The sequence below is a fragment of the Paenibacillus tritici genome (assembly GCF_013204885.1).
GTDB classification, from domain to species: domain Bacteria; phylum Bacillota; class Bacilli; order Paenibacillales; family Paenibacillaceae; genus Paenibacillus_AQ; species Paenibacillus_AQ tritici.
The window spans coordinates 520,998-578,668 of record NZ_JABMKX010000001.1; the positions used below are offsets into that span (position 1 = coordinate 520,998).

The window sequence follows — 57,671 nt, forward strand, 5'->3', positions numbered from 1 at the left end:
GCTTCTTCAACGAGTTCAGAATCAATCAGGGAGACTACCGTTCCGCGCTGGGGATATACAGCGAGCAGCCCCTCCTGGGCGAGACGCACGAAGCTTTCTCTCACAGGTGTGCGGCTGACGTTGAATTTGAGCGAAATCTCTTTCTCTGAAATGCCGGTTCCCGGCGGAAGCTCCAGCAGCAGAATCTGGTTCTTCAGTGAACGGTACACGATGTCCCTTGTGGAAACCGCTTGTGTACCGATAGTGTATTCCATCGTGTAACCCTCCTGATGATCTATTGTGGAAGCACTACCATACTACCATACAAGTATGGTAGTATGGTAGTGCAAACGCGCAGAACCGGCTGCCGTCCGCCGGAGGACGATGGATCAACAAATATGAATGACGAGAGGCTGGAGAACACATTGAGTACCTCATCTTTTATTCATGACGATTGGCTGCTGTTAAGCTCAAGTGCACAAACCTTGTATCATGATTATGCCCGTAAGATGCCCATTTACGATTTCCATAGTCACCTGAATCCTCAGGAGATTAGCAGTAACCGCAAGTTCCGTAATATTACCGAACTGGCCTTATCCGGAGATCACTACAAATGGCGGGCACTCCGCTGGCTCGGCATTGACGAACAGCTGATTACCGGGAAGGCTTCGGATCAAGACAAGTTCATGACCTGGGCCCGCTCCGTACCTGAGATGCTGGGCAATCCGTTGTACCACTGGACCCATCTGGAATTGAAGCGCTACTTCGGTATCGACGAGCTATTGTCTGAAGATACTGCCGAGAGTGTCTGGGCACGATGCAATGAGCAGCTGCAAGGAGAAGAATTGACTACACAAGGCATTCTAAGAAAATTTAACGTAGATGTTGTTTGCACTACGGATGATCCTGTGGACTCGCTAGAGCATCACATGCAGCTCAAGAGTGACAAGGCGCTTGAGACAGTGGTTGCGCCAACCTTCAGACCGGACCGGGCGCTGAACATCCGTGATGAAGGTTTTGCCGGATATGTCGGATTGCTCAGTGAGGCGAGCGGTCTGGAGATTCACTCTTACTCCGGGTTCATCCAGGCAGTGACGGCGCGGATCGACTACTTCCATAAGCACGGCTGCCGTCTGTCGGATCAGGCCTTCGGTGAGCTTCCGCATGCCCATTCAACGGAGCATGAAGCGGCTTACATATTTGCCCGTGCCTTCAAAGGCGAAGAGATCAGTACTCAGGAGGAACAGAAATTCCAGAGCCATACCTTGCTCAAGTTAGGCCGGCTGTACCATGAACGGGGCTGGAGCATGCAGCTTCATATCGGAGCGCTGCGCAATAACAACTCACGTATGTTCGGGGCCCTTGGCAGGGACAGCGGCTTCGATTCCATTCTGGACTTCAATATGGCCCGCAGTCTGAACGCGCTGCTGAATGAGCTGGATGCCAGCGGACAGCTGCCGAAGACCATCGTATACACGCTGAATCCCTCACAATATGAGATGATTGCTACGGCAATCGGCAACTTCCAGGGCTCCGGCATCAAGGGCAAAGTGCAGATGGGCTCCGGCTGGTGGTTCCATGATCAGAAAGAGGGGATGCTGCAGCAATTGAAGGCGCTCTCCAGCATCGGTCTGATCAGTCCTTTTGTCGGCATGCTGACCGACTCCAGAAGCTTCCTCTCCTTCACGCGTCATGAATACTTCCGGCGGATTCTCTGCAATCTGTTCGGCACCTGGATTGAAGAAGGCGACCTGCCGCGTGATTATGCCTGGGTAGGACAGACGATTGAGAATATATGCTATAACAATGCCGAAGCCTATTTCGGGATCAAGTAGGCAGGCATCCGCCCGCACTGCTGTTTAAGTCTGTTCCAATCCAAAGCAGCAAGTCTCCTAAAGTTGGAGGCTTGCTGTTTTTGTGGTATGAGGCATCTAAGTGGAGCGAAGAGATGCCGGATCTTAGTGAGGTGTGTGGCGGAAGGTATATAAGAAGCACTGAAAAAAATAACAACAAGCAAAAGAAACGGAGGGGAAATTTGGAACTGTAGGTGCGGTAGCGACCGCCTGAAAGCTTTCCGCAGGAAAGCTCACTCCGGAAGCATCAGCAGTCACCGGATTTCACCCGCGAAGAGCGGAATAGATCAAGAAATCTGGGGATGGGCAGCGGCCGGAAGTCCTAATGTTCACCGCAGTGACGATGAAGCTTCAAGTTCAAAACTTAAGTGCGTCTTATATAGCAGTTGGATAAACGTCATCTAATACCGCAGCAAACCCTGAATCTGGAGAATTAGTTGGGAAAACCGCACTTAATCCCACTGAAAATGGGGGTTAACAGGAGATCCGGCAGAATTAAGTGACGAATTTCCACTTAGTCCCGATCAAGCAGCTCTAACAGGAAAATTAAGCTACAAAAATCCAACTGCTATGTCTCCCGCACAGGTGGAGGGGTTCACATAACAGTCTGGATCAGCACTTGTTATCACACAGGCGGAGGGGGCCACATAACAGTCAGGATCAGCACTTGTTATCACACAGGCGGAGGGGGCCACATAACAGTCAGGATCAGCACTTGTTATCACACAGGTGTAGGGAGCCACATAACAGTCTGGATCAGCACTTGTTGTCCTACAGGTGGAGGGAGCTGCATAACAATCGCGTCCAGCAACGGATCAACTCGCAGTATAAATGGATGAATGGTACTTCGAATCTCGGCAACGTGGAAAAGCGGAAGCGTCCACGCACCCACCAATCCATCCAAGCCTGCTGATGTTGATCGTACTCAGGTACGAATTAGCCCCCTACCTCGTACTGCTCCGGTAAGCAGACGGAGAGACGCCGGTGGACTTCTTGAACACCTTGGAGAAGTGGGCCAGCTCCATGCCGACCTGCTCGGCGATAGCGGAGATGCTGAAGCTGGTGTAGGAGAGCTGTCTCTTGGCCAGCTCCATCCGTTTCAGCTGGACGTACTGCATCGGGGGGACGCCGATGAATTTCTTGAAGTAGGGGATGAAATAGTTCGGATGCAGATGGACGAGTTCAGCCAGCTCCTCTACCACGAGCGGCCGCATTAACCGCTGATCAATATAGGTCAGCACATCCGCCAGTTTGCCCTGGTCGCTGGTATGCGTCAGGTCGTCAAGGAAATTGCTGTAGCCCCCGGATTCCAGACAGAGCGACAGCAGCGTAAGCAGTGAAGCTTGCGTCCGCAAGGTGGCGAGGAAGCCGGTATCCTGGAACCAATCAATCATCTCCGTGAAAATCGCTCTTACCGCCCCCGGATCAGGCACATCGCAGATATAGAGCTTATTCGCAGAATGAAACAGCGGCCATTCTCCGATCTGCGCGTCAAAATGGCAATAGTAGCGCGTATAAGGATTATCGCGGGAGGTGTCCGTGGTCTGAGTGGAACCGGCAGGCATAATCATGAGCTGTCCGGGTCTTGGATAATAGGCCACACCGTTGATAATTACCTTGCCTTCGCCGGAATCAATATAATAGAGCCGGTTAAAGGAAGGGGTCTCATTCGTCCGGTTCCATCCCGGGTATCGGCTGGTTAACTGGGCGTGGGTAACGGTAACGGTCAGATTGTGCAGCAGGCGTCCGGTCAAATTTCCGTTAGCTGTCATATTCATGGCTTGGCTCCCCCAAAACGATTATAAACCTATTATAACGCTTTCATTTATCTAATACATCTTATTTATATACAAATAGTTCTTAATTACAGTCATGGTCACCGGCGGCAAATAGGGTTATCCTCATATCATATAACAGTATCAGAAAGGAATTGGGAGATGAATACAGTACGCTATGGAATTATAGGAGTAGGTAATATGGGACGCGCCCATGCTCAGAGTCTGCTGAGTGAGGTTAAGGGGGCCGAGCTTGCAGCGGTATGTGACAGTAACCCGGAGCGTCTGGACTGGGCAGAGGAGCATCTGCCGGCAAGTGTACAGCGGTTCGGTTCACCGGAAGAATTGTTCAAGTCCGGCAGCATTGATGCTGTGCTGATTGCTACACCGCATTATGATCATCCGCCGCTGGCGATTGAAGCGCTGGGGTACGGGCTGCATGTTCTGATTGAGAAGCCCGCCGGTGTGTACACCAAGGCTGTGCAGGAGATGAATGACGCTGCAGCGAAGTCGGACCGCAAGTTCGGCATCATGTACAACCAGCGGACGAACCCGCTCTATCAGAAGCTCAGAGAGCTGATTCAGTCCGGGGAGCTTGGGGAGATCCGGCGGACGAACTGGATTATCACCAATTGGTACCGCTCTCAGAGCTACTACGATTCCGGCGGCTGGCGGGCGACCTGGGGCGGAGAAGGCGGCGGGGTGCTGCTTAACCAGGACCCGCATCAGCTGGATCTCTGGCAATGGACGACGGGAATGATGCCTAAGCGGGTACGGGCTTTTTGCCACTTCGGGAAGTACCGCAACATTGAGGTGGAGGATGATGTGACCGCCTATGTGGAATATGAGAATGGCGCAACGGGGCTGTTCATCACCACTACAGGGGAAGCGCCGGGGACGAACCGGTTCGAGATTACAGGCGATAACGGCAAAATCCTCATCGAAGACGGCAAGCTGACCTTCTTCCGCCTTCGTACACCGGAGCCGCAATTCAATGCTGAATTCACCGGAGGGTTCGGAGCGCCGGAGTGCTGGAAGTGTGAAATTCCGGTTAAACCCGGGGAAGGTGAGCAGCACCAAGGCATTCTGCGTAACTTCACCAATGCCATTCTGCAGGATGAGCCGCTCCTGGCGCCGGGAGAAGAAGGCATTCACGGCCTGACCCTGTCCAATGCCATGTACCTGTCCGCATGGACCGACAACTGGGTGGACCTGCCGATCGACAGTGAGCTGTTCCATGAAAAGCTGATGATGCAGGTGGAGAATTCCACTTTTCACAAAGCGCCCGTCAGCCAGCAAGCCCTGGATGTATCGGGAACCCACTAGCATTGCGCTGTATTTCAGTATGAACAGCATCAGCCTGACCAATTCTAACGAATCTAGGAGTGGATGAATGAAATGAAGCTTTCAAATATTGCTGCCCAAATGTATACGCTGCGTGAATACACCCGGACGCCGGAGGCGCTGAGAGAAAGTCTGCGGAAGGTGAGCGAAATCGGCTACCAGGCTGTGCAGATCTCCGGGATTGGCCCTATGGACCCGCAGCTGGTGAAGGACTATGCAGATGAATTCGGCCTTAAGATCTGTGCGACGCATGTTCCCTGGGACAGGCTGGCGAATGACCTGGATGCGCTCGCTGCCGAGCATAAGCTGTGGGACTGCAAGTACATCGGTCTTGGCTCCCTGCCGGCAGAATATCAGACCAGTCAGGAGGGCTACCGCACGTTCGCCAGGCTAGCTTCCGGGATTGCGCGTACGCTGAAGGAACAGTATGGTCTGCAGTTTGTTTATCATAATCATGATTTTGAATTTGAACGGTTCGACGGTCTTACCGGCATGGAGGTGCTGCTGCAGGAGAGTGATCCGGAGGTCTTCGGCTTTGAGCTGGATCTGTACTGGGTTCAGGCAGGCGGCGGTGATCCTGTGGAGTGGATTCATAAAGTGGAGGGCAGAATGCAGGCTGTGCATTTCAAAGATATGACGATCCTGTCGCGTAAGCCTGTTTTTGCCGAAATCGGCCAGGGCAATATGAATTATGGAGCGATTATTGAAGCCTGCCGGAAGACCGGCGTGGAATGGCATATCGTAGAGCAGGATGTGTGCCAGCGTGATCCGTTCGAGAGCCTGGAGATCAGCTTCCGGCATCTGCACTCCAGATTGGGGGAGCAGGTATGAGCCGCAAGGATGGAATGATGTATGCACCTGTACATGAAGCGAAGCCTGTAGTTGGACCCGGTGAATTCGTAATCGCAGCACTGGCACTGGACCATGGGCATATCTACGGAATGTGCAACGGGCTGGTAGAGGCGGGAGCTCAGCTGAAATGGGTATACGATCCCGACCCGGAGAAGGTAAAAGTGTTCCTGAACACCTATCCCGGCGTGAGAGCCGCGCGTTCCGCCGAAGAGATTCTGGAAGATCCCGAGGTTCAGCTAGTGGCAGCGGCGGCTGTTCCTTCGGAGCGCGGTCCGCTGGGTCTGCGCGTCATGGCGCACGGCAAGGATTATTTCACGGACAAATCACCGTTCACCTCACTGGAACAATTGGCAGCAGCACGCCTTCAGGTGGAGCGGACACAGCGGAAGTACATGACGTATTACAGTGAAAGGCTGCATGTGGAGAGCGCTGTCTATGCCGGTCACCTGGTGCAGCAGGGAGCCATTGGCCGTGTCATTCAGGTAATGGGCATGGGACCTCACCGGTTAAATGCGAAGAGCCGCCCGGAATGGTTCTTCCAGCGTGACAAGTACGGCGGCATTCTCTGTGACATTGGCAGCCACCAGATCGAACAGTTCCTCTTCTACGCAGGCTGCCGTGATGCCAAGGTATTGCACAGCAAGGTAGCCAATTACAACAATCCGGCATACCCGGAGCTGGAGGATTTCGGAGATGCCACGCTGGTTGGCGATAACGGGGCTACCCAGTATTTCCGGGTAGACTGGTTCACTCCGGCGGGGCTGGGGACATGGGGGGACGGACGGACCATTATTCTGGGCACGGAAGGGTATATCGAGCTGCGCAAGTACAGCGATATCGGCCGCTCCAGCACACCGGATCATGTCTACTGGGTGGACCGTGAAGGCGAGCATTATGAACATGTGGCCGGTAAGGTCGGCTTCCCGTTCTTCGGCGAGCTGATTCTGGACTGCCTGCACCGGACGGAACAGGCCATGACCCAGGAGCATGCGTTCAAGGCGGCAGAGCTATGTCTGGAAGCCCAGCGGCAAGCGGTTAATCTGACCCCGGAGACGCTTAAATAGCAGGATATCAGCTACCAGAAGATCGGAAGGTGGATAAGATGAAAACAACCGGAGCAGCGATTATAGGCTGCGGCGCGATTGCTCCGCTGCATGCCAGAGCTATTGCTTCCATAGAGGATGCGCGGCTGGTTACCGTAGTGGACAGTGATCCCGTTCAGGCAGCACAGTCCGCTCAGGATTATGGATGTGAAGGCTTGACGGATTACAGAGAGCTGCTGGAGCGGCCCGATATCCATATTGTCCATGTGTGCACGCCCCATCATCAGCATGCCGGAATGGCGGTTGAACTCCTCAACGCGGGCAAACATGTGTTAACAGAGAAGCCCATGGCGCTGGATGTGCCTTCGGCCCGCCTGATGCAGGCGGCTGCGGAGAAGGCTGCGGGCCAGCTTGGCGTAGTCTTCCAGAACCGCTATAATGAACCTTCGGTCCGAATCAAGGAAGTGATAGATTCCGGCAGCCTGGGCAATCTCCTCTGCATGAAGGGCGTGGTGACCTGGACCCGGAGTGAGGAGTACTATACGAATAGCAGCTGGAGAGGCCGCTGGGCTACTGAAGGCGGCGGGGTATTGATCAACCAGGCGATCCATACTCTCGATCTGCTGCAATGGTTCGGCGGCGGTGACCTGTTAAGCGTGAAGGGCAGTGTTACAACCGATGTACTGAATGAGGTGATTGAGGTGGAGGACACGGCCCATGCCTGCATCGACTTCAAGAATAAGGTGCGCGGTCTCTTTTACGGGACCAATGCTTATCAGGTCAATTCCCCGGTTGAGCTGGAGCTGGTCTTCGAGCAAGGAACGCTGCAGCAGCGCAGGGACAGCCTCTATCTGTGGAAGGATGGCCTGGAGACGCTGCTCTGCGAGCCGCAGACCGCCAGCACAGGCGGTAAGTCCTACTGGGGAAGCGGGCATTCACGGTTAATTCATGATTTCTATGCCCACATCCGCGAAGGTCGCAGGTTCTGGATTGACGGGTCCGAGGGAATCAAAGCCCTGGAGCTGATTGCAGAGATCTACAAGTCCTCGGGGAGCCGGAATCGGGTCCCGCAGGCACAGCATTCATAGTACGGACGCTGCCGCAATAGGCTGTCTCTTTTGCAGAATAGCTGCTTAAGGGATAGCCTTATTTGCGTTATAGGGCCGTAAGGAATGATCCGCTCTTACACCTTGATGGCCAGCCAGCAGGATTCAATGGTCTGCTGGATCTGATGCTCATTGAGGGGGTATTTTCCATTCAAGTAGCCTTTAATCACAGCGCTCAATATTCCGGAGATTAACTGGCAGCATAGCGTAATATTCATTTCCCGGATGATGCCCTGGCGTTGGCCTTCTTCAATAATCGAGATGATCTCTAAGGTTGGCGGGTCAGGCGTGTTGCGCAGAATCTCGGAAATATAGGGGGAGGAGCAGTAGTTCTCTGTAAATTCAACTTCCTTGGGGTATTGAAGGGAATAGTTGGCAGAATTCTTCAGGATGCTCTTTACCCGCTCATAGATCGTTAAGCCGGGGTTATATCCGTTCATGATGAACTCACTTTTATGTATGCGGATGTTATGGTACAGCTCATTAACCAGTTGCTCTTTGTTCTCGAAGTAGTGATAGAAGGTGCTGGAGCCGACATTGGCTCTTTTGAAGATTTTGGCGAAGGTTACGGATTGTAAGCCTTCTTCAGTGATTAAATCTAACGTGGCCTGTAGAATATCATTGCGTTTACCCATCACTACACCTCATTGCCGGAAATCAAATCTATAAAATGGTACAACTTTTGATAAATATTGTCAATTGTAGAATGAAAAACTCTAATAGCCTGTCCCTGAGAGGCAAGCATTGACAGAGGGTGAAGCTATATGTGATAATTGCCTGACGATCGTCAGGGAGGGTGTGAGAAATGACTGCTAACGCGATTCTGGGGGCTGCCTGTTCACAATTCGCCGAGAAGGGCTTTGAAGGAGCTTCGCTGGCCGGTATTGCCCGGGCGGTAGGGATTAAGAAGCAATCCATCGCTACCTATTTTGCCAAAAAAGAGGATTTGTTCCTAGCTGCGTTTCACGAAATGGCCCGGCATTATTATGAATTCCTAGAGCGGTTGTACACTGAATTCAGGGATATACCTGTGGAGATAAGACTACGCGAGATCGTGTACAAGAATTATTATTACAGGATGGAGCAGCCGGTGCTGACGGCCTTTTACAAAATGGCGGTGCAGTTCCCCCCGCCGTTCTTCCGTGACGTACTGGGAGAGCAGATTGCCTTAATGGAGCAGCAGTCTGCCGGATTGTACCGGAGTATTTTTGAAGAGGGTATGCGGGCCGGAGTGATCAGGCAGCAGCAGGCGGACAGTCTGCTCTCGGCTTATTATTGCTTGCTGGACGGGATAGCGATGCAGATGTTTTTTTATTCACAGGAGAAATTTGAACAGCGGCTAGGGGATATCTGGGGAATCTTCTGGGCGGGTATTAAGCAGCCGGAATAAGGAGAGGGAGAGAACAAATGCGGATAGAATATGTTAAGGATGATGCGGGTTTGCAGAAGGCGTTCAGCATCAGGCGGGAAGTGTTCGTGGAGGAGCAGGGGGTTCCCTTGGCCGATGAATTCGATCAATACGAGACACTGGCGGAGCATATCCTGCTGTTCCAGGAGGATGCGGATTCGCCGGTAGGGACCGCCAGGCTAAGAGCTGTAGACGGATGGGCCAAGCTGGAACGGATCTGTCTGCTGGCCCCGTACCGCAAGAGCGGATTAGGCTCGGTAATCATCGGCACACTGGAGAAGATGGCCGCTGAACGGGGTCTCCGCCAAGCCAAGCTCCATGGGCAGAAGCAGGCCGAAGGCTTTTATCAGAAGCTGGGTTATGAGACTGCCTCTTCTGTCTTCATGGAAGATGGAATTCCACATGTGCTGATGGTCAAAGACTTGCAGGCCTAACGGCTCCAATTGACTTTATAAACATTTGGCTTTATCTTCAATAGTGTTCATTAAGATCAGCAGACGCGAGACAGGGAGAGGGAGTAAGACAATGGAACAGGCAATGTTCGCCGGAGGCTGCTTCTGGTGCATGGTAACACCGTTTGAAGAGCTTCCCGGGATTCACGGTATTGTATCAGGATACGCCGGAGGAACGATAGAGAACCCCACCTATGAACAGGTGAAGACAGGAACGACGGGTCACTACGAGGTGGTGCAGATCACTTACGATCCGGAGCTATTCCCATATGAGCGGCTGCTGGAGCTGTTCTGGCCGCAGATTGATCCGACCGATGACGGCGGACAGTTCCAGGACCGTGGAACACAGTACCGCACAGCAGTATTCTATTATAATGAACAGCAGCGGCTGGCTGCGCTGGCTTCCCGGGAGCAGGTGGCGGTTAGCGGCAGATTTGAGCTTCCGGTGGTGACGGAGATTCTGCCTGCGTCTCATTTTTATCCGGCCGAGGACTATCATCAGGACTATCACAAGAAGAACCCGAAGCATTATAAAGAGGACCGTGAGCAGTCCGGGCGGGATACCTTTATTTCGCAGCACTGGTAGAAGCGATTGCGGAATATGGAACGAAGAAAAGCCTATAACCACCTGATGTCTGGGGATTATGGGCTTTTTGTTATTTTCGCAGCATAAAACCAAAATATGGGAACCTAAATCCGAAATTCCAAGCCTACTAAATGGAGAAAAGCGCTACTATAATGATAGTTGTAAACGCATACATTAATAGGCAATTCTGGCTCTTATCCGGAGGAAAGGAGGGAAGGTCTCAGAGAGGCAGCTACTGAATACTGAACGGCCGTTAGCTTCCTGTGGTTCAAGGTAATAATTACAGCAGTACCACTATAATTCAGGAGGAATATGATGATGCCCAAAAAATGGCGTATGTCCATGCTTGTGTTCGTGCTTCTGCTCTCCTGCCTGCCCATGTTTGGCTCCAAGGCTGCCGCCGCCGATTATACCCAAGGGGTAGAACTGTCGGGCACTACAGCGACGATCTGGTTCAAATCTTCAGTGAGTACCAGTTGGACCGATGTGCATTATAAAGTCAACTCCGGGACACAGCTCAATTACCGCATGACCTATAACAGCAGCAAAGCCCGTTATGAGCAGGCGGTAACCGGCGTTGCAAGCAGCACAGCGCTTAGCTATTTCTTCACCTACAACAACGGAACCCCGGCCTATGATACCGGATGGTTCACCTATACTGCGGGAACAGCGCCGACTGCATCACCTACTACACCGCCTTCCGGTTCTTCCGGCTCGATCTATTCCATTGCCGCCTCTTCAATTCCAACCCCGCCGAGTGGAGCCGTGTCCGTCAAGGTCATGAACGGAACGGGCGGAGCCTACCCCGACAACCAGATATATTGGGGTGTGATCGGGATCAATCCGGTCAATGGCAAATGGAGTTATCTGGATCTCAGCGGCAATCTGGTACCCATCTCCAATGCGCTTAATAATGCCTCCGGCCATCTGACCAAGAACGGGGTTAACTATGCCAACATCTATCACACAATCAACCAGGCTTCCTGGGTCACTCTGCCCAAAATCACCTCCGGCCGCATGTTCCTTAGTGTAGGCACGCCGCTGTACATCAAGACTTATGATGACGGCTTTGCCGGGCCGGATATTGATAACCCGACCGATCCTAACCGTAATCTCTATTTCGACTTCGTTGAATTCACCGTGGATGCTACAGGCTATCACGGCAATACGACCCGCGTAGATGCCTTCGGCTTCCCGATTCAGCACCGGCTGGTCGGCCTGTCGGGCGGCTATGATAAGACCGTAGGCGAGCTGGAATCAGAGACACGCGCCGGAATTTTCAGCAAATACCAGAATGAAGTACCTGCCGCTTTCAAATCACTGGGTACCGATCAGGCGCCTTACCGGATTATCGCTCCGGTCCATGGATCGTTTAGAGCCGGAGGGGCCAACGCGAATTACTTCGCAGGTTATTCCAGCTACAGCACCCAGGATATTCTGCGCAATGACGGTTCGCTAATTGATGCCGCTACTTCCGCAGCGATCAACCGCCATGTCTACACCACTAGTAACTGGAACAACGTAGCGAACTATTACAATGCGGCTCCCGCCAACTTTTATGCAAAATTCTGGCATGACCACAGCATCAGTGGCTTAGCCTACGGCTTCCCGTATGACGATGTTAACGGCCAGGCAGCCTATCTGGAAGTCGGTGATCCCAAAGGCCTGATTATCCGCGTGGCCTGGTAAGCATGGAGCCGATGGCTTCAAGTAACGCAGCTTCCTCAATTAACAGCAAATGAGGGATATCGTGTAGAGAGCCGGTCCTGAATATAAGCAGGCTGCCGACTCTCTCACACGATTGAAGCTGGGAATACAGAGAAGGATCATCATCCAGCGAAGGGAAAACCACACTCGCAGGCACAGGCTCATATCCGGCAAAAGCCCATTCACCGATTCGTTCCATCGTTTCAGGATCAAACCAAAAGAACCGCTCATTCGTATTTTGCGTGATGACTTGACCGTTCTGAAGATAGAGCATGCCATACCCCGGATAATTGTCTTCTTCCTCATACTCATCATCGTACTCCCCATCGTTAAGGCCCTGTTCCTGTAGCAGCTCCAAGGCTGGATAGGAGAAACAGGCATACACCTGCGCATCATTCTCCAAGGTGAACAGCTGACTGCCGTCAGGATGCCAAGCGGGTGAGAGATAACATCTATGCGGGAACATCTCCCGGCTGCATAACCCGTCCTGCTGAATAGACAATTCATACACGGATATACCATCCTGACCGGCCGCAAGCTCCAGCGTTACAGCATCCGACCCGGGGATATCCATCAGCCGCAGGGCGCTGTCACCGAAGGGATCTTGCAAGTCTAGGGAATGTGCCAACGTTCCGTCCCCGCTATGAAACACCGAAATCCGCAGATTTTCTTCATCCAGCCTATCTACAGACCAGATTAGACCCCCATCACGCGAGAAAAGAACACATACATACGCCCCGGCTTTGCTCCACAGCAAGCGGCCTGTAAAGTCCCCTGCGCCCATTGCCGCATCCTCCATGATGAAAGCCGCCAGCTCCTGATCTGGATGGAACGAAAGGGAGTCCAGGTTAAGCGGTTGCAAGTTATAGACCTGTCCGGCTTCATGGGGCGTTAAGTCCGTATCCAGGCGGTACACTTTGTATTCCTTGTCATATACAACAACTTGAGGTCCGGTATTGTTCCTTGCGGCGTAGTGATAGTCGCCTATGAGTATTTTGGCGGGATTAAGCAGTATCATCTTATTCCTCCTGCTCCTTGAATTGCCCTGAATTATAGCATCCTGAGGATGGAAAATAAACAGGAAGAAAGGTATGATAGATAGCAATTGCACAAGAGGGGAGCATCAGGGAGAGATGAAGGACAGCTTGAAGCATATCTTATTTGATCTGGACGGCACACTGACCGATCCCAAGGAAGGCATTACCAAAAGCGTGGAGTATGCGCTTAACCAATTCAGCATCGAGGTGGAGCATCCTGACCTGCTGATTCCGTACATAGGCCCGCCGCTATATGATTCTTTTATCGAAATTCAGGGCTTCACGGCGGAGGCGGCGGCACAGGCGGTGGAGTTCTACCGGGAGCGTTACCGGACGTTGGGGATGTTCGAGAATCATGTCATTCCAGGCATTCCAGAGCTGCTGGAGAGCTTGCGAGCCAAGGGGTTCGAGCTGTATGTGGCGACCTCCAAGCCTATTGTATTCGCTGAGCAGATTCTCCGGCATTATGAGCTGGACGGGTTCTTCAAGTATGCGGCAGGCAGCAATCTGGATGGTACACGTTCGAAGAAGCGCGAGGTGATTGAGCATGTGCTGGAGGAGAATAATCTTCTTGCTTCGCAGTCGCTGATGATCGGGGACCGGGAGCATGACATTATCGGGGCAAAAGCCTGCGGTGTAGCTTCAGTGGGCGTGTTGTTCGGCTATGGTTCCGGGGAGGAATTATCGGCGGCCGGAGCGGATTATATTGCACCTGCGGTGAGTAGTGTGGAGGATATTATCCTGCGGATACAGAGGAATGAGCTGAACGGATAAGAGCGGTCAATTAGGAAGCGGCTTTCAAGTTTTTTTCTGCGCGGTATTGACTTTTGACGAAGGCCGCGCGTATTATGTAACCAGCAACACTAAACCTAAGGCAATGACCAGAGACAGGATATCCCGTGAGGACTGACCAGAGAGAGAAGTGCAAGGTGCGAGCTTCTTACAGAGACCGGCCGGATGTTACCCCTCTATAGCCGTGGCACTGAACCCTCCTGCTGTTAGCGAGGCTGTAAATGTCACCGCCCCATCCCCGTTAACGGATGCCATGAGGATTGTACTGATCACGTTTCCGCCGAACAGCCGGAGGTGAAGTGACGTATAATCGAATTAGGGTGGAACCACGAGTTTAAGACGCACTCGTCCCTTTCCGGGATGAGATGCGTTTTTTTGTGTTCACATATACTAATATAAACTCAAGAAATGGAGGCCATAATCATGGAGATTCAAGTGCAACTGCCGGATGGAGCAAATAGGAGGTATTCGCGTAACACCACGATTGCGCAGATTGCGGAGTCGATTAGCGTAAGTCTGAGGAAGAATGCAGTAGCCGGCAAAATCGATGGCAGACTCGTTGACCTTGATTGCCCGGTGGAAGGGGACAGCCTCGTTGAAATTGTATTGGCAGACAGCAGCGACGGGCTGATGATTCACAGACACAGTACAGCCCATGTGATGGCCCAGGCGATCAAACGGATCTATGGAGAACGGAACGTGAAGCTGGGCATTGGTCCGGTGATCGAGGACGGCTTCTATTACGATATAGATATTGCCCAGCCTCTGTCCAGCGAGGATCTTGCTGCAATTGAGCGGGAGATGGGGAAGATCATCAAGGAGAACCTGCCGATCCGGCGCAGGGTGGTCAGCCGGGAGGAAGCGGTGCAGTTCTTTGAACAGCTGAAAGAGCCGCTGAAGCTGGAGCTGATCCGGGATCTGCCGGAGGACGCAGTAATCAGCCTGTATGAGCAAGGCGAATTCACGGACCTGTGCCGGGGGCCGCATCTGCCCTCCACTGGCCGGATTAAGGCGTTCAAGCTGCTTAGTGTAGCGGGTGCCTACTGGCGCGGGGATGCTGACAATCAGGTGCTTCAGCGGATATACGGCACGGCTTTTCTGAGTGCAGCCCTACTTGAGGAGCATCTGCACCTGTTGGAGGAAGCGAAGAAACGGGATCACCGCAAGCTGGGCAAGGAGCTGGAATTGTTCATGTTCTCCGAGGAAGCGCCCGGGATGCCGTTCTACCTGGCCAAAGGGATGCTAATCCGCACAGCGCTGGAGGATTTCTCCCGCAAGCTGCAGCGTGCCGACGGGTATGAAGAGGTCCGCTCACCACTGATGATGAACCGCCGTCTGTGGGAGCAATCCGGACATTGGGATCATTACAAGGATGAGATGTATTTCACGAAGGTGGATGAGACAGATTTTGCACTGAAGCCGATGAACTGTCCGGGACACATGCTGATCTACAAGAACAGCCGCCGTTCCTACCGGGATCTGCCGATCCGCATTGCGGAATACGGCCAGGTTCACCGCCATGAATCCTCCGGCGCGCTGAACGGGATGATGCGGGTCCGTACCTTTTGCCAGGATGATGCCCATTTGTTCGTGCTGCCGGAGCAGATTGAATCCGAGATCTCGCGGGTGCTGGAGCTGATCGATCAGTTCTATTCCATCTTCGGATTCGAGTACAAGGTCGAGCTGTCTACACGCCCGGAGGACTATATGGGGTCCGAAGAGCTATGGGATCAGGCAGAGGAGTCGCTTGCGCGGGTGCTGAAGAAGAATGGAATACAGTACCGGGTGAATGCGGGAGATGGCGCTTTTTACGGACCGAAGATAGATTTCCATGTCCTCGATGCCCTGAAGCGGAGCTGGCAATGCGGTACGATTCAACTGGATTTCCAGATGCCCGAGAAGTTCGACCTGACTTACATTGGCGAAGATAACAACAAGCATCGTCCGGTTGTCATCCATCGTGCGGTGTTCGGCTCCATTGACCGGTTCATGGGTATTCTAACAGAGCACTATAGCGGAGCGTTCCCGCTGTGGCTGTCTCCGGTGCAGGTCAAGCTGCTGCCAGTCTCTGTGGTTCATGACGAGTATGCCGAGCAGGTCAGAAGACAGCTGGCGACAGCCGGACTGCGGGTGGAGGTAGATTCCCGGAATGAGAAGCTGGGCTACAGAATCCGTGAAGCTCAGCTGGAGAAAATCCCTTATATGCTGGTGCTGGGAGATCAGGAGCAGAATGACGGAACAATCTCGGTACGAAGCCGTGCGGATAACACTTTATTCACACTGAACGCCCAGGAGTTCATTCAGCAACTGACAGCTAAGATTGAGGGCTGGGAATAAATCGCTTCATATATAATAGGTGAAAAGTATACTAGATAAAAAGATATAGGGGGAAGTCAGTTGACAGCAATAGAAGCAGGCCCGCTTGCAGGCAACGTAATCCGGCTTGTACCTTTGACGGAGGAGCATAAGCCTGAGCTTAAGATGCTACTGCACAATCCGCTGATCTGGGAGTACACCTGGAGACGGATCAGCTCAGAGGAAGAGGCAGGACAACTGGTGGAGGCGGCCCTGGCGAATCAGGCCGCAGGCAAGGATATTCCTCATGTGATGGTGGAGCAGGCATCCGGCCGGATCGTAGGGACTACGCGGTTGATGCATCTGGACTGTAGGCATCGTAATGCAGAGATCGGCTGCACCTGGATCTCACCGGAATATTGGAGAACTGCGGTGAATACGGAGTCGAAGCTGCTTTTGCTGCAATATGCCTTCGAGGTGCTGGGGCTGATCCGGGTGGACTTCTCCATTGTCAGTGACAATCTGCGCTCGCAGCGGGCCATTGAGCGGATTGGAGCGGCCTTGGAGGGCGTCCTGCGCAAGCATCGGATCACTGCTGACGGTACTGTTATGGACAATGTGCTGTACAGTATTATTGATGAGGAATGGCCTGCGGTGAAGAAGAATCTGCAATATCTAGTGAATGAGAAATACAAATAGCGGTATGCTGTAAATTCGTGCCTTAACATAGAGGGGGCCCTGCGCGGGCTCCTCTATTTATTTTGCAAATAGCCATATCTATGAAACATTGATATAATAGAATGACATGAGAATAGAAACATACATTCCCATTTCCTCGGGGTCCTGAGCATTAACAAACCGTCTATATTTGTATGTTCTGGCCCAACCTTCACCCTGCGGTGCGGATTTGGGTTTATGTTATGTTGTAGGGAAATTACGAAGTGATGGCGAGGTTGGCAAGAGCATGAACTGGAATGATTTTGGAGCACGGAACAGGCGGCTGAATCCCTTGTGGAGTCTGGGTGCAGGCATGAATCTCGGTGAGCTTCAGCCGTATAAGGAAATGATTGCGCTCAGTGTGCTGCTGCAGGTCTATTATCTGGAGCTGGAATCGAGTGAACAGCGAACGAGGGAGGATCTGGTGGAGCTGGCCTGGAACTCGCTTGAACGCTTCGGGATCACGAAGCATGGCAGCCCGGAATCGGTGGAGCGGCTGGTGGACGGACTGCTATGGAGCGGCGGCGGCGGGGATTTCGAGGCGTATTATTATGAGGATCTTTCCCGGGAGATCGCCGTACAGAAATACAAGTATTTCACCGTGGATGAGGACGCTACACGTACCAGCTGGGAGGAGAACGGGACCACCGTATACCGGCTGTCCGAGTATGCGATGGAGCTGATCTTCATGAGCCATGAGATCATTGACGAGTTCCAGGTCAGCATCAAGCTGCTGGAGATTCAGATGCATATCAAGCATGGACGGGTAACCCGGGCGATGCAGGATGTGAATGAGCTGATCTCCCGTGTGCGCAAAATGACCCAGCAGCAGCAGGAGTACCGCAATGCCCTGCGCCGTAATCCGAAGCATATCTTCAGCGAATACGGCACCCAGCGGCATGAGCGGCTGGAGGAGATTCACCAGCAGTTTGACGAGGAACGCAAGCATTTCGACAACATACACCGCTCGCTGGCCCGGCTGGCGAATGACGAGAAGGATGTCATCGACTTCAACGAGCTTCGGCAGCTCTCCGAGAGAGTAGAGCTGTCCCGGAGAGTGCATGACGAGCTTGCCGGGGTTGTGCTGAGTATCTTCGAGACGGAGACGAATCTGCGGCTCAACTTCCCGGAAATCTTCTGGGGGGCGGCCGGCTTCAACTTCCGTACCCATGTGTGGGAGGAATGGGTCAAGCCGGAAGGGCTGCCGGACGGGGACAGCCTGGAGACCTTGATCAGCGGGCTGTTCTCGCCCAGCCAGGACTTCATCTATCCGCTGGCCTGGGCCTGGGAAGAGCAGGAGGTCGGCTTCCTGCTGGAGGAAGGGACGGATGATCCCGAGGAAGCCGGGGAGGAAGAAGACTACCGGTATGTTCCCAGGGGTATCCCGTGGACCGAAGTATGCGAGCTGTGGCTGCCGGTCTTCACCGGTGTGGCTGAACAGGGGAGCTTTACCTTCACCGCAGAAGCATTCCCGGAGGATACCCGGCAGCGCTGGGCGGAAACTCCGAATGCAGTGGATCTGTGGGTGCAATTTTTCCATAGCGTAATTACTGTGCAGGAACAGGAAGCGGAAGGCCACGGCGCGGCGGACGAATGCCAGAAGCTGATTCAGCGGCTAATCGCAGACCACCCGGAGCTTGAGGTACTGCGCGGCGCCCGGCTGCGGACAACGATTGCTTCAGAACCGCAGGGGAATGTCTGCCTTCCCGGCCTTGAGATCAGCCCTTATACCATTACTATAGTAGAGAAGTGAGATGATTCGCTAAATGAGTTATTCGTTAGAGCAAGTACAGCAGGCCTCGCGCCTGTTCTTTGACCTGCTTCGCCGGAAGGTGATCTCACTGGATGATCCCGCTGCCGCCGAATGTCTGCAGGATACCGTAGCTTACGACGCCTTGCAATATGTAGCCAAAGAAGCCGGCTGCCGGATTATGAATTCCGGTCATCGCCTGCACCTGCTGGTGAGTCCGATCGGCTCCGGGTTTGCCAGCAACTTCACTCAGCTGCGCAATAAATATTCGCGGATTGAACGCAAGACGCATCTACATATCATTAATGTGATTATCCTCGTGTTCCTCGCGGAGATGGATCAGGATGAACAGCATTTCAAGCCGGGACAGGATAGCATGTCTTACATTCAGCTGTCTGATCAGGTGTCGGCGCTGTTCCAGACCTGGATCGGGATGGATGAAGACGGCAGCTTCAGCAAGCAGTGGCGGCTCGATATCCAGGCGATGCACAGAGTATGGACCAGCCTCTATATGCAGACCCGGAGCCAGGAGGAAGGCGATTCGCTGACCCGTGGAGCCGGTTCACGTATCGGCCTGATTCACGAAGGGATGAAGCTGCTGGAGGAGGAGCATCTGGTATTCATTTCGGAGAATGAGAAGCGGATTTTCCCCCGGGAAGAGCTGTATGAACGGATGCGTTATCTCTACCATGATGTGGACCGCTACAAAGAGCTGAAGGCTCTGATTGGCCGGACACGCAGCGAACAGGAGGAGGAAGCCCATGCCGCGCATTGAGCGAATCCGCATCGCCGGACTGAAGTATGAGAAGATGCTGAAGAAATATGAGGATATGATCCTCGATCTCTGTAATGAGGAAGGTCCGGCCAATACCCTGATCACGCTGATGAACGGCGGGGGGAAGGGTGTGCTGCTCCAGTCGATTTTCCAACTGCTGATGCCTAGGGCCGCCTGGGGCAAGGATAATGAGAACCAGGTCGAGGCTTTTTTCCATAATCATAAAAAACAGCTGAGGCCCTACACCTTCCACGTAGCCATCGAATGGCGTCTGGATGATAAGGAGCGGACGGAATACATTACCACCGGGATCGCGATGACTGCCCAGCATTCTATGGACCAGCTTGAGATCAAAGTGGATTATTTACTCTACGCGCTGCTGAAATACGAGGAGACGGCTGAGCTTACCCTATCTACACTGCCATTATATGATCATGAGTTGAACAGCCCTGCGAGCTTCGAGTCGATCCAGCAATTCGTCCGGGAACGGCGGAATGAGATCAACGTCTACGGCAGTCATAGCTCCGATCTGAAGAAATACTATGCCTACCTGGCTGACCATGATATCCATATTGATGAATGGCGCAATATGCGCAGAATCAACGGGGAAGAGGGCGGAATCAAAGGCTATTTCCAGAAAAATGACGCCTTCACCAATCATAATCTGTTCGAGCGGTTAATTATTCCGGAGATCGGCTCCAGCCTGAGCGGAACCATGCGTGAGGATGAAGGCTCGCTGCAGCGGATGTTTGTGGACACGGCTACGGTTGCTCAGCGGCTGCCCATGCTGGAGCAGAGAGAGCGGGCTTTTGCGGAGTTCACTTCCCTCGCGGCGCCTCTCTATGAAGCGGTGAAGCAGGGAACGGAAGTAGAGCGCAGCTTCCAGGAGACCGAGCGGCTAGGATCGCAGCTATCCACCGTGATCCATAGCGAGCTGAAGCAGGCGGAAGACAAACGCCGCCAAACTGCGGATGAACTGGCCGGATATTATCAGGAAGCGAAGCAACTGAAATTCGAGAGCGATAATCTGAAATATCTGCGGCTTAAGGAAGAGCATGACAGCAAGCAGGAGCACTTCAGAGCGGTATCAGACAATCAGACACGGGCTAAGCAGCGTCTGGAAGATTCTAAGCTTAAGGAGAAAGAGCTTGAAGTTGCCCATTATCTGGCCAGACGCAAGGTACAGCTCCGCCAGATGGAGCAGTGGCAGAAAGAAATTGAGGCTATTGAAGGCTCGCTTGAGATGAAGGAGCGCCAGGAGGTTATTCAGGGTGCCAAGCAAGAGCTGCGGGTGCAATGGGATCGAGTATACGGTTTATGGCAGGCGAAGAACCTGTTCTACAGCAGCCGGCAGCAATCCCAGGCAGCGGAAGAGAAGATCCTGCGCAAAGGCAGGGAAGAGTTCCTGGTGGAGCTGGGTAGGCTTGAGGGCAAAATTCAGGAATTAACCGCCCTGATCCGTCAATATACAGAAGATCTGGGCGTGTTCGCTTCCCGCCACGGGCAGGAGGCTGCCCATTCACCGGCAGCGGCTCTTCAGCGCACGTTAATGGCTGCCAGAAGCCTGTCTGAGAACATTGCTGCCTTGAACGAGCAGCGCAAATCGGCTGAAGAGCAGAAGCTTATTCTGCATACGAAGCATACCCGGCTGTCAGAGAAGCTGCTGGGGGCTGAGGCCCAGGCTGAGGAGCTTACCGGGCGGATGGAAGCTCAGATGAACAAGGAATCACAGCTCTGGTCACAGCTGGTAGTGCTGCTGGAGATGTATGAGGAGCACCAGCTGCTTGGCGCGACAGCGCTGTTTGAAGCCAAGCCGCTTATTCAGGAGCGGTTCATCCGCAGACTGGAGGATGCCGAGCAGCAGACGAAGCGGCTCCGACGGGAATATTATCATCAGCTGCTGGACGTAGAGCTCCAGCAGGAAGCCTACTGGCTGCCTAACCATGATATTGTGACGGTGAAGGATGCCTTGGATGCCCTGAAGATCAGCTCCATGACCGGCAGCATGTATCTGAACGATCAGCCGTATCTGGTCCGTGAGGAGGAGCTAGAGCGGCATCCGCTGCTTCCTTACGGCCTGATTGTAACCAAACGTGAAGCAGCCAAGCTGCAGCCGGAGCTGCTTAAGGAGCTTTTGCTCCAATCGCCTGTCCCGATCTTCGTGCGTGAGGAGATGGCGGAGGCCGGAACAGGCTCCTTCCTGCTGCTGGCGCATCAGGGACCGCAGATGGTGCTCCAGCCGGAGCGCTTCCTGGACTGGAAGCGGGGGATTGCCTCCAGGCTCCGGGAGCAGGAGGAAGCACTTCAGGCGGAGGAAGCCTATCTCGCCAAGCTGAAGTCAGCCAGACAGGAGGTTGAACGCCTGTATCAGGGCGAACATACCGTAAGCCTGCGGGTGCAGCAGAAGTCCGTAGAGACCCTGCTGCAAGAGCCTCGTACCCAGCTGAATGAAATGAATGCAGAGCAGGCACGCTATGAGGAGATCCTGGCTGGGATTTCCAGAGACCTGGCAGCCTGTGAAGCGGAGAAGCTGGAGCAGGAGACGAAGGCGGCGGCGCTGCGGGAGTGGAGTGAGCGGAGCCGGAAGCAGGAGCAGGATTATCAGGACAAACAGAAGTCCGTAGAGCTGAAGAATAACCTGATCCGAGAGATTGCTGTGAAGGATCAGCAGCTTGAACAGCTCCAAGCGGAGATGGGCAGCCTGGCCTTGCAGCGGGAGAGATGGACCGGAGATGCCCGCTATTCTTTATTCCCAAGGCTGCAGAACTGGTTCCCTGATATTGAGTTCCCAACTGTCCCTGCAAGTGCGGTTGTACAAGACCCGGCAGCGGATGAAGTGCTGGATGAGACAGCACAGGACAAGCTTCTGCAACTGCTCAGTACGGTTGAGAGTCTTCAGCAGTCCCTAAGCCAGAATGAGCTGGAGATTCGGACGCGGACAGCCCAGATCAAGGCGGCCAGAGAGCAGCTCGGCGAACTTGAAGCCGCGGTATCCCAGGTCGATGCCGGATGGCAATCCGCACCTGAGCCGAAGGATTCGCCGGATATGATCCAGTCCGCCAGAACCCGCCAGAAGAGTGATACGGGAATACTGGATGAGGATTACCAGCAGCTCCGCGATTCCTTCATCCGCTGCCAGACCGAGCTTGACAGCCTCCGCAAAGAGCTGGGCAAATCCGAGAAAGCGATTAAGGAGAAGCATGAGCGGACGGCTGAGCTGTGGCATGAGCCGCTGGATCAGAAGGAAGAAGAAGTCGGCTTGCGGGTCCGCGCCAACGAACATCTGCTGAATACCTCTAAGCAGGCGCTGGCTTCCATGGATCAGTGGCTGCAAGTTCTCGGCAATCAGAGCAAAATTATGGATACCCATGTCGAGACCCGTGTACAGCTGCGGGATGTGCCTGAAGAACTGCAACTGAATCTAAGGGAGAATTGCGAGCCGCTTGTCGAGGATTGGCTGCAGCGCAGCAAAACCAGCCGCAGCCAGCGTGCGGAAATCTCGCGCAAGATCAAGGAAGAGAAGACCGCGCTTAGCGGCAGGGTAGCCAAGTCCGGCTGGAATGCCGAGCTTGCGGCCAAAATCGAAGACCGCCTGAACCACGTTCACTGGGAGGACTTCACCATTGCGCTTCAGGTGCTGGATTCTATGCTTCAGAGCTCGCGTGATCAGATTGAGAGTATCCGCAGCGACAAAGAGGATATGGAGTTGTCCCGCAAGCTGTGGGTAGGCCGCGCAGCCAAGCGGGTAGTGCAGATCGTTGATATTCTTAAGCGGATGGAACGCCGGATGATTATTCATAACGAGAACGGACATGCCTTCCCGCTGGTCCGGCTGAATTATAAGAATATCCATGTGCCGAGAACGACAGATGACATTCAGCCGCTGGTCAGTGAATATTTCAACCGCTGCATCAGCAGCCTGCTGGAGAAGTTCCCGAAGATTGAGCAGGTTCCGGCTTCAGCAGTCAGAGAGCTGATCAACGATGGGCGCATGGTCTATGCCGCATTGCAGAACCGCTTTCCGGTGCTACAGGTATACAAGCCGGTTACGGAGAATTACTTCCTGTATGCCGCTCCTGAGGATTATCATTATTCCGATTGGGAGGTCATTAACCGGGGAGCGCTGGATGAGGCTGTCGGCAGCGGCGGGCAACGCCAGTCGGTTCAGCTGCTGGTGGCGATGATGATTATGACCCACAAGCGTGTCAACCGGGAGAATAAGGGCTGGACGGTCTTCCTGTATGATAATCCGTTCGGTGAGATGGTCTCCAATAACGTGCTTGATCCGGTGTTCGAGATCTCGAAGGCGCTGAAGTTCCAGTGGCTGATCGTCACGCCGCCGGAGCTGGTCAAGAATGATGTCAGCATCCGCTTCGGCGTGTACTGGCAGCTGTATTTTGGCGGAGATAAAGGGGATGCACTGGATTCCACTCTGATCAAAGGCGGCCGCAAGCTGGTCCCTGCTTCACTATTCTAGGTAACTCTACAAATCATATAGATAGGTGGGTGTTTGTAAATGATGAATCTACAATCAACAACAACATTAGCTAACGGTGTTCAGATGCCATGGTTTGGTCTGGGTGTCTTCAAGGTACAAGAGGGCCAGGAGGTTATGGATTCGGTCAAAGCAGCCATCAAGGCCGGTTACCGGAGTATTGATACTGCATCCGTGTACGGAAATGAAGAAGGCGTCGGGCAGGCCATCCGTGAATCGCGTGTAGCCCGTGAGGAGCTGTTCATCACCACCAAGGTATGGAATACGCAGCAGGGGTATGATTCTACGCTGGCGGCATTTGACCAGAGCTTAAGCAAGCTTGGCTTAGATTATGTAGACCTGTATTTGGTGCACTGGCCAATTCGGGCAAAGTATAAAGACACTTGGCGCGCCCTTGAGAAGCTGTATGCAGACGGCAAAGTCCGTGCCATCGGGGTCTCCAACTTCCAGATTGATCATCTGGAGGATCTCCTGGCAGATGCCACAGTGAAGCCGATGGTTAACCAGGTGGAGCTGCATCCGCTGCTTAACCAGCTGGAGCTCCGCGAGTATTGCCGGGCTGAGGGCATTCAGATTGAAGCTTGGGCACCGCTCGCCCAGGGCCATCTGCTGGACAATGAAGTGCTTGCCGACATTGCCGCCCACCATAACAAAACGCTGCCGCAGGTCATCCTGCGCTGGGATTTGCAGAACGGAATTGTGACCATTCCGAAGTCGGTCAAGGAAGAGCGGATTATTGCAAACGCCGATATCTTTGATTTTGAGCTGTCTGAGGATGACATCAGCCGGATTAATGCCCTGAACCGCGATCAGCGCTTCGGCTCTCATCCGGACCGGTTCAATAACGAGTAACCACCGGCAGGCTCTTTTGAATATTTACTAGATTCGGACATACACATAAGAGAGATGGAACTATTAGTCCATCCTGTGCGTAACCGATATAGTAATAGAAGAGATAAGAGAAGCCGGAGGGGTAATGAATGAATCGTAAAAGTATACAAGCAGCGCTGATCGCCATGCTGATGATTGTGCTTCTACTGCCGCTGGCACCCGGGCGGGCGGAGGCCGCTGTTCCGAAACATTCAGAATCATTCTATGTGAATGACTTTGCAGGCGTAATTGATGAGAAAACCGAGAATTATATGGTTAACTACGGGGTGAAGCTTCATCAGAAGACCGGTGCACAGGTTGTTCTGGTTACTGTGAAGTCCACGAACGGCGTATCCATGGAAGACTATGCGACCTCGCTGTTCAATTCATGGGGAGTCGGCTCGGTGGATAAGAATACTGGACTTCTGCTGCTGCTCTCGATTCAGGATGATGATTACTGGGCGGTTCCCGGCAAGGGACTGGAGACTGAGCTGAACAGTGGTGTAATTTCGAAGATTCTCTCGGCATCGCTGGAGCCGGACTTCGCTGCCAAGAAGTATAGCGCCGGTGCACATACAACCTATGGCTCCTTCATTCAGAAGCTCGGCGGAAGCTACTCGGAAACGCTTGGCACCCGAAGCTATGTCTCGGACAATGCCGGAGTTCTCCCGCAAGTCACCAAGGATTATCTGAATCAGTCTAGCAACCGTTACGCGGCTACCACCGGGAGCGGAATCTATGTGGTGACTGTTAAGAATACTGGCGGCAAAAGCCTGCAGGATTACACCTATGCGAAGTTCGCCGGGGTTGCAGCCGGACCCAGAGATGTGATGCTGGTGCTCGATATCGGCGGGGATAACTATCATGTACTACAGGGCAAGTCGATCGACAGAGTGCTGACGAATGAACGGATCAGCGGGATTCTGGATACGGTGCTGGAGCCCAAGTTTGCGGCAAAAGATTATGCCAGTGGCGCTACCGGCGTGGCGAATGCCTTCCACAGCTTTTTCCTGGCCAGAGCAGATGCCATCCAGGGAAATGCCACCGGCGGTTCGAAACCAGCAGCAGTCACTTCCGCAGCCGGTAAATCACCAGTGACGACGAAGGCATACGTCAAGCCGGTGCCTGTCTCGGAATCCAAGGGGATCACGATTATGGGAATCTTCCTGATCCTCATAGCGCTGATCAGTCTGGCTGCGGCGGCGCGCAACCGGTACATTGCCCGTTACGGTATCCGGATTAATCCCCATAACCCGCGCAATATCCGGCGTTATGGCGCCTGGACCGGCCAGCCGGGGTATGGTTACGGCCAGAGAAGAACGAATCGGCGGCCGCACCATCACAGCCAATCTTCCTCAAGCGGCAGCTCGTCGGGCAGCTTCTGGGGAAGCAATTCGGGCGGGGGCGGTTCGTCAAGCGGAGGCGGAGCCGGGCGGTTTTCCTCCCGTGACGACGATGATGATGACAGCAATCATGGTGGCGGCGGTTCGTCGAGCGGAGGCGGGGCTGGACGCTACTCCTCGTATGATGACGATGATGATAACAATTCCGGCGGGGGCGGCAGCGCAAGCAGCGGTGGCGGTGTGGGCAGAAACCGCTAAGCCAAGGTTGTTAATAGCTGTACATCATCTATAGAGTGGGCAGTTAAGAGAAGCCGTGCAGAGATGCACGGTTTTTTTCAAATTCAACAAGGGTTTGAGCAATCAGCAGTGCATTGGGGGACGATGAGAAAGCCGGAGCTTAGGCAAGACTGTACAGCAAATACATGTATTTCGTACATCTAAAAGACGGCGAAAACCCGGATTGGTCAGGTTAAATGTAGTCCGTACAACTATAATTAGCCGTGAGATCTCTTTTATAGGATATGGGAGATTTTAGTTGCAGGAAATGCAATTAAACCTATAGTGGCGTAAGAATTGACCGTTTTAATTGCACGGAATACAATTAGAACTTAGTCCCAGTACCTGGAAAGGAATGAATGATACGTATGAGCCTGGCTATAATTATTCGCCGAATGAAGTCAGAAGATATTGCATTGATATATGACGGGTTGTCTCCGCATGATGTCAGCAAACCCATAGAGTATATTGAGCATTGCTGGCGGGAGAACGTTGAGAATAAAAGGCTTACGCTCTTAGCCTTCCATGACAATGATTTTGCGGGCTGGGGACATATCGTATATACCTCCCACTATCCTTATTTTGCAGAGAATCATATTCCAGAGATTCAGAATCTCGATGTGATCTCTACCTTACGCAAACGCGGCATTGGGAATGTATTGATAGAAGCTCTTGAAGCAGAAGTGTTCGCTAGATTCGATACGATCGGAATTGGATTTGGACTGTATGCCAGTTATGGTACTGCACAACGGCTATACGCCAAACGCGGCTACATCCCGGATGGCAGGGGAATTATGTATGATAACTTGCCCGTTGTTCCTGGAGATCAAGTTCGGGTAGATGATGAGCTGACGCTGTACTTAACAAAATCAAAATAGAGTGTAAATTGCCATTACTACATACAATGGGACCGGGAGCGCCGCATAAGCCAAATGTAATCGGAAAACCGAACACAATTGGATTGGGAGCGCTGCGCAGGCCAAATGTAATCGAATAACCGAACACAATTGAACTGGGAGCGCCGCGTAGGCCGAATGTAATCGGAAAACCGATCACAATTAGACCGGGAGCGCCACGTAGGCAGAATGTAATCGAATAACCGAACACAATTGGACTGGGAGCGCTGCGTAGGCCGTGCGTTTATCGCAGTGCCAGACGTATTTTCACAGAAAAACCGAATACAATGGGCAGACGCGAGGCACCAGGGCCGGATGCAGCCCAAAGGGAGCAAATGTGGGGCAGTAGTGCCCCTCTATTCGATGCCTCAGATGTAGGTGGATGGGTAAAGGGGGAGCCAGTACATGTTGTCTGGACCGCATAAGTCCTTACTTCATCCACCGGCAGGCGATTATGTCTGATCAACAACTAATCAAGTGGAATATCTTCATAGGGCAAGTACCTGTTAGGTTGGCTTTATGCAAATACCCGTACGTTATTGGACCAGCGATACTGAAACTGGATGATTCTTGAGGTGTATTCCAGTAGCGGAGCTACGCCCAGCGTAATAATCCTCAACTTACAAATTATGGGCAGTGTTAAACAAACTGAAACTTTTAAACTTGGGAATTCGTCTATTATGGAAGTTGTGAGTTGATAGATGTACCCATTATCAGTTTGTTTAGGGAGGATATTCAGAAGTGAACTCTTCATCATTACCACAACGTTCCACTGTACGCAACAAGAAGAAGCCGGCACGTAAGCGGAAGAAAAGAGGGTTTTTCCGTAACCTGTTCAGAGTCTGTATGATCTGCTTCATTCTTATGATTGCAGCCGGAGGCTGGCTCTATTTCGCACCGTCTGCCAAGAATACGCGCTATCTGATCGCAGATACGCTGATTACGACACAACACCGGCACTGGGCCAAATATATTATCGGCGAAGACGAGCTGAAGCACCGCGTCAGCGATTATACCAAACGCTTCGAGGAGATGGGCGACGAGGTAGATACCCATGAGATCAAGCCTGAGCCTGAAAAGGTAGTCCAAGAAACACCGCTTGTCCAGATTGAAGAGGTGACGGGCAGCGGGTATACCGGATATGTCATGATTGTGAACGACCCCAAAAAGGTGCGGCTGGGGGTGCCGAGCAAGATCGGTTCAGGGGAGAAGGTATCCAGTATGGTGGCGCGGACAGGTGCAATCGCCGGAGTGAACGGCGGCGGCTTCGCCGACCCGAACTGGAAGGGCAATGGCTTCAAGCCGATCGGCCTGGTCGTTTCCCAAGGGAAGCTGTACTATAACGGCCTGGGCGGCAAGAAATCCACGCAAATCGTAGGCCTGGACAAAGAAGGCAAAATGATCGCCGGAAACTACACCCTGGATGAGATGAGCAAGCTGGGGGTTCAGGAGGCGGTTTCTTTTCAGCCGCGGATTATAGTGAACGGAAAAGGCCAGATCAAGAATGCTGCTGAAGGCTGGGGTATCGCTCCAAGAACGGCTATGGGTCAACGGGCAGATGGTGCCCTGATCTTCGTGGTGATCGACGGGCGGCAGCCGGGCTACAGTATCGGGGCGAACCTATATGATGTCCAGCAGATTATGCTGAAGCAGGGTGCGGTGATTGCCGCCAATCTGGACGGAGGATCTTCGACGGTGCTGGTGAAGGACAATGAGATTGTCAACAAGCCCTCTTCGCAGTATGGGGAGCGTTATTTGCCAACAGCCTTCCTGGTGTTCGAGGACCCCGGGAAGGCGGATATCAAGAATATCTGGGAAGGGCTTGACCCGTCCAAGATTGATGCAGGCAAAAAGCGCAGCCAATAACAGGTGTTAACCCGCACGCATAATCTATAGTAGATCGAATGCGGCAGGTATGCTAGGATAACAAGTAAATTCCTTGATCAGAGGAGGAACAGGTTTGACTTTGCAGCAGCTCCGCTACGCCATTGAGATTGCGAACAGCGGCTCTATGAATGAAGCGGCCAAACGGCTATTTGTGTCGCAGCCCAGCCTCTCAAATGCTATCAAGGAGCTGGAGAATGAGCTTGGCATCACCATCTTTGAACGCAATAACCGGGGCATCAGCATCTCGGCGGAAGGCATGGAGTTCCTGGGCTACGCCCGGCAGATTATTGAGCAGACAGAATTCATGGAGAACCGCTATACCGGTAAGAAGCGAAGCCCGATTTACTTTTCGGTATCTACGCAGCATTATGCGTTTGTTACGGATGCTTTTGTGAAGCTGATGAAGGAGAGTAAGGTGCAGGAATATAATTTCAGCCTGAGAGAGACGCAGACCTATGAGATTATTGAGGATGTGCGTACCCTGCGCAGCGATATCGGCATTCTGTATATTAACGAGAGCAATTATAAGATCATGAATAAGCTGTTCAGTGACGGGAACCTGAAGTTCACGCCGCTGTTCAATACGAATCCTCATGTATATGTGAGGGCTGGACATGTATTGGCCGCAAAAGAGAGAATCACGATGGACGATATTCTTCCGTACCCGTATATTACCTTTGAACAGGGGGATAACAATTCGCTGCATTTCTCGGAGGAGATGCTTAGCTTCACGCAGATTGAGAAGAATATTAAGGTCACAGACCGGGCCACGCTGACTCATCTGCTGCTTGGAAGCGATTCGTATACGGTGGGGACCGGGATTATGGCCTCTGAGGTAGATGATGCAGGGCTGATCACGATTCCTTTTGACAGCAAGGAAGTGTTCTCTGTCGGCTGGATTGCCCACAAGGACCGCAAACCGAGCGAGATCATGTCTACATATATTGATACTCTGAATGATCTGGTGTCGGGTAATTATTTCGAGCTTGAATCTTTCTTACTATAAGAGCAGGAGGGACGTATGAGCAGTCCAGTTATCGGATCGACAAGAAACGCACCGCCCTTCCGCTACGACATTGTCGGGAGCTTCCTGCGTACAGATGAGATCAAGAATGCGCGCAGCCTGCATGAGGAAGGTGACATTACCGCCGGACAGCTGTATGAGATAGAGAATGTCGAGATTATCAAGCTGCTGGAGCAGGAGAAGGCCCTTGGGCTGAAGGCAGTCACAGACGGTGAATTCCGCCGCTCCTGGTGGCATCTGGACTTCTTCCTCGGGATTGAGGGTACTGGAAAGATCACTCTTGGCGGTACTCCCGGCGCTTCCAAGGAGCAGACGAACAGGGCGGAGAGCTTCAGAATTACCGGTAAAATCGCCTTCGGAGACCATCCTATGGTCGAGGAATTCCGTATGTTGCAGCAGATGGCCGGAGAGACGCTGGCCAAAATGACGATTCCTTCACCCTCTTTGTTCCATTTCGTGCAGGAGTATAACGGAAACGAGATTTATTCCAATACCGAAACGCTGTACGGAGATATCATTCAGGTGTACCGGACGGCGATTCAGGCCTTCTATGATGCCGGTTGCCGTTATCTGCAGCTGGATGATACCACCTGGGGGACGCTGTGCAGCGGCAGACACCGGGCGCATCTGCGCAGCAGGGGCGTTGACCCTGACCAGCTTGCGAAGGATTACGTCCGGCTGATTAATGAGAGCATTGCCGGACGCCCTGCGGACATGACGATTGCCTTGCATGTATGCCGGGGGAACCTGCGCTCCACGTGGTTCGCCGCCGGAGGCTATGGACCGGTTGCCGAGGAGCTGTTCGCTAATGCTAAGGTGGACGCTTTTTTCCTAGAGTATGACAACGAACGTTCCGGGGACTTCGAGCCGCTGCGCTTCATCCGTGACCAGTTCGTCGTGCTGGGACTGGTGACCACGAAGCATGGCGGCCTGGAGAGCAAGGAGCAACTCAAGGCACGCATCGAAGAAGCGGCACAGTATGTCGATATCAACCAGCTGTGTCTAAGCACACAATGCGGCTTCGCCTCCTCCGAGGAGGGCAATATCCTGACCGAAGAAGAGCAGTGGGACAAGCTGCGGCTGGTGATTGAGACGGCGAATGAGGTTTGGGTGTAGAAGTATGGCGATAACCCGAATTAGTTGGATTTCCTCCACTTGCTGATGAATGAATGGCCCCTGTTAGGACAGCAGTTGGATAAACAACACTTAAATTTGCTCATTTCACCCAAAGCACCTGAAACTAACATGATTAGTTGTACCTTTTCCACTTGCTTCGGCGCATTTCTGAGAAATTGGCGGATTAAGATACATTATTCCATTTGCTTCCGGCGGAAGGCGTTACCCCGAAGCTTATTCAAGCTCTCGTCCACAAGACAACAATCTTGAAGGCGGGAGTTTTTCAGGCTACGGGGCTTCGTAAGGAGTGAAGAATTTTATGGCATCCTGATGTCATTTTAGAGAGGCTAGTCTTCGGCGGAAGATCGGGGCTCTTTACGGGATCAATCGAACAGAGGTATAATGTACAGGACTATTTAACATCAAATGTTGGAAAGCGAGCGGTAACGATATGGGTCGTAAATGGAATAATATTAAGGAAAAAAAAGCGTCCAAGGATGCTAATACAAGTAAGGTCTACGCTAAGTTCGGAGTAGAAATCTATGTGGTTGCCAAGAAGGGTGAGCCTGATCCGGAATCCAACCGGGCGCTGAAGGTTGTACTGGAACGCGCCAAAACCTACAATGTGCCGAAGGCGATTATTGACCGCGCCCTGGAAAAAGCTAAAGGCAGCGGAGATGAGAACTACGTGGAGCTTCGATATGAAGGCTTCGGTCCGAGCGGCTCAATGATTGTGGTCGATGCGCTGACTAATAACGTGAACCGTACGGCTCCGCTGGTCCGTTCCACCTTCAGCAAGAACGGCGGCAATATGGGCGTCAGCGGTTCGGTTACGTATATGTTCGATCCAACAGCGGTTATCGGTGTAGAAGGTAAGTCTGCGGATGATGTCATGGAGCTTCTGATTGAAGCCGATCTGGATGTCCGCGATGTGCTGGAAGAAGATGAAGCAGTGATCGTGTATGCCGAACCGGACCAATTCCATGCTGTGCAGGAAGCCTTCCGCGGCGCGGGTATTACAGAATTCACCGTAGCCGAGCTGACCTTGCTTCCACAGAATTATGTAGCTATTCCTGAAGATGCGCAGGCCCAGTTCGAGAAGCTGATTGATGCGCTTGAGGAATTGGACGATGTGCAGCAGGTCTACCACAACGTGGATTCGGAAGAATAGAACAGCTATATCTTGAATAAGCGGGCAAGCCGATTCCCAGGCTTGTCCGCTTTTCTTCGGCATAGGAGGGGGAAATGCGCAGCATGGAAGACTGGACAATTAGCATGGTTCTTATATTGGTGATTTGCGGATTTCTGGCCGGATTAATTGATTCTGTAGTGGGCGGCGGTGGACTGATTGCGATTCCCGCCTTGCTCTCGGTCGGAATTCCGCTTCCGCTGCTGCTCGGCAGCAGCAAGCTAGCCGGATCAATGTGTTCACTGACCAGCACAGCCTCCTTCGTGCGTTCCGGCAAAATCAACTTCAAGCTGGTCAGAACGCTGATCCCGTTATCTATTATCGGAGCAGTGGCCGGTACGCTTACCGTCCGTCAGGTGCCTTCAGAGTTTCTGAAGCCGCTGGTGATTGTGATGCTGGTGGTGATTACGATCTATACTTTATTCAAAAAAGCCTGGGGCGACGTCTCCACCTTCTCCGGCAGCAATGGCCGAACACGCCTGATCGGAAGCCTCGCGGCTTTTGTCATAGGCTTCTATGACGGTTTTTTCGGTCCGGGAACCGGCTCCTTTCTGATCTTTGCTTTTCTGATGATGGGCTTCGAATTTGTGACGGCTGCCGGCAATGCCAAAGTGCTGAATTTCGCCAGCAACATCACCAGCTTGCTTACATTCATTGCCCTCGGCTCGGTCAGCTACACCCATGGGCTGATCCTGGGCGTTCCGATGGTCATCGGAGCCATAGTCGGTTCCCGGATCGCCATCCGCAAAGGAGCGGCATACATTCGTCCGCTATTTATAACCGTCACTGTCATACTGATCGGCAAGCAAATATGGGATACGATGCATTAAGCATAGATAATGGAGGAGCTTAACATGACTACGAAGCTATATTATGACTCGGCTTATGTGAACGAATGGAGCACAACAATAACATCGACCCTTCAGCGGGAAGACGGAATATATGTAACGCTTGCGGAGACAGCCTTCTATCCCCACGGCGGCGGACAGCCCTGCGATACGGGAACTATCGGCGGGATAGCTGTACTGGATGTGGTGCTGGAGGATCAGGAGGTGCTGCACAAGGTAGCGGAGCTTCCCGGACAGATGGAGGTAGGATGCAAGCTCGACTGGACCCGGAGATTCGACCATATGCAGCAGCACAGCGGCCAGCATCTGCTGTCGGCGGTATTCCGTAAGCTGTATCAGGCAATGACACTCAGCTTCCATCTGGGCAGCGACTATGCCACGATTGACCTCGCCATACCGGAATTGTCAGCGCCGCAGATGGCAGAGGCCGAGCAAGAGGTGAACCGCCAGATTTATTTGAATCGCCCGATTACCAGCTACTTCGTGACGGCAGAAGAAATGGCCAGACTGCCGCTGGTGAAGCTGCCCAAGGTAACGGAGGATATCCGGATTGTTGAGATCGAGGGTGTGGAGCATAATGCCTGTGGAGGAACCCATGTCTCTTCGACTGGTGCTATAGGAATGGTTAAGCTGCTGCGGTCCGAGAAGCAGAAGGGCAATATCCGGATTACCTTCCAATGCGGCAGCCGCGCGCTGAATGAATTCAATAATAGTCTCCAAATCCTGAGTAAGCTGTCTGTTAAATTCAATACCGGCAAGGACGAAATCGTAGACCGGATAGAGAAGTGGGAGCAAGAGCAGAAGCAGCTTCAGATAGAACTGGCTGCCATGAAGGAGCTGAACGACAGTTATCTGGCCCGCGAACTGCTGTCTTCTATGGAAGCTGGCTGCCAGGTGATCACACATATCTCCGATACCCGGCCGCTTAAGGATTTGCAGAGTCTCGCGGCGAAGCTGACGGCCCTGACTGAGCTTCCGGTGCTGCTGCTGACAGCCGTGGAGAATAAGGTGGTTCTGGCTCATCATGGTGCTGCTGCACTCTCTTGCGGAGCCTTCTTCAAAGCACATTTGAACGAATACCACGGCAAAGGCGGGGGCAGCGACAAGCTGGCTCAGGCCGGATTCCCGTCATGGGAAGCGGCGCAGGCGTTCTATGATTTTGCCAGACAGCAGTTCTAATCAAGACAAGCCAAGAGCTATGGGAGTGTGTATTCCTTAGCTCTTTTTTTTGTGCGGATTATTAGTAGGTCCACTTAAGGATTATTTAACAATTGCCCCCTTATAATCAGGACAGAGCTTGACGAAGGGAGAAAACAAACGTGTTCCTGACTATTCTAAAAAAGGATTTGCGGCGTAAAAAGGTGATGAATACCGTTCTGCTCATACTCATTATCCTGGCCTCGACACTCGCCGCAAGCAGCTCCAGCCTGATGTATTCCACCTCCAGTGCCCTGGACAGCTTCATTGAAACCAGCAAGGTGGCGGACCTCAATGTTACGCTGGCCAATACGCCCCGCTATAATACGGCAGTGCAGGACTGGGTGAAGCAGGAGAAGAAGGTGGAAGCTGCTTATACAGAGCGGCAAATTAGTCTGTCACTGGAGCAGATTACGATGCCTGAAGGCCGCAAGAGCTTTTCCGGAAATATAAGCTTCGTGTTGGCTACTATTCCAGAACAGGTGAACCGGGTCTTCGGGGAAAACAATGAGCCTTACAAGCTTCAGCCAGGGGAGCTCGGCCTTCCGGTCAGTCTGATGCTGAGCAGCGGTATCCAGCCGGGTGAGCAGCTAATGATCCAGTTCGGCGGGATCAAGAAAACGTTCACGGTGAACGGTTACTTCAAGGATGCATTCATGGGGGCTGATCTGCTGGGCCTGAAGCGTATCCTGTTGTCTACAGAGGATTTCGAAGAAATAGAGAAGCAGCTGCCAGAAGATACGCTGATGAATCTATGGAGTTTCATCGCGGTGCCTGGTGTAGATTCAACTGAAATATCGACTTCCTTTGCGAACAGTGATCTGCCAGTTAACTTTGAAGTCGATAAGGCTCTGGTGACGATGACTTATATGACCGACCGGATTATCTCTGCGATGATGTTCGCGATCAGCGTCTTCCTGATCTTCATTGCATTTCTTACCCTGCGGTTCACGATTGTCTCCACTCTGCAGGATGAATACAAGGAGATTGGCGTTATGAAAGCAATCGGGTTCAGATCCCGGGCGATTAAGCAGCTCTATTTGACAAAATACACAGGTCTGGCCTGCCTTGGCGGCATTCTCGGGCTCGGCATCAGTCTTCCGCTTACAACGCTGATGTCCCGGCGGACTTCACAGTATATGATTCTGCCCGGAGGCAGCACCAGTATCATGATCTCGTCGCTTAGCACGGTGGTCATGATCGCATTTATTCTGTTGTTCTGTTTGCTCTGCATGCGCAAGATTAACAAGGCATCGGCGATTGATGCGATCCGGCAAGGCCAGACCGGGGAACGCTTCAAGGCTTCCCGGAGCATTCATCTCCATCGCAGCCGCGTCCTGCCGCCCCCGTTCTTCCTCGCTCTGAGCGATGTGATGAACCGGTTGAAGAGTTACACTTCTCTTATATTGACGCTGATCTTAAGCACGGCAATTATCCTGATTCCGGTCAATCTGACCAATACGATCGTTACTCCTAAATTCCTGGAATATTTCGGTACGGTCGGTGCGGACTTTTATTCCAAGTCAGTGATTGCAGAGAAGACCGTGGAACAGATCCGGCAGGAAAAAGAGCTCCTCGCTCAGCGGCTGAAGGATCAGGGCTTCGAGGTCACGCTTGCCGCGAATTATGCGGTGTTGACCAAATATATCTCCGATAACGGGCAGGAGAACCGGCGGATTAACGGCCAGAAGAATGATCAGAACGGATCGGTTGAGATTCTGGAGGGAACGGCCCCGATTCTGAGGAATGAAATCGCCATTACGACCATCATGTCCGAGAAGTACGGGAAGCAGGTCGGCGACAATATCACGTTTGAAATTGACGGGGTACCCGGCACCTTCATGATCAGCGGATTGTTCCAAAGTATCTCCAACGAGGGGTATGCGGTCTGGATTGCCCGGGACTATGACCTGAAGATGGTATCGACTTATCTGTTCTCCGGCGATCTCCAGACTCCAGAGCCAGAGAAGGCCGCGATGATGAAGGCCATTCAGCAGCAGTTCCCGGAACAAGGTATCAAAACATCGCTCGAAATGCTGAGCGAGATCACCGGAGGCTTCATGAGCCAGCTCCAAAGCATCAATGCGCTGCTTACGGCAATCATCTGCTTGATTACGTTCTTCATCACCAGCCTGTTCGTCAGACTGATGATTGCGAAGGAAGTGTACGGCATCGCGGTCATGAAAAGCATCGGCTTCACGAATGCCGCTATCCGGCTGTGGCAGGTATTGCGTATTCTAATCATCATGGCTGTCTCGCTGGTTCTGGGTGTGATCGCCGCGAATACCCTCGGCGGCCGCCTGCTGGGTCTCATCTTCCGGATCTTCGGCCTGACGAGCCTGGAGATGAATATACTCCCGCTTCAGGTCTATCTATGGTATCCGCTGCTGATCCTGGCCGTTGTTATGCTGGCCGTATACACCAGCTGCGGCCAAATCAAGCGTGTGCAGATTTGGAATATGAATAAGGAATAAGCGTTTGGATTCTACAATAAGAATCACGGGAAATAACGAAAAGCGAAAGGAACGGAGGGGAAATTTGGAACTGGAGGAGCGGTAGCGTCCGCCTGAAAGCTTTCCGAAGGAAAGCTGCCTCGTAAGCATAAGCTGTCAACGGATTTCACCCGCGAAGAGCGGATTGAATCTAGGAAATCTGTTGACAACAGCGGCTGGAAGTCCAAATGTTCACCGCAGTGACGATTAAACTTAACGTTTAAATCTTAGAGATTCTTATATTAGATCCAAGCGTTTAATTTAAGAGAAGAGAAGGAGTGGCGAAATGGCAGCAGTACTCGAAGTAACCAATCTATGCAAAACCTATATCGTCAATAAAGGACAGAACAATGTCCTGCGGAATATTAATTTCACGCTTCATGCCGGGGAGTTCGTATCTGTCATGGGGCCGTCCGGTTCGGGCAAGTCCACGCTGCTCTATAGCGTCAGCGGGATGGACCGGCTTACAGCGGGAGAGGTGGTCTTCGACGGGCAGAGCCTCTCCCGGCTCTCTGAGAAAGGCATGGCCGAACTGCGGCTGCACCGGATGGGATTCATCTTCCAGCAGATGCATATGCTAGGCAATCTCTCGATTTATGATAATATTATTCTATCAGGCTATCAATCGCTGAGCGGTAAGGACAACGGACGCAGCCGCAGCGAGGTGAATGAATACGCCGATGAGCTGATGCGGAAGCTGAATATCATTGAGACGGCAGGCCATGACATTACGGAGGTGTCCGGCGGGCAGCTGCAGCGGGCCTGTATCTGCCGGGCGCTCATTAACAAGCCGGCGATGCTGTTCGCCGATGAGCCTACAGGTGCGCTCAACTCCAAAGCCGCACAGGAAGTGATGTCCGAGCTGTGCCGGATCAACCGTGAAGGGACCACACTAATGATGGTTACTCATGATGTGAAGGTAGCCGCACAGAGTGATAAGGTACTCTATATGGTGGACGGCAACATTCAGGGGGAGCATCTGCTGGGCAGATTTTTGCCGGAGCAGGGTCTCAGGGAACGTGAACACAGCCTGACGGGCTGGCTGATGGAGATGGGCTGGTAGCAGGCAGCAGGAGGAGATAGCCGTGGCGGACATTCTGATCATTGAGGATAATGCGGAGCTGGCGGAGGTGATGAAGGATTTTCTGGAGGTGGAGGGGTATTCCGTGTGCAATACGGCTTCCGCTGAAGAGGGATTGGCTTATTTGGAGGCGAATGCCGTCAAGCTGCTGCTGCTCGATATTATGCTGCCCGGGCTTGACGGCTTCGCAGTGTGCAGACTCGCCATGGAGAAGTTCAATCTGCCGATTCTGATCATGAGTGCACGCCACGGGGACGAGAATAAGATTATCGGTCTGGAGCTGGGTGCGGACGACTACCTGGAGAAGCCCTTCTCGGTGCCTCTGCTGACGGCCAAGGTCAAGGCGCATCTGCGGCGGAGTTATGATATGAACGAGAACAAGCTGCTGCTTACCGATGGCGAACTTACCGTGAATCAGACCTCCAGGGTGGTATATCGAAACGGCCAGCCGCTCGGGATGACAGCCAAAGAATACGAGCTGCTGGTGCTGCTGATGGGCAATAAGGGCAAGGCGCTGCGCAAAGAGTGGCTGTTCCAGCAGGTATGGGGAGCAGACAGCTTCAGTGAGCCGTCCACGCTGACCGTACATGTGAATAAGCTGCGGGACAAAATCGAGCCCAACCCCAAAGAGCCGAAGTGTATCGTTACCGTCTGGGGAGTCGGATATAAATATGAAGGCATTTAACAGGCTGATGCTCTGGACGGTTCTCATCGGGCTGACACTGATCGCCGCTCTGAACGGATATGTATCCTACAAGAAGACACAAGAGCCAGGTAAGGCATACCGGGTAGAGATCAACCGGATCTTAGATGAGGTGAGGAGCGGAATTCGGCCGGAGGATATCGTGCTGGATCAGAACCGTTATACATACGTGAACGGATTAAGCTGGATAGGGAAGGGTGAGGGGGCGGAGGCTGTTCAGCAGTTTTTTGCCGGTACAGATCTTGCGGGAACCCATGAGTTCATGGTCAAACCTGTCTATGAGGAGCAGGAATTGGCGGGGTATTTACGCTTCTCTTACCGGATGTCCGGGCCGGACTACAGTATCCCGCTGGTGCTGAATCTGTTCCTGCTGGCGGCGCTTGGAGCGGTGATGGTGTTGCTGTTCTATATCCGCAAGCAGATTCTGCGGCCGTTTCACATCTTGCAGGAATTACCCTACGAGTTATCCAGAGGTCAGGTGAACATAGGCATGCAGGAGCAGCGGAGCCGGTTCTTCGGCCGGTTCATCTGGGGGCTGGATCTGCTGCGGCAGACACTGGATGCCCAGAAGCAGACCAATCTCCGCCTGGAAAAAGACCGCCAGACACTCGTCGCCTCCCTGTCGCATGAGCTCAAAACACCCGTCGCCACGATCAGGCTCTATGCCAGCGCCCTGGAGGGCAGCCTGTATGACAGCGAAGTCAAGCGGCACACAGCCGCCCGGCTGATCGGCCAGCAAGCAGAGCAACTGGAGCAGCTGATTGGCGGTATGATTACCGCTTCAGTCTCCTCTTTGCAGAATATAGAGGTTGTTCCGGGAGAGTTCTATATCAGCGGACTGATCCGCACATTCCTCCATAACCACAAGGGACGGCTGGAGCTGCTGAAGACGGAGCTGAAGATAGGAGAATATCAGGACAAGCTGCTGCTTGGAGATGAAGAGCGGCTGCTTGAGGTGCTGAACAATCTGATTGAGAATGCCATCAAGTATGGAGACGGGAAGTCCATCTCTATTACCTTCCGTGAGGAGGATTACCGCCAGCTGATCGTCATTGAGAATTCTGGCACCCCGCTGCTCCTCAGCGAGCTGCCCCACATCTTCACCAGCTTCTGGCGCGGCTCCAACGCCGATGGCAAGCCGGGCAACGGCCTGGGTCTCTTCATCTGCAAACAGCTGCTACAGAAAATGGGTGGCGATATCTTCACGGAGCCGCTGGAGCGGGGGATGCGGTTTGTGCTGGTGCTCCGGTATTGAATTATAGAGCTGACCTGGAGGGTTTTCATAATGATAGAGCTCAAAACGGAGGAATATTCAGCGATTTTTCATTTTTTCAATGAGAAAAAACAACATATTCCGGCCTTGTCCGTCTTGCTAGGAAATTATCCTGGACGGGTGTTTGCCGATGACACCATTGCGCCAACACTTGCAGTGGTATGGACTACGGCTAGATGGATGTATGCTGCCGGAGATATCAGTGAAGAGATCTATCAGATGAAGCTGATATCCTTCTTGCAGACGGTAGTCGTTCCTGATTGCAAGCAGAGGCAGGAGAATTGGTTCGAGATTTACACGGATGATGGTGAGGCATGGACGAACTTATTCTTACAAGGATACGCAGGACTGAGTATTCAGAGACATATGGAGTCAGTGTATGAGTTCAGGCACGAGCATTTTATTCAACTGGAAGCCGGTGCTGCGGCTGAATTCTCACCTGATGATGTAATTGTAGCTTACGAAGAATTTCCGGTCCTGGAGGAGCAAAAGAATAGTGTGTCTGAAATTCACAACCGATTCGGCGGACTGAACACTGTTGGGGCTGTTGTGAGCAAAGGAGATCAGATCATGTCGCTCTGTAAGAATAACGGATTCATTGTGGACAACAGCTACTTCATAGATGTGGATACCTACGCAGAGGCGGAGCGCGGCAAAGGATATGCGACGCTCGCTGCCCGTTCGTTGATCCGTTATTATCTGGAGAGAGGCTGCGAGCCGTTATGGGAAACGACGCATGAGAATACCGCTTCGCATAGATTAGCCCTGAAGCTGGGCTTCGAGCCTGTGGAGAGTTATCCGGTGTTTGCTTTTAATATTTTGAAAAGGGAGCGGTATGGATGAAAAGGCTAGTGATCCTTACTATCGGTAAAACGCATAGCGGTAAGACTACATTTGCCAGAGAATTAGAACAGCACTTGCCTGAATCGACTGTCATTGACCGGGATAACCTTGCTGAATTTATCAATACATATTATACAAGTCTGCTGCCCAAGCAAGGTGTGAACACGCTCAAGGACGCCTTTACCAGAACAGTTGTAGATTATGCTGTCCATCATTCGGAGCAACATCTCATTTTATGTAATGCCAACCGCGGCCGTGAAGGCCGTTTAAGCCTGCTCGAATGGTTTCACCAGAAAGGGTTTATTAGTGTACTTGTTTATTTTAATATTCCTGATGAGATTCTACATTCGCGTATCGAGAGTAGTCAGCACAGTACAGCTATTTTCAGAACGGCGGCTTCCAGTTTTGACAAAGTGCTACGTCGGCAGATTACTGACTCACAGAATGGACTGGCGCCACCGCCAACCGAGAGCGAGTCGGATTATTTTTTGTAATCAATGATAGCAATGAAGTACCGTGCATTATTCAGAAGATTGCCGACATCGCACAGAGCTTATAAGTCATTGGTTACTGCGGCCGTCGAAGGCTGGTTTCTGCTCCCAATTTAGGAGCCGGGGATGTTAAGGGCTGGAGAGTAGATGGATTTTGTACACTTGCTAATGAGCAAATTGGCTGTATTACAACAGCAATTGGATAAACAGCACTTAAATATTCATCATTCAGCCTAAGAGACAAAACCTTAGGGTAATAGATGCTGTTTTTCCACTTGCTTCCTTGTAATCTTCAGAAATGGATAAATTAAGATACATTTTTCCACTTCTTCATTCAAAAGGATAGTACCTCCTTCAATCTAATCCAATCTCCTCCAGCCTCCCCGAGTCTCCCTCAATCTCCATCACTTCCCCCAATCATAAACTGGACCTGACCGCCCAAACCCTTCATAATAAGAGGAGTTGTGAACGGTTCCATACACTAATCTCTTAAACGGAGGGTTCTTAAGATGAAATACCGCAAGCTGGGAAATACAGGTCTGTCTGTAAGTGAAGTCAGCTTTGGCACTTGGGCGATTGGCGGGGACTGGGGGAACAGCAGGGACGAGGATGGGCTGAAGGGCTTGCAGCTGGCGATGGAGCAGGGCGTGAATTTCTTCGATACCGCCGATGTCTATGGCTCCGGTCATGCAGAAGAGCTGCTCGCCAAGGCGACCAAGGGCAAACAAGATGAGGTACATATTGCCACGAAATTCTGCCGTGCCGGGGATATCCACGATCCGGAGAATTACTCCGCGCGCAGAATAAGCGAATATTGTGAGCAGAGCCTGCGGCGGCTGGAGCGGGAGGCGATTGATCTGTATCAGATCCACTGCCCGCCGATTGAAATTCTGCGGGACGGCAGTGTCTTCGCAGCGCTGGACCAGCTGAAGGCCGAGGGTAAAATCCGCCACTACGGCGTCAGTGTAGAGACCATCGAGGAAGGTCTGCTGTGTCTGGAATATCCGGGAGTGGAAGCGCTGCAGGTGATCTTCAATCTGTTCCGCCAGCAGCCCGCCCGGGAACTGCTGCCCGTGGCAGCTGCTAAGGGTGCAGGGATATTGGTGCGCCTGCCGCTGGCCAGCGGTCTGCTGACCGGCAAGTTCAAGGAGACCAGCACCTTCCAGGAGAATGACCACCGCAGCTTCAACGCGAACGGAGAGCAGTTCAATGTGGGCGAGACTTTTGCCGGGCTGCCGTTTGTTAAGGGTGTGGAGCTGGCGCATAAGCTGGAGTGGATCGCTGAAGGACGCGGCAATATGGCACGGGCCTCCATGCGCTGGATTCTGGACCATCCGGCCGTCAGCTGCGTGATTCCGGGCTTCAAGAATGAAGCTCAGGTGAAGGATAATCTCGCAACACTGGATGTACCGTCGTATAGTTCTGCTGAAATGGAACGTCTGAGCGCTTTTTATCAGTCTGAGGTCGTTCCGCATATCCGTGGAGAGGTGTAGCAGCACCCTATGAATAATATAACTGTCGGACTGCTGGCGCATGTCGATGCCGGTAAGACGACCTTCGCCGAGCAGCTGCTCTACCATACTGAAGCGATCCGCAGCCGGGGCCGTGTGGACCATCAGGACACTTTTCTGGATACCCATGAGATTGAAAAATCACGCGGGATCACAGTCTTTGCCGATCAAGCGGAGTTTACTTATAAGGATGCGCGTTATTTCCTGCTGGATACCCCGGGCCATGTGGATTTCTCTCCGGAGATGGAGCGCTGTCTGCAGGTGCTGGACTATGCAGTGGTCATTCTTAGCGCGGTGGAAGGTGTGGAGAGTCACACCGAAACGCTCTGGCAGCTGCTGCGCCAGCATCAGATTCCAACCTTGTTCTTCATTAATAAGACCGACCGTGCCGGTGCGGACCCGGGGCGTGTAGTGGAGGAGATCCGGCAGCAGCTTAGCAGCAATGCCTTCCTGCTGCCGCAGCAGCCGGAAGAAGCGTGGACCGATGAGATGAAATCTTTCGTTGCCGAACGTGAGGATTCGCTCCTGGAATCGTACCTGGAAGGCACTTTGTCAGACAGCGATTGCCTCAATGCAATGAAGTCCCTCGTGAAAAGCGGAGAGCTGTTTCCGTGTATGCAAGGTTCAGCGCTGCTTGACCGCGGAGTGGGGGAGTTCCTGGAGGTTCTGAGTAAGGCCACCTTCACGGAGTACGATCATCAGCTCCCTTTTGCCGGGAGAGTCTACAAAATCCGCCATGATGAAAAAGGCACACGCATCACCTACGTCAAAGCGCTCCAGGGAGTGCTGAAGAACCGGGAGAGCTTATCCTATGGGCCCGAAACGGAACGTTCCTCGGAACGGATCACCGGAATCCGCAAATATAACGGTACCGCGTATACGTCTGCCGACTGGGCTGCCGCAGGAGAGCTGTTCGCCGTGGTCGGACTCAGCGAAGCACTGCCGGGCGCAGGTGTGGGGGCACTTCGTGATGTTCAAGGGAGCGGTCTAATCCCCACCCTGAAGTCCAAAGTCCTCTTCGAGCCGCCCGTGAACCTGAAGGAGCTAATGCATGCCTTCGGACAGCTTGGCGCGGAAGATCCTTCACTGAATGTAAGCTGGGATGAAGAGTTGCAGGAGCTGCATATTCATGTGATGGGCGGGATTCAACTGGAGATTCTGGAGCAGATTGTTGCGGAACGGTTCCAGATCCGGGTTGCTTTTGGTCCCCCGGAGATTCTCTACAAGGAGACTATTGCCGATACCGTCTATGGCTGCGGGCATTTCGAGCCGCTGGGCCACTACGCCGAGGTTCATCTGAAGCTTGAGGCGGGGGAACGCGGCAGCGGGATTACCTTCATTAACGACTGTCACCCGGATGATCTGGCCGTGGGCTATCAGCACCAGATTGAGCAGCATTTGCTGGAGAGCGGGCATCACGGCCTGCTGACCGGGTCCCCGCTGACGGATCTGAAGATCACGCTGCTTAGCGGAAGGGCGCATAATAAGCATACGAGCGGCGGAGACTTCCGGGAAGCGGCGTTCCGGGCCTTGCGCCAGGGGCTCGAGCAGGCGGAGAATGTGCTGCTGGAGCCGGTCTATGACCTGAAGATCCGGATAGATTCTGACGATGTGGGAAAAGTTATGAGTGATATCCAGCGGGCAGGCGGCTTCTTCAATCCCCCGGAGATCCTGGAGTCCAAGGCTGTAATAACCGGTACGGTTCCGGCGGCAAGCTTCATGGATTACGGCGTGAGGCTGGCCTCCATGACTCAGGGCAAAGGCTCGCTGTCACTCCGAGTGGCCGGTTACCTGCCCTGCCATCAGACGGAAGCGGTCATTGCACAGCGCAATTATAATAAAAATGCGGACCCGGCTTACTCCTCCACCTCTATCTTTTGTGCCAAGGGTGAAGCCTATCCGGTGCCTTGGCAAGAGGCCGGGCAGCATATGCATATTAAAGACAAACGGAAAGGTGCAGGCTAACCATGACTGAAGTGATTGATAAAGTAGCATGGATCTATGTGGTGGACGGCAAAGTACTGGGCGCGCGTTCCAAAGGGAAAGACACCTATTATTTCCCCGGCGGCAAACGGGAGCCCGGTGAGAGTGACGCCGAGACCCTGATCCGTGAGGTTGAAGAGGAGCTGTCGGTACAGATCCGGCCGGAGACGATTGCTGAATTCGGAAGCTTTGAAGCCCAGGCGGATGGCAAAACAGAAGGCATCCTCGTACGGATGACCTGCCTGAGCGCCGAGTTCACCGGCGAGCTAACCCCTGCTTCGGAAATCGAAGAATTGGCGTGGTTGACTTATGAGGATAAAGACCGTGTATCCGCGGTCAGTGTAATCATTATGGACAAGCTGCGGGAAATGAAGCTGCTCGCTTGATCGTCTGGTGAAGATCAGCTATACGCTGGCGAATATAAAGCAAGCCCGTTTTAAGCCGGAATACGGCCTGAAACGGGCTTGTTGTCTCTTAAGCGCAGACACTTTTACATTATAGGACATATGTCCTTTTCCAATCCGGCGAACTGGCTTTTAATAAGTACAGAGAAGCATACAGAGGAGAGAGACAGATGAGAGGGATACTATTCGCATTTTTGGGCGGGGCCTGTATTACACTTCAGGGGGTAGCTAATGCCAGGATCAGTCAGGATATTGGCACCTGGCAGGCGGCTACGATTACTCAGTTAACCGGGTTTATTATGGCCTTGGCTATTGCACTGATGGTTCGGGACGGGAAGAAACACGGCTTCCGCAAAAGTAAACCGCTATACCTGACCGGCGGCGCTTTTGCCGCATTCGTTATTTTCAGCGAGGTTACGGCCATTCAGAACATCGGGGTTACACTGACCATCTCGGCACTGTTGATTGCCCAGCTCTGCCTGACTTTTGTAATTGATGTCCGGGGCTGGTTCGGTGTCGCCAAGCAGAAGATGAAGCTGCCGCAGTTCATTGGGATCGGGATGATGATTCTCGGGGTAGTGGTACTGAAGTTCTGAGGATGAACAACACAAGCCATTCAAATCAGCAGATAAGGGAGCAACAGATATGTTAGCAGGAATACTACTTGCGTTAATCGCGGGAGCGCTGGTCAGCTTACAGAATATTTTCAATGCCAAGGTCAATGAGCATACAGGCTCCTGGACCACCACCACACTGGTGCTGGGCATGGGCTTCGCCGCTTCTCTCCTCATGGGGCTGATCATGGAAGGGAAGAATATGTTCACGCTGCAGCATATGCAGCCCTGGTACTGGTTAAGCGGGATGATTGGAGTGGGGGTCGTGATCTGTCTGGTCCAGGCCACCAGAATCCTTGGCGCAACCTATGCCATTTCGATTGTGCTTACATCCCAGCTCGGATTCGCCTTGCTCTGGGATTCACTGGGCTGGCTGGGCCTTGCGAAGGTTCCGTTCTCGTTCAATCAACTGATCGGCGTTCTGATCATCGTCGGCGGCATTCTGGTATTCAAGCTGGGCGGAGCGCGTGAGTCCAGAGCTTAGGGCTAGAGCGTAGAGCTAGAGCCTAGAGCCTAGAGCCTAGAGCTAGGATACCCGGTCCCGCCAGACCGTGGCCTGAAGTAACCCAAAGAAGCGCGTCTCCGTAGCTGGTACGGACCTGCGCTTCTTTTGTATGCAGACTGCTGCAGCTTCTGTTAACGAGAGTCTTGTATGGAAGCGGTACTGTTGTTAGCACTAAGCTCCGTTAACGGGTCAAAGGGAGGTCCGGTAATTGTGCCCACCAGCAGAGCAATATCCACGGCGTTCTCCGGGCTGCCCCAGGCATTGCCTGAAAAGACCATTACAGCCCGGTCATTTACGAAGCCTCGTGTATTGTAAACAATGTTATTAATTACCTCACCCGTTGCATTTGGATTGAAATAGGCCGGCTGGCGCAACGAGTAAAACACATTGTTCCGCATGATCAAATTGGTCATGTTGTTAGCAGCGGAAACTAAGCCCCGGTTAACCACCCAACCAGAGGAAGGTCCGGCCTGCGGCGGTCCAAAGATTACATTATTGATGATGGTGTGATTGCTTCCCGCCACTTGAATGAACTCAACAGCATAAGGATTGTTGCTGGTTATAGTCAGACCATCAATCGTCACACCGCTGCCGGTAATGGTAAAAACAATGGCTGCGGCCTGAAGAATAATCAAGGAATTTGGAAATCCTTTTATAGTTACGCCTGTTTTATTAATTCCGATATTAGCCGTTACGGGATAAGTGCCTCCCATAATATAAACCGTTCCATTGGGAGACACGGCTGTGACTCCCTGCTGAATGGTGGCAAAAGGGCTAGCCTGTGTCCCGTTTCCTCCCACTGCGCCTGCTTGAACGTATACCTGAAACGGATCAGGAAGTACGGTTCCGGTAGCTCCTGTAACCCCGGTTACACCTGTAGCGCCAGTGGCGCCAGTAGCTCCGGTTGCCCCAGTGGCTCCCGTTGTTCCGGTAGCGCCCGTTGTTCCGGTAGCGCCCGTGAAACCTGTAGCCCCGGTGGAACCGCCGGAAGGCCCTGTTTCTCCCGTCACTCCGGTAGCTCCGGTCACACCCGTGGCGCCAGTAGCACCCGTCACACCCGTGGCTCCGATGATTCCTGTCGCGCCAGTATCACCTGTCAGACCCGTCGCCCCGGTGGCTCCTGTAGCCCCGATCACTCCCGTAGCACCTGTCAGACCCGTGGCCCCAGTGATTCCAGTAGCGCCGGTCTCACCCTTCATACCCGTGGCCCCGACGATTCCCATAGCGCCAGTCTCACCCGTCACACCCGTCGTTCCTGTGATTCCCGTAGCACCTGTCAACCCCGTCGCCCCAGTAGCTCCGGTAACTCCGGTAGTCCCAGTAGCTCCGGTCGACCCCGTCGTCCCGGTGATTCCTGTCGCACCCGTCGCGCCAACTGAACCTGTTCCGCTTCCCAGCAATTCGGAAGATACTAGACGATGTGGTGCAACAAGCGCCCCGGTACTGCTTTTCCCCCATAATGAGGCTGCCAGGTTCTCGGTGTTGACACCTGTGAATGTGATCACAAAATCAAAGCTAAAATTCGCATAATAATCTTTGGTGGCTACAGCATTTGGGGCAAGCGAAAAAGCATCATTCGCATACAATATTCGGCTTCCATTCAGAGTGTAGGCTTGAATCGTTACTGTGCCATAGCTGAAAGCATCTTTGTTTTCGATTTTAACCGTTACTGATTGGGTGGGTCTTGTCCCATTTACTGGATTGTTTTCGATGGGACCAGTGGATAGAACGGCCATTGTAATCATCCCCTCCTAATGATCTTAATCGCGCAGGATAACAAAATCCCAATTATTAACATATTCGATTAGGAGGTGAACGGTTCGCATTTACAAGATAATAGACAATAGTTTGTGAGTGCGATATCTGAAGCTGTCCCATGATATAAAAGGTGCACTAATGCACCTCATTTGCTCATTTAGCTCGCATCCGAGGAATTCAAGTGCACTAATACACCTCATTCGCTCATTTACCCCGCATCCGAGGAATTCAGGTGCACTAATACACCTCATTCGCTCATTTACCCCGCATTCGGTAAATTCAAGTGTACTAATGCACCTCATTCGCTCATTTACCCCGCATCCGGTAAATTCAAGTGTACTAATGCACCTCATTGGCTCACTTACCCCGCATCCGGTGATCCGTCTGCCTTCCTTTCCACCAGCAGCCGCAGCTTAGTTTATCCCTGCCCGAGTGAGGCTGCCTTTCGGCCCAGCATGGCGTTTTGCCATTTCAGATACGTCTCCCAGGCCAGGCCGTTGTCCAGCAGAGGCTTGCAGGTATAGACGCCTTCCTCAATGGAATTCACACGGCCGGCAGCATGTAGTCTGGCTGCTGCGTTCAGCAGCGTCTGGTTGTAGTAGGCCATATGCCCGCCGCCTTGCAGGACTTCCTCGGCAGTACGCAGCTGCCGTGCTGCGGTCCACTCCAGCTCTGCGGGTACAGTTACCTCCAGGCCGAGCGCCTCCGGGTCGATGATGTCCAGCTCTGCGGCTCCGTTCTGAATACGGTATACACGGTTCGGGCGGTCAATGTACAGATCCTCCGAGCCTTCCACGCCTTGAACCACCAGCCCCCGCTGATAGCCAAGCTTCACAATGAGCCGGGAGATCCGGTCGAACACTGTATTATGAAAAATACCGAATACAATAAACGGCGAGCATGAATAGTCAATAAGCTTCTCAGCTGTGTTGAAGATCGTGCGCATCCCGATATCCTCACGGAGTCCGCGAAGCTCCCCCAGCGGCGGGCACCACTGCTCCGACTTCACGAACAGCACACCGCTGGCTTCGGCGGCTTCAATGGCGGCCTTGCGGCTCAGACTTGTCACATCTACTCCGCTGGCTTGGATCAGATCCTGTAGCGTAATTCCCCATTTGGGCGGCAAGCCCGCTGAACCATGCAGGGTGACCGGCAGACCTGCGGCTGACAGCAGGAAGGCCGTAGGGAAGGTAGCGATGAAGGAATGAACCCTGCCGTCATACGGACCGGCACAGTCTATTCCCTGGTGTACAGGTTCCCGAAGGGCATATTTACGGCAGACAGCGACAAAAGCCTCCAGCTCCTCCAGGCTCTCCAGCTTCATACGTTCTGCGATCAGGAACGCCCCGATCTGCACCGGTGAAGCGGTCTGCCCTAGAATGGCCTCCGCCGCATATTCAGCTTCCCCGTAGCTTAAATCCTTCGCACCGCGTTTACCGCGGGCTACTTCCTTGAGAATATTAATCATATGGAATTCTCCTTAAGTTTGATCCTGCAGCATCTGGTAGACCTTGACGATGGAGGTTGCCACATCTACGATCCGTTTACGTTCATTCATCGCCTGCTTGCGCAGCAGGTCGTAGGCTTCCGATTCACTGATCTTCTTGGCTTGGGACAGGATGCCCTTGGCCATGTCAATCCATTTGCGTTCCTCGATCCGGGACAATAGCTGCTCCCGTTCCTTCAGCCATTGCTTGCGCTCGAAGCATTGCCTGGAGCTGAAGTGAAGCATCCAGTGGATCTCCGGGGACTTCATCGCAGGAGACAGAATTCCGTCTACCATAATGTCGTCGCCGCAGGCGGAGACGGATAAGGTAGAGGTCAGCGGGGTGCACCACCATAATACCGGGGCGACCTTATGCCGGACCAGCAGGGCTCTCCAGCTGCTGATATCCGTTACCGGAAGGTTGAGGATGAAGGCGTCCGCATCGCCGATGAGCGGGGCGGCTTGTTCGGGAGAAGCTGCTGTTCCTACTACATAACCACAGGAGCTGAGGATACTGTCAGGGCTCCCTGAGGAGCGCGCTTCTGCGGGGTTCTCTGTTCCAGCGGGCTCAATAACCAACAGGGAATGCATAGGTGGACGACGCTCCTTTAGATCATAATAGGGGCACTGTGAAGGATTCGGCAGAATACAATCACACACTATCTTAATGTTATATTATATAACACAGATTACGTAATCTTGTCGATAAATTAAATTAATTAAATTTTATATGTCATAATTATTGACGTATGGCAAAAGTCTGTAGTATAGTCGTTTTAACAAATTCATCAATTCTACGGATACAACGATGTATCCGGCTGAAGCGGCAATGGCGCCTGCTCTCACTTAAATCGCTAACGGGAAATGTATGTTTCCGGGCGGAGTGAAGCGGGCTATTTCTGTTGTTTACCTGGAGAGGAGAGAGATAGAGATGACAGCAAAGCGCAAAAAACTGATACTAGTCGGCAACGGAATGGCAGGGGTGAGGGTGATTGAGCATCTGCTCAAATTAGCGCCGGAGGCTTACGAGATTACGATCTTCGGCTCAGAGCCTTATCCCAATTATAACCGGATCATGTTGTCTTCCGTCCTTGCAGGCGGGGCGAGTCTGGATGAGATCGTAATTAACGACCTGGAGTGGTACCGCAGCTTCAATATCACATTGTACACGGGACACACGGTAACTTCTATTGATACTGCTGCACATAGGGTCTATACAGACCAGGGAATCACCGCTGAGTACGATGAGCTGATTCTGGCTACCGGCTCCAATCCCTTCATGCTGCCGATCCCGGGTGCAGAGAAGGAGGGCGTCATTGCCTTCCGCGACATCAAGGATACCCAGATCATGCAGGACGTATCGCAAAAATATACCAAGGCGCTTGTGATCGGCGGCGGTCTGCTCGGACTGGAGGCGGCAAGAGGCCTGCTGCATCTGGGGATGAACGTATCGGTGGTTCATATCCACGAGTACATCATGGAGCGTCAGCTCGACGAGTCCGCATCCCGTATGCTGCGGGGGGAGTTGGAGGCTCAGGGGATGAGATTCCTGCTTAAGAAGCAGTCCGAAGCCATTCTCGGCAAAAAGAGAGTCAAAGGACTGCTGTTCGCAGACGGTGAAACGGCGGAAGCAGATCTGATCGTGATGGCTGTAGGGATCAAGCCGAATGTGGAGCTCGCCCGGAGCAGCGGGATTGAAGTCAGCCGGGGAATCGTTGTGAATGATTATATGGAGACCAATCTCCCCGGCATCTACGCCGTCGGGGAGTGTGCGGAGCATCGCGGCATTGCCTACGGCCTGGTGGCCCCGCTCTACGAGCAAGGCGCTGTGCTGGCTAAAAGACTGGCGGGTGTGCCCACCGAGGGATATGCCGGTTCGGTAACTTCAACCAAGCTGAAGGTATCCGGGGTGGATGTATTCTCAGCAGGGCAGTACAACGAGCAGCCCGGAACGAAGGCGCTCAGATTCCAGGACGAGACAGAAGGCGTATATAAGAAGCTGGTGATCAGCGGGGATAAGCTGGTCGGTGCCGTACTGTTCGGCGATACGAATGACGGCGCGGAGCTTTTCTCAATGATCAAGAAAGGCGAGAACATCAAGGGGCGCGAGAAAGAGCTGCTGCTCGGTGTTCCGGCGGATGCGCTGGCTTCCCCCAAAGGCAACCGGCTGGAAGGGATGGCAGATGACGAGATCATCTGCGGCTGCAACGGCGTCACGAAGGGAACGATTGCTAATGCGATTACCTCCGGGGGCTGTACCAGTGCCCTGCAAATCAAATCCTGCACCAAAGCATCGGCTTCCTGCGGCGGCTGCAAGCCGCTGGTGGAGGGACTGCTCCAGCTGTATGCCGGTGAGGCTGCCGTTACGGTCAAGGAAGGAATCTGCGGCTGCACTACACTCGGACGGGATGAGATTGTCGCTGAAATCAAGCGGATGAAGCTGACAACGGTCAGGGAAGTCATGCATGTACTGGACTGGAGCAATGAAGAAGGCTGCCCCAAATGCCGGCCTTCCCTGAATTACTACCTGGGCATGCTCTGGCCGGAGGAATATGTGGATGAGAATGAATCCAGGTACACCAATGAGCGCTACCACGCTAACATCCAGAAGGATGGAACCTATTCTGTGGTGCCGAGAATCTACGGGGGTGTCACTTCACCAGCCGATTTGATCAAGATTGCGGAGGTTGCCGTTAAATACGATGTGCCGCTGGTCAAGTTCACCGGCGGGCAACGGCTCGATCTGCTTGGCGTGAAGAAGGAGGATCTGCCGAAGATGTGGGAGGAGCTGGATATGCCCTCCGGCCATGCCTACGGCAAAACACTGCGCACAGTGAAGACCTGTGTAGGCTCCACCTATTGCCGCTTCGGCACCCAGGATGCCATGGGAATGGGCATCCGGCTGGAGAAGGCTTTTGAACGGATGAATGCTCCGGGGAAGGTGAAGCTGGCGGTATCCGGTTGTCCGCGCAACTGTGCGGAAGCGACGATCAAGGACTTCGGGATTGTGGCGATTGACGGCGGCTGGGAGCTGCATATCGGCGGCAACGGCGGTGTTCATGTCCGGGCCACAGATCTGCTCTGTGTGGTGAAGACCGATGATGAGGTGCTGGAATGGGCAAGTGCGTTCCTGCAATATTACCGTGAGAATGCCGGATGGAATGAACGGACGGCGCAGTGGGTGGAGCGTGTGGGCCTGGAGAGCATCAAGCAGGCGCTGGAATCCCGTGAAGAACGGCTGGCCCTTATGGAGAGAATTCAGAAGGCGCTCAGCCTCACAACCGATCCATGGAAGCAAATTGTGAATACACCGGAGCTGCGCAAGAATTTCGAACCGATCTCTTTACCCGAGACGGTCTAAGGAGGCCCTCAAGATGACAATGACCAAATTGCTAGTCGGTAACCTTAAGGATGTAGATATTAAAGGATCACGCAAATTACAGGTCGGAGATACCGAGATTGCCTTATTCAGACTAAGCAGCGGTGAGGTGCTGGCGGTAGAGAATAAATGCCCGCATAAAGGCGGGCTTCTCTCCGAAGGGATGGTCTGCGGCTCCAAGGTGCATTGTCCGCTCCATGACTGGCGGATTGAGCTTCATACCGGTGAGGTGCAGGCGCCTGATACGGGGCATGTAACCACCTATGAGGTTGAAGTCGATCCGCTCACCGGCAGCTTGTACTTAACGATCTAATTCATCCGATTGCATAAGGGGGATTCATAATGGACTATGTCAAACCAAGTGAAGTGCTGGGCTCCATGATCGAAGCAGGGAAATCCAAAGCAGAATTAAGCGTCATGCAGCTAATCGTCCGCGGAAGTCTCGGCGGTGCCATTCTGGCTTGTGCCACAACCCTGGCCTTCACGGCAGCCGCACAGACCAAGATCCCTATGGTTGGGGCTCTGCTGTTCCCGGTAGGCTTCGTGATGATCATCCTCCTTGGTCTTGAGCTGGTTACAGGCAGCTTCGCCCTGATTCCGCTGGCTGTCCTGGAGAAGCAGACTACAGTCAGACGGATGCTGGGGAACTATTTGTGGGTCATTACCGGTCACTTAATCGGCTGTGCCGTCTATGCCGCCCTCTATGGGCTGACGATTACGAAGATGGGAACCGACATGTCGAATCCCCTGGTGCAGACGCTGATTACAGCCAGTGAGGGCAAGACAACGGCATATCAGAGTATGGGTGCGGAGGGGATGGCGCTGGCCTTCATTAAGGCCATGCTTTGCAACTGGATGGTTACACTGGGCGCCGTCATGGCGATGACCTCCAAGTCCACTTCCGGCAAAATCTTCGCCATGTGGCTGCCGATCCTGACCTTCTTCGGGCAGGGCTTCGAGCATACAGTAGTCAATTTCTTCGTCATTCCTGCGGGTATGATGCTCGGGGCGAATGTGACTATGGCGGACTGGTGGATCTGGAACGGTATTCCCGTTCTGCTCGGCAACTTCGCCGGAGGGCTGCTGTTCACTGGCCTGCTCCTCTATTTGTCGATCAAGAGCAAGAGGCCCGCAGGAACCCCGGCAGCAGAGCTTCCGGGACGGGGAGAAGCATTGCGGCCAGGTACACCCGTCTTGGAGAAAAGCCTATGAAGCGGGGGAGCATATCCATTGTCGGAGCAGGTCCGGGTGATCCCGAGCTGATTACGCTCAAGGCGCTGCGCCGTATACAGAATGCCGATGTGATTCTGTACGACCGGCTGGTGAACGAGGAATTGCTGAACTATGCTCCAAGTGAGGCTGTACGCATCTATTGCGGCAAAGCGCCGGGCCTGCACTCGATGCCGCAGGAAGCTACCGAGCGGCTGATGATCAGACACGCCGCAGCCGGAAGTCATGTGGTCCGCCTGAAGGGCGGGGACCCGTTTGTCTTCGGAAGAGGCGGGGAGGAGGCGTTATCCGCCGCCGCAGCCGGAATCCCTTACGAAGTCATTCCGGGCATTACCTCGGCGGTTGGCGCCGCCGCTTCTGCCGGAATCCCGCTGACGCACCGCGGAGTTGCCGCCTCTTTCGCCATCGTGACCGGCAGCCGCTGCCAGGCCGAAGATTCCCCGGTACGCTGGGAGGCGCTGGCCCATAGTGTGGACACGCTGGTCATCTATATGGGCGTCAGCAAGCTGGGCGACATCCGTAAGGAGCTGCTGGGACACGGCAAAGATCCGCAGACACCTGTAGCACTGATTGAGAACGGAACAACCGTACGCGAACGGACGGTAACCGGAACGCTTGGCAATATCGACAAGGTAGCCGCGGCGATGAAGATCAGCAATCCGGCAATCATTATTATGGGCGAGGTAGTCAAGGTCAGAGCGGAGCTGCTCAGCCTGGAGGAAGCCGTGCGTTCACAGATTGGCTGAAGAAGAAATAGAGTCAGGCGTTGACATGTCCCGGGCAGCAATCCGGTTATGTCGGCGCCTGTTTCTATGTTATATTAAAATACGGCAAAACCCTAAGAGGAGGAATTTCAGATGCATATTGAGCTTACCCCGCTTACCAAGGAACGGCTGGAGCAGAGTCTTGCCGGCAGACCCGGACAATTCAAGATGTTCTATGATACAGAGGATTGCGGCTGCAATGGCGTGCTGGTCATCCGGATAGTCAGTGAGCCTTCGCCTACAGATATTGTCTTTCAATCCGAGCCCTTCACCTTCCTGTGTGACCGCCAGCAGGAATTGCTGTTCGATGAGTCGATGCGACTCGAAGCGGAGGAAGGGTATCCGGCCTATAAGCTGACAAGCGATTCTACCTTATTCGGCAGCAATATTAGAGTGCAGGATAGACGGAACTGAACGTGATAACCATCGGTCTTGATAGAGGTTAAACTGAAATACATTGATGAGCCGGTAAGTTTCAGCTCAGACGCTTTTAGATATGCTTTAGAGCGTCACAGCGATGAATAGCATGCGAGTCCTTTTTTTGTTTCATTAATTTGTTATGTTGTCCAAAAGCCAATGTCCATCGTCCGAATAAATAAATCCAAAATTGATTTCACTGTATCCTTCTGACCCTTTTATATTCTGATTAAATATTCTTGACATAAGTGTCAGTGCTGCTGCCTGGGCTATTGGATTCCTTGGAGGTTGAATCATTCGCACAACAGGCCAAAACGATTACTAAAAAAATGGATTTTTTGGTAACTAATTTATGCCAGTTTCCGTTTATAAATAAGAAGAAATCAATTTTTAAAGGGGGAAGGGGAACGGATGAAGAAGAAATGGAAGATCGTTTTATTTTGCTTTATTGGGGCTAGTGTGCTTTTAGTCGTGTTAGGAGCATTATACGTCAATAATGTTGGATATAATAATGTGAAACACATGTATCGTTTAGAATCAACCGGTAAATCTGTTATTCGGATAGATAGCGATATGCCTAGCCGAGAGCGCTATCTCACGAAAAAAGATGGTGATCCCCAGGAACTGTTGAAGTCACGCATGGAACGAGAAGGATGGGTATATAGTCAGCAGGAGGGATCAGGTTATTTTTTTAAGAAAGACGGTAGGCAAGAAATCGTCACTACGCAGCAATGGAATCATTTTTATATTATATACAGTTTGAATGCTGGAATTGCGAACCTTGAGGACTAGACAAGAAAACAACGCCCCTACTTCGTTAAGGGGGCGTTGTTTTACGTGCTTAGTTACTAGCTTTGTCCATTTCGTATCCATATACTGTATAGCCAGCGCTAAACCAATCTTGGAGTGTGCTAGTTTCCTTTTTGTCAGTTGTGTGCTGGGTTAAGAATTTATTATTATTGTTGTTGCCTGTGTTTTTTGTGATTATAGCAGTGTGATCGACATGTCCATCAGCTCCAAAGTCTGCATTTACGGCATCACCTGTTTGTAGAGCGGTCACACTTGATGCAACGCCAGCTCTTTGACTCCAATGTTTATAGAAGTTTTGCGCTCCCCCCCAAGTGTGAGTAGGCATAAGAGGTCCGAACCTCCAAGCATCATCAGCAGTTACGTGGGAACCTGTTCTAAAATTCATCCCTCCTGCATAAATCGCTTGGGATACAAAGTTAGTGCAATCATTCCACTGAGCCCAACAAGATGAGTTTGCTACATTACATCCTGCTTTTTCAGCATAATATGTTGAATACGTGGGATTTCTTTTGTTCCACCAACTATAAGCATAGTCACGGGCTGCTATGTTGTTATATCCGTTTGCGGAAACGGCTAGTGGACTAACCTCGTTTGTTGCGAAAGAATCAAAGTTTGTTTCGCTACTAGTTGTTGTTTCGTTATTGGCTGTAGAAGGAGCAGTAGAAGGAGCATCTGAAGGAAACGGTAAAAGACCATTTAATTCAGTAAGTTCGGCACTGGAAAGTGTTACGTTGCTTTTAAGCTGATTTTGATATGTTTTCAATTGTACATTAAGTTCATAGTTTTCATACCAATCAATAAACTTTACATATTCTACTATCTTTTTCATGTCCTCAGTAGAGAATAATTCAAAAGAAGTTCCTAACGAGAGTACATATTTTTGATATTCCACATTGTCTATGTCTGTTTTGATAGCGATACCATCTTTATTCAACTGGTTTTCAACCAAGTTGATAGCATCTTTGTGTTCAATAAGAGATTTTTCTTTCACCTCTGCTGGCTTTCCAGGAAGCACATTGTAAAGCTGGATATCACCAGCTTTAATATGAATATCGGTATCCTTCTCTGAATTAGTCTCTGCGGAAGCAGCACTTCCCATTAAGCTGAAGCCTAGAGCGAACGTTCCGACAATCAACCAAGTCTTCTTGAAATTCAATTTGTCACTCTCCCATTGTCATATTTTGTAATGCGATTCATAGTTATAAACGCCATATAAGGGAAAAAGTTTCTAAAAATTTCACTTATTTTTAAATAATTTGTTTTTTATGAGATATTCGTCCAATTTATTATGCACTTAGCACTATCCGTATATAAA

General features: G+C 52.5%; 48 protein-coding genes and 1 pseudogene (1 of these 49 only partly in view). 41 read left to right on the forward strand and 8 right to left on the reverse strand.

Going from position 1 to position 57,671, the window contains the following annotated elements; all coding sequences use genetic code 11:
- Window positions 1-254, reverse strand: the 5' end (the start) of a protein-coding gene (locus HQN87_RS02450; RefSeq protein ID WP_173127149.1) for a GntR family transcriptional regulator. It extends 439 nt beyond the left edge of the window; the window shows 254 of its 693 coding nt (coding positions 1-254); it begins with the start codon at window positions 252-254; its stop codon lies beyond the left edge, outside the window.
- Between the two features lie 123 nt (window positions 255-377).
- Here HQN87_RS02450 and uxaC point away from each other — a divergent pair, with 123 nt between their 5' ends.
- Window positions 378-1,814, forward strand: a complete 1,437-nt coding sequence (gene uxaC / locus HQN87_RS02455; protein WP_173127689.1) for a glucuronate isomerase — start codon at window positions 378-380, stop codon at window positions 1,812-1,814.
- Window positions 1,815-2,776: 962 nt separating this feature from the next.
- On the opposite strand, the gene HQN87_RS02460 is transcribed toward uxaC, so the two are convergent.
- Window positions 2,777-3,610, reverse strand: coding sequence for a helix-turn-helix domain-containing protein (locus HQN87_RS02460; RefSeq protein ID WP_343222022.1), 834 nt, complete (start codon window positions 3,608-3,610; stop codon window positions 2,777-2,779).
- A 159-nt stretch (window positions 3,611-3,769) separates the two neighbouring features.
- Between HQN87_RS02460 and HQN87_RS02465 the strand changes: the two genes are divergently transcribed.
- The 4 genes from HQN87_RS02465 (at window position 3,770) to HQN87_RS02480 (ending at window position 7,934) form a co-directional block, all read left to right on the forward strand.
- Window positions 3,770-4,933 carry a Gfo/Idh/MocA family protein gene (locus HQN87_RS02465; RefSeq protein WP_173127152.1) on the forward strand — a complete coding sequence of 388 codons (1,164 nt, stop codon included), beginning with the start codon at window positions 3,770-3,772 and terminating at the stop codon, window positions 4,931-4,933.
- Between the two features lie 72 nt (window positions 4,934-5,005).
- Window positions 5,006-5,782, forward strand: coding sequence for a sugar phosphate isomerase/epimerase family protein (locus HQN87_RS02470; protein ID WP_173127155.1), 777 nt, complete (start codon window positions 5,006-5,008; stop codon window positions 5,780-5,782).
- A complete protein-coding gene (locus HQN87_RS02475; RefSeq protein ID WP_173127158.1) occupies window positions 5,779-6,867 on the forward strand; it encodes a Gfo/Idh/MocA family protein in 1,089 nt (362 codons plus the stop codon). The genes HQN87_RS02470 and HQN87_RS02475 overlap by 4 nt, the downstream gene beginning before the upstream one ends.
- Before the next feature lie 38 nt (window positions 6,868-6,905).
- Window positions 6,906-7,934 carry a Gfo/Idh/MocA family protein gene (locus tag HQN87_RS02480; protein WP_173127161.1) on the forward strand — a complete coding sequence of 343 codons (1,029 nt, stop codon included), beginning with the start codon at window positions 6,906-6,908 and terminating at the stop codon, window positions 7,932-7,934.
- 95 nt (window positions 7,935-8,029) lie between these two features.
- Here HQN87_RS02480 and HQN87_RS02485 read toward each other — a convergent pair whose 3' ends face one another.
- The gene (locus HQN87_RS02485) at window positions 8,030-8,587 is read right to left on the reverse strand and encodes a TetR/AcrR family transcriptional regulator (protein ID WP_173127163.1); all 558 of its coding nucleotides are present in this window, start codon (window positions 8,585-8,587) and stop codon (window positions 8,030-8,032) included.
- A 170-nt stretch (window positions 8,588-8,757) separates the two neighbouring features.
- On the opposite strand from HQN87_RS02485, the gene HQN87_RS02490 reads away from it, so the two are divergent.
- From HQN87_RS02490 to HQN87_RS02505, 4 genes are all read left to right on the forward strand, one after another.
- Window positions 8,758-9,342: a TetR/AcrR family transcriptional regulator gene (locus HQN87_RS02490; RefSeq protein ID WP_173127166.1), complete on the forward strand. Its 585-nt coding sequence runs from the start codon at window positions 8,758-8,760 to the stop codon at window positions 9,340-9,342.
- Window positions 9,343-9,359: 17 nt separating this feature from the next.
- Window positions 9,360-9,794 carry a GNAT family N-acetyltransferase gene (locus HQN87_RS02495; RefSeq protein ID WP_173127169.1) on the forward strand — a complete coding sequence of 145 codons (435 nt, stop codon included), beginning with the start codon at window positions 9,360-9,362 and terminating at the stop codon, window positions 9,792-9,794.
- A 91-nt stretch (window positions 9,795-9,885) separates the two neighbouring features.
- On the forward strand, window positions 9,886-10,398 hold the full coding sequence (gene msrA, locus HQN87_RS02500) for a peptide-methionine (S)-S-oxide reductase MsrA (RefSeq protein WP_173127172.1): 513 nt from the start codon (window positions 9,886-9,888) through the stop codon (window positions 10,396-10,398).
- Between the two features lie 336 nt (window positions 10,399-10,734).
- Window positions 10,735-12,087 (forward strand): glycoside hydrolase family 64 protein, encoded by a 1,353-nt coding sequence (locus HQN87_RS02505; protein ID WP_436836452.1) that lies wholly within the window; start codon window positions 10,735-10,737, stop codon window positions 12,085-12,087.
- Here HQN87_RS02505 and HQN87_RS02510 read toward each other — a convergent pair.
- Window positions 12,068-13,123 (reverse strand): hypothetical protein, encoded by a 1,056-nt coding sequence (locus tag HQN87_RS02510; protein ID WP_173127178.1) that lies wholly within the window; start codon window positions 13,121-13,123, stop codon window positions 12,068-12,070. The genes HQN87_RS02505 and HQN87_RS02510 overlap by 20 nt on opposite strands.
- Before the next feature lie 73 nt (window positions 13,124-13,196).
- Between HQN87_RS02510 and HQN87_RS02515 the strand changes: the two genes are divergently transcribed.
- From HQN87_RS02515 to HQN87_RS02640, 26 genes and pseudogenes are all read left to right on the forward strand, one after another.
- Window positions 13,197-13,916: an HAD family hydrolase gene (locus HQN87_RS02515; RefSeq protein WP_254075320.1), complete on the forward strand. Its 720-nt coding sequence runs from the start codon at window positions 13,197-13,199 to the stop codon at window positions 13,914-13,916.
- Between the two features lie 441 nt (window positions 13,917-14,357).
- Entirely contained in the window at window positions 14,358-16,271 is a 1,914-nt protein-coding gene (gene thrS / locus HQN87_RS02520) for a threonine--tRNA ligase (protein WP_173127181.1), read from the forward strand.
- 60 nt (window positions 16,272-16,331) lie between these two features.
- Window positions 16,332-16,928 carry a GNAT family N-acetyltransferase gene (locus HQN87_RS02525; RefSeq protein ID WP_254075321.1) on the forward strand — a complete coding sequence of 199 codons (597 nt, stop codon included), beginning with the start codon at window positions 16,332-16,334 and terminating at the stop codon, window positions 16,926-16,928.
- 265 nt (window positions 16,929-17,193) lie between these two features.
- Window positions 17,194-18,699 (forward strand): hypothetical protein, encoded by a 1,506-nt coding sequence (locus tag HQN87_RS02530; protein ID WP_173127184.1) that lies wholly within the window; start codon window positions 17,194-17,196, stop codon window positions 18,697-18,699.
- Between the two features lie 13 nt (window positions 18,700-18,712).
- Window positions 18,713-19,471, forward strand: coding sequence for a DUF6063 family protein (locus HQN87_RS02535; RefSeq protein WP_173127187.1), 759 nt, complete (start codon window positions 18,713-18,715; stop codon window positions 19,469-19,471).
- The gene (locus HQN87_RS02540) at window positions 19,458-23,948 is read left to right on the forward strand and encodes a coiled-coil domain-containing protein (protein ID WP_173127190.1); all 4,491 of its coding nucleotides are present in this window, start codon (window positions 19,458-19,460) and stop codon (window positions 23,946-23,948) included. The genes HQN87_RS02535 and HQN87_RS02540 overlap by 14 nt, the downstream gene beginning before the upstream one ends.
- Window positions 23,949-23,987: 39 nt before the next feature.
- Window positions 23,988-24,818 carry a glyoxal/methylglyoxal reductase gene (pgoN, locus tag HQN87_RS02545; RefSeq protein ID WP_173127193.1) on the forward strand — a complete coding sequence of 277 codons (831 nt, stop codon included), beginning with the start codon at window positions 23,988-23,990 and terminating at the stop codon, window positions 24,816-24,818.
- A 128-nt stretch (window positions 24,819-24,946) separates the two neighbouring features.
- The gene (locus tag HQN87_RS02550; RefSeq protein ID WP_173127196.1) at window positions 24,947-26,437 is read left to right on the forward strand and encodes a TPM domain-containing protein; all 1,491 of its coding nucleotides are present in this window, start codon (window positions 24,947-24,949) and stop codon (window positions 26,435-26,437) included.
- 386 nt (window positions 26,438-26,823) lie between these two features.
- Window positions 26,824-27,333, forward strand: coding sequence for a GNAT family N-acetyltransferase (locus HQN87_RS02555; RefSeq protein WP_173127199.1), 510 nt, complete (start codon window positions 26,824-26,826; stop codon window positions 27,331-27,333).
- Between the two features lie 759 nt (window positions 27,334-28,092).
- Window positions 28,093-29,217 carry a phosphodiester glycosidase family protein gene (locus HQN87_RS02560; RefSeq protein ID WP_173127202.1) on the forward strand — a complete coding sequence of 375 codons (1,125 nt, stop codon included), beginning with the start codon at window positions 28,093-28,095 and terminating at the stop codon, window positions 29,215-29,217.
- 94 nt (window positions 29,218-29,311) lie between these two features.
- Complete coding sequence (locus HQN87_RS02565; RefSeq protein WP_173127205.1) at window positions 29,312-30,244, forward strand: LysR family transcriptional regulator; 933 nt, start codon at window positions 29,312-29,314, stop codon at window positions 30,242-30,244.
- Window positions 30,245-30,259: 15 nt separating this feature from the next.
- Complete coding sequence (locus HQN87_RS02570; protein WP_173127208.1) at window positions 30,260-31,378, forward strand: 5-methyltetrahydropteroyltriglutamate--homocysteine S-methyltransferase; 1,119 nt, start codon at window positions 30,260-30,262, stop codon at window positions 31,376-31,378.
- Between the two features lie 451 nt (window positions 31,379-31,829).
- Window positions 31,830-32,549, forward strand: coding sequence for a YebC/PmpR family DNA-binding transcriptional regulator (locus HQN87_RS02575; RefSeq protein ID WP_173127211.1), 720 nt, complete (start codon window positions 31,830-31,832; stop codon window positions 32,547-32,549).
- Between the two features lie 83 nt (window positions 32,550-32,632).
- Complete coding sequence (locus HQN87_RS02580; RefSeq protein WP_173127701.1) at window positions 32,633-33,397, forward strand: TSUP family transporter; 765 nt, start codon at window positions 32,633-32,635, stop codon at window positions 33,395-33,397.
- A 24-nt stretch (window positions 33,398-33,421) separates the two neighbouring features.
- Entirely contained in the window at window positions 33,422-34,594 is a 1,173-nt protein-coding gene (locus tag HQN87_RS02585; RefSeq protein WP_173127214.1) for an alanyl-tRNA editing protein, read from the forward strand.
- A 167-nt stretch (window positions 34,595-34,761) separates the two neighbouring features.
- Window positions 34,762-37,086, forward strand: coding sequence for an ABC transporter permease (locus HQN87_RS02590; protein WP_173127217.1), 2,325 nt, complete (start codon window positions 34,762-34,764; stop codon window positions 37,084-37,086).
- A 304-nt stretch (window positions 37,087-37,390) separates the two neighbouring features.
- On the forward strand, window positions 37,391-38,167 hold the full coding sequence (locus HQN87_RS02595; RefSeq protein WP_173127221.1) for an ABC transporter ATP-binding protein: 777 nt from the start codon (window positions 37,391-37,393) through the stop codon (window positions 38,165-38,167).
- Between the two features lie 22 nt (window positions 38,168-38,189).
- Window positions 38,190-38,870, forward strand: a complete 681-nt coding sequence (locus HQN87_RS02600) for a response regulator transcription factor (RefSeq protein WP_173127224.1) — start codon at window positions 38,190-38,192, stop codon at window positions 38,868-38,870.
- Window positions 38,857-40,143, forward strand: coding sequence for a sensor histidine kinase (locus tag HQN87_RS02605; RefSeq protein WP_173127228.1), 1,287 nt, complete (start codon window positions 38,857-38,859; stop codon window positions 40,141-40,143). Before HQN87_RS02600 ends, HQN87_RS02605 begins: the two co-directional genes overlap by 14 nt.
- A gap of 30 nt (window positions 40,144-40,173) precedes the next feature.
- Window positions 40,174-41,004 carry a GNAT family N-acetyltransferase gene (locus HQN87_RS02610; RefSeq protein WP_173127231.1) on the forward strand — a complete coding sequence of 277 codons (831 nt, stop codon included), beginning with the start codon at window positions 40,174-40,176 and terminating at the stop codon, window positions 41,002-41,004.
- Window positions 41,001-41,563, forward strand: a pseudogene (locus tag HQN87_RS02615) (AAA family ATPase). Before HQN87_RS02610 ends, HQN87_RS02615 begins: the two are co-directional and overlap by 4 nt.
- 441 nt (window positions 41,564-42,004) lie before the next feature.
- Window positions 42,005-42,988, forward strand: a complete 984-nt coding sequence (locus HQN87_RS02620; protein WP_173127234.1) for an aldo/keto reductase — start codon at window positions 42,005-42,007, stop codon at window positions 42,986-42,988.
- 9 nt (window positions 42,989-42,997) lie between these two features.
- The gene (locus HQN87_RS02625) at window positions 42,998-44,971 is read left to right on the forward strand and encodes an elongation factor G (RefSeq protein WP_173127237.1); all 1,974 of its coding nucleotides are present in this window, start codon (window positions 42,998-43,000) and stop codon (window positions 44,969-44,971) included.
- A gap of 2 nt (window positions 44,972-44,973) precedes the next feature.
- Window positions 44,974-45,375, forward strand: a complete 402-nt coding sequence (locus HQN87_RS02630; protein ID WP_173127240.1) for an NUDIX hydrolase — start codon at window positions 44,974-44,976, stop codon at window positions 45,373-45,375.
- A 188-nt stretch (window positions 45,376-45,563) separates the two neighbouring features.
- Window positions 45,564-45,989, forward strand: a complete 426-nt coding sequence (locus HQN87_RS02635) for a DMT family transporter (protein WP_173127243.1) — start codon at window positions 45,564-45,566, stop codon at window positions 45,987-45,989.
- Between the two features lie 49 nt (window positions 45,990-46,038).
- A complete protein-coding gene (locus HQN87_RS02640) occupies window positions 46,039-46,491 on the forward strand; it encodes a DMT family transporter (RefSeq protein WP_173127246.1) in 453 nt (150 codons plus the stop codon).
- A 152-nt stretch (window positions 46,492-46,643) separates the two neighbouring features.
- Here HQN87_RS02640 and HQN87_RS02645 read toward each other — a convergent pair whose 3' ends face one another.
- From HQN87_RS02645 to HQN87_RS02655, 3 genes are all read right to left on the reverse strand, one after another.
- Window positions 46,644-48,248, reverse strand: a complete 1,605-nt coding sequence (locus HQN87_RS02645) for a right-handed parallel beta-helix repeat-containing protein (protein ID WP_173127250.1) — start codon at window positions 48,246-48,248, stop codon at window positions 46,644-46,646.
- A gap of 440 nt (window positions 48,249-48,688) precedes the next feature.
- Complete coding sequence (locus HQN87_RS02650) at window positions 48,689-49,738, reverse strand: anthranilate phosphoribosyltransferase (protein WP_173127253.1); 1,050 nt, start codon at window positions 49,736-49,738, stop codon at window positions 48,689-48,691.
- Between the two features lie 12 nt (window positions 49,739-49,750).
- Window positions 49,751-50,347: an ANTAR domain-containing response regulator gene (locus tag HQN87_RS02655; RefSeq protein ID WP_173127256.1), complete on the reverse strand. Its 597-nt coding sequence runs from the start codon at window positions 50,345-50,347 to the stop codon at window positions 49,751-49,753.
- Window positions 50,348-50,687: 340 nt separating this feature from the next.
- Between HQN87_RS02655 and nirB the strand changes: the two genes are divergently transcribed.
- From nirB to HQN87_RS02685, 6 genes are all read left to right on the forward strand, one after another.
- Window positions 50,688-53,117 (forward strand): nitrite reductase large subunit NirB, encoded by a 2,430-nt coding sequence (gene nirB / locus HQN87_RS02660; protein WP_173127259.1) that lies wholly within the window; start codon window positions 50,688-50,690, stop codon window positions 53,115-53,117.
- A gap of 19 nt (window positions 53,118-53,136) precedes the next feature.
- The gene (gene nirD, locus HQN87_RS02665; RefSeq protein ID WP_173127706.1) at window positions 53,137-53,448 is read left to right on the forward strand and encodes a nitrite reductase small subunit NirD; all 312 of its coding nucleotides are present in this window, start codon (window positions 53,137-53,139) and stop codon (window positions 53,446-53,448) included.
- Between the two features lie 29 nt (window positions 53,449-53,477).
- Window positions 53,478-54,347 (forward strand): formate/nitrite transporter family protein, encoded by an 870-nt coding sequence (locus HQN87_RS02670; RefSeq protein ID WP_173127262.1) that lies wholly within the window; start codon window positions 53,478-53,480, stop codon window positions 54,345-54,347.
- Window positions 54,344-55,111, forward strand: coding sequence for a uroporphyrinogen-III C-methyltransferase (gene cobA, locus HQN87_RS02675; RefSeq protein ID WP_173127265.1), 768 nt, complete (start codon window positions 54,344-54,346; stop codon window positions 55,109-55,111). Before HQN87_RS02670 ends, cobA begins: the two co-directional genes overlap by 4 nt.
- A gap of 111 nt (window positions 55,112-55,222) precedes the next feature.
- Entirely contained in the window at window positions 55,223-55,543 is a 321-nt protein-coding gene (locus HQN87_RS02680) for an iron-sulfur cluster biosynthesis family protein (protein WP_173127268.1), read from the forward strand.
- Between the two features lie 414 nt (window positions 55,544-55,957).
- The gene (locus tag HQN87_RS02685) at window positions 55,958-56,338 is read left to right on the forward strand and encodes a hypothetical protein (RefSeq protein WP_173127271.1); all 381 of its coding nucleotides are present in this window, start codon (window positions 55,958-55,960) and stop codon (window positions 56,336-56,338) included.
- A gap of 49 nt (window positions 56,339-56,387) precedes the next feature.
- Here the strand turns inward: HQN87_RS02685 and HQN87_RS02690 are convergent, their stop codons facing one another.
- The gene (locus tag HQN87_RS02690) at window positions 56,388-57,512 is read right to left on the reverse strand and encodes an amidase domain-containing protein (protein WP_173127274.1); all 1,125 of its coding nucleotides are present in this window, start codon (window positions 57,510-57,512) and stop codon (window positions 56,388-56,390) included.
- Window positions 57,513-57,671 lie beyond the last annotated feature (159 nt).

What these genes read in the sequence shown, in the direction of transcription:
- uxaC (WP_173127689.1), top strand. Translation starts at nt 378, where the DNA reads ATGAATGACGAGAGGCTGGAGAACACATTGAGTACCTCATCTTTTATT.
- HQN87_RS02460 (WP_343222022.1), bottom strand. Translation starts at nt 3,610, where the DNA reads ATGAATATGACAGCTAACGGAAATTTGACCGGACGCCTGCTGCACAAT.
- HQN87_RS02465 (WP_173127152.1), top strand. Translation starts at nt 3,770, where the DNA reads ATGAATACAGTACGCTATGGAATTATAGGAGTAGGTAATATGGGACGC.
- HQN87_RS02470 (WP_173127155.1), top strand. Translation starts at nt 5,006, where the DNA reads ATGAAGCTTTCAAATATTGCTGCCCAAATGTATACGCTGCGTGAATAC.
- HQN87_RS02475 (WP_173127158.1), top strand. Translation starts at nt 5,779, where the DNA reads ATGAGCCGCAAGGATGGAATGATGTATGCACCTGTACATGAAGCGAAG.
- HQN87_RS02480 (WP_173127161.1), top strand. Translation starts at nt 6,906, where the DNA reads ATGAAAACAACCGGAGCAGCGATTATAGGCTGCGGCGCGATTGCTCCG.
- HQN87_RS02485 (WP_173127163.1), bottom strand. Translation starts at nt 8,587, where the DNA reads ATGGGTAAACGCAATGATATTCTACAGGCCACGTTAGATTTAATCACT.
- HQN87_RS02490 (WP_173127166.1), top strand. Translation starts at nt 8,758, where the DNA reads ATGACTGCTAACGCGATTCTGGGGGCTGCCTGTTCACAATTCGCCGAG.
- HQN87_RS02495 (WP_173127169.1), top strand. Translation starts at nt 9,360, where the DNA reads ATGCGGATAGAATATGTTAAGGATGATGCGGGTTTGCAGAAGGCGTTC.
- msrA (WP_173127172.1), top strand. Translation starts at nt 9,886, where the DNA reads ATGGAACAGGCAATGTTCGCCGGAGGCTGCTTCTGGTGCATGGTAACA.
- HQN87_RS02505 (WP_436836452.1), top strand. Translation starts at nt 10,735, where the DNA reads ATGTCCATGCTTGTGTTCGTGCTTCTGCTCTCCTGCCTGCCCATGTTT.
- HQN87_RS02510 (WP_173127178.1), bottom strand. Translation starts at nt 13,123, where the DNA reads ATGATACTGCTTAATCCCGCCAAAATACTCATAGGCGACTATCACTAC.
- HQN87_RS02515 (WP_254075320.1), top strand. Translation starts at nt 13,197, where the DNA reads ATGATAGATAGCAATTGCACAAGAGGGGAGCATCAGGGAGAGATGAAG.
- thrS (WP_173127181.1), top strand. Translation starts at nt 14,358, where the DNA reads ATGGAGATTCAAGTGCAACTGCCGGATGGAGCAAATAGGAGGTATTCG.
- HQN87_RS02530 (WP_173127184.1), top strand. Translation starts at nt 17,194, where the DNA reads ATGAACTGGAATGATTTTGGAGCACGGAACAGGCGGCTGAATCCCTTG.
- HQN87_RS02535 (WP_173127187.1), top strand. Translation starts at nt 18,713, where the DNA reads ATGAGTTATTCGTTAGAGCAAGTACAGCAGGCCTCGCGCCTGTTCTTT.
- HQN87_RS02540 (WP_173127190.1), top strand. Translation starts at nt 19,458, where the DNA reads ATGCCGCGCATTGAGCGAATCCGCATCGCCGGACTGAAGTATGAGAAG.
- pgoN (WP_173127193.1), top strand. Translation starts at nt 23,988, where the DNA reads ATGATGAATCTACAATCAACAACAACATTAGCTAACGGTGTTCAGATG.
- HQN87_RS02550 (WP_173127196.1), top strand. Translation starts at nt 24,947, where the DNA reads ATGAATCGTAAAAGTATACAAGCAGCGCTGATCGCCATGCTGATGATT.
- HQN87_RS02555 (WP_173127199.1), top strand. Translation starts at nt 26,824, where the DNA reads ATGAGCCTGGCTATAATTATTCGCCGAATGAAGTCAGAAGATATTGCA.
- HQN87_RS02570 (WP_173127208.1), top strand. Translation starts at nt 30,260, where the DNA reads ATGAGCAGTCCAGTTATCGGATCGACAAGAAACGCACCGCCCTTCCGC.
- HQN87_RS02575 (WP_173127211.1), top strand. Translation starts at nt 31,830, where the DNA reads ATGGGTCGTAAATGGAATAATATTAAGGAAAAAAAAGCGTCCAAGGAT.
- HQN87_RS02580 (WP_173127701.1), top strand. Translation starts at nt 32,633, where the DNA reads ATGGAAGACTGGACAATTAGCATGGTTCTTATATTGGTGATTTGCGGA.
- HQN87_RS02585 (WP_173127214.1), top strand. Translation starts at nt 33,422, where the DNA reads ATGACTACGAAGCTATATTATGACTCGGCTTATGTGAACGAATGGAGC.
- HQN87_RS02595 (WP_173127221.1), top strand. Translation starts at nt 37,391, where the DNA reads ATGGCAGCAGTACTCGAAGTAACCAATCTATGCAAAACCTATATCGTC.
- HQN87_RS02605 (WP_173127228.1), top strand. Translation starts at nt 38,857, where the DNA reads ATGAAGGCATTTAACAGGCTGATGCTCTGGACGGTTCTCATCGGGCTG.
- HQN87_RS02610 (WP_173127231.1), top strand. Translation starts at nt 40,174, where the DNA reads ATGATAGAGCTCAAAACGGAGGAATATTCAGCGATTTTTCATTTTTTC.
- HQN87_RS02620 (WP_173127234.1), top strand. Translation starts at nt 42,005, where the DNA reads ATGAAATACCGCAAGCTGGGAAATACAGGTCTGTCTGTAAGTGAAGTC.
- HQN87_RS02625 (WP_173127237.1), top strand. Translation starts at nt 42,998, where the DNA reads ATGAATAATATAACTGTCGGACTGCTGGCGCATGTCGATGCCGGTAAG.
- HQN87_RS02630 (WP_173127240.1), top strand. Translation starts at nt 44,974, where the DNA reads ATGACTGAAGTGATTGATAAAGTAGCATGGATCTATGTGGTGGACGGC.
- HQN87_RS02635 (WP_173127243.1), top strand. Translation starts at nt 45,564, where the DNA reads ATGAGAGGGATACTATTCGCATTTTTGGGCGGGGCCTGTATTACACTT.
- HQN87_RS02640 (WP_173127246.1), top strand. Translation starts at nt 46,039, where the DNA reads ATGTTAGCAGGAATACTACTTGCGTTAATCGCGGGAGCGCTGGTCAGC.
- HQN87_RS02645 (WP_173127250.1), bottom strand. Translation starts at nt 48,248, where the DNA reads ATGGCCGTTCTATCCACTGGTCCCATCGAAAACAATCCAGTAAATGGG.
- HQN87_RS02650 (WP_173127253.1), bottom strand. Translation starts at nt 49,738, where the DNA reads ATGATTAATATTCTCAAGGAAGTAGCCCGCGGTAAACGCGGTGCGAAG.
- HQN87_RS02655 (WP_173127256.1), bottom strand. Translation starts at nt 50,347, where the DNA reads ATGCATTCCCTGTTGGTTATTGAGCCCGCTGGAACAGAGAACCCCGCA.
- nirB (WP_173127259.1), top strand. Translation starts at nt 50,688, where the DNA reads ATGACAGCAAAGCGCAAAAAACTGATACTAGTCGGCAACGGAATGGCA.
- nirD (WP_173127706.1), top strand. Translation starts at nt 53,137, where the DNA reads ATGACCAAATTGCTAGTCGGTAACCTTAAGGATGTAGATATTAAAGGA.
- HQN87_RS02670 (WP_173127262.1), top strand. Translation starts at nt 53,478, where the DNA reads ATGGACTATGTCAAACCAAGTGAAGTGCTGGGCTCCATGATCGAAGCA.
- cobA (WP_173127265.1), top strand. Translation starts at nt 54,344, where the DNA reads ATGAAGCGGGGGAGCATATCCATTGTCGGAGCAGGTCCGGGTGATCCC.
- HQN87_RS02680 (WP_173127268.1), top strand. Translation starts at nt 55,223, where the DNA reads ATGCATATTGAGCTTACCCCGCTTACCAAGGAACGGCTGGAGCAGAGT.
- HQN87_RS02685 (WP_173127271.1), top strand. Translation starts at nt 55,958, where the DNA reads ATGAAGAAGAAATGGAAGATCGTTTTATTTTGCTTTATTGGGGCTAGT.